Source organism: Bradyrhizobium sp. 21, assembly GCF_023073335.1.
Classification (GTDB): Bacteria; Pseudomonadota; Alphaproteobacteria; order Rhizobiales; family Xanthobacteraceae; genus Bradyrhizobium.
Genome location: NZ_JADPJG010000006.1, coordinates 394,423 through 441,099 on the forward strand (window position 1 = coordinate 394,423; position 46,677 = coordinate 441,099).

General features: G+C 65.1%; 46 protein-coding genes, 1 tRNA gene and 2 pseudogenes. 21 read left to right on the plus strand and 28 right to left on the minus strand.

Features of this window, described 5'->3' with window-relative positions; translation table 11 throughout:
* Window positions 1-300 precede the first annotated feature (300 nt).
* The 4 genes from IVB31_RS11640 to mgtE form a co-directional block, all read right to left on the minus strand.
* The gene (locus IVB31_RS11640) at window positions 301-1,329 is read right to left on the minus strand and encodes a hypothetical protein (RefSeq protein WP_247321961.1); all 1,029 of its coding nucleotides are present in this window, start codon (window positions 1,327-1,329) and stop codon (window positions 301-303) included.
* 49 nt (window positions 1,330-1,378) lie between these two features.
* Window positions 1,379-2,197 (minus strand): aldo/keto reductase, encoded by an 819-nt coding sequence (locus tag IVB31_RS11645; protein ID WP_247321964.1) that lies wholly within the window; start codon window positions 2,195-2,197, stop codon window positions 1,379-1,381.
* A 118-nt stretch (window positions 2,198-2,315) separates the two neighbouring features.
* Entirely contained in the window at window positions 2,316-2,663 is a 348-nt protein-coding gene (locus IVB31_RS11650; protein ID WP_247321966.1) for a helix-turn-helix domain-containing protein, read from the minus strand.
* Window positions 2,664-2,877: 214 nt separating this feature from the next.
* Complete coding sequence (gene mgtE, locus IVB31_RS11655) at window positions 2,878-4,299, minus strand: magnesium transporter (protein ID WP_247321969.1); 1,422 nt, start codon at window positions 4,297-4,299, stop codon at window positions 2,878-2,880.
* A gap of 116 nt (window positions 4,300-4,415) precedes the next feature.
* Between mgtE and IVB31_RS11660 the strand changes: the two genes are divergently transcribed.
* Complete coding sequence (locus IVB31_RS11660) at window positions 4,416-5,189, plus strand: polysaccharide deacetylase family protein (RefSeq protein ID WP_247321972.1); 774 nt, start codon at window positions 4,416-4,418, stop codon at window positions 5,187-5,189.
* Window positions 5,190-5,353: 164 nt separating this feature from the next.
* Complete coding sequence (locus IVB31_RS11665; RefSeq protein WP_247321974.1) at window positions 5,354-6,643, plus strand: polysaccharide deacetylase family protein; 1,290 nt, start codon at window positions 5,354-5,356, stop codon at window positions 6,641-6,643.
* A gap of 3 nt (window positions 6,644-6,646) precedes the next feature.
* Here the strand turns inward: IVB31_RS11665 and IVB31_RS11670 are convergent, their stop codons facing one another.
* The gene (locus IVB31_RS11670) at window positions 6,647-7,021 is read right to left on the minus strand and encodes a hypothetical protein (protein ID WP_247321977.1); all 375 of its coding nucleotides are present in this window, start codon (window positions 7,019-7,021) and stop codon (window positions 6,647-6,649) included.
* A gap of 285 nt (window positions 7,022-7,306) precedes the next feature.
* Here IVB31_RS11670 and IVB31_RS11675 point away from each other — a divergent pair, with 285 nt between their 5' ends.
* Entirely contained in the window at window positions 7,307-7,564 is a 258-nt protein-coding gene (locus IVB31_RS11675; protein WP_247321978.1) for a hypothetical protein, read from the plus strand.
* A 21-nt stretch (window positions 7,565-7,585) separates the two neighbouring features.
* Here the strand turns inward: IVB31_RS11675 and IVB31_RS11680 are convergent, their stop codons facing one another.
* The 3 genes from IVB31_RS11680 to IVB31_RS11690 all read right to left on the minus strand — a co-directional run bounded on the left by IVB31_RS11680 (window position 7,586) and on the right by IVB31_RS11690 (window position 9,449).
* Window positions 7,586-7,774, minus strand: a complete 189-nt coding sequence (locus IVB31_RS11680) for a hypothetical protein (protein ID WP_247321980.1) — start codon at window positions 7,772-7,774, stop codon at window positions 7,586-7,588.
* Between the two features lie 60 nt (window positions 7,775-7,834).
* On the minus strand, window positions 7,835-8,746 hold the full coding sequence (locus IVB31_RS11685) for an NAD(P)/FAD-dependent oxidoreductase (protein ID WP_256464310.1): 912 nt from the start codon (window positions 8,744-8,746) through the stop codon (window positions 7,835-7,837).
* A gap of 91 nt (window positions 8,747-8,837) precedes the next feature.
* Window positions 8,838-9,449, minus strand: a complete 612-nt coding sequence (locus tag IVB31_RS11690) for an isochorismatase family cysteine hydrolase (protein ID WP_247321984.1) — start codon at window positions 9,447-9,449, stop codon at window positions 8,838-8,840.
* A gap of 333 nt (window positions 9,450-9,782) precedes the next feature.
* On the opposite strand from IVB31_RS11690, the gene IVB31_RS11695 reads away from it, so the two are divergent.
* Both IVB31_RS11695 and IVB31_RS11700 read left to right on the plus strand, forming a co-directional pair.
* Window positions 9,783-10,412 (plus strand): DUF1326 domain-containing protein, encoded by a 630-nt coding sequence (locus tag IVB31_RS11695; protein ID WP_247321987.1) that lies wholly within the window; start codon window positions 9,783-9,785, stop codon window positions 10,410-10,412.
* Between the two features lie 49 nt (window positions 10,413-10,461).
* The gene (locus IVB31_RS11700) at window positions 10,462-11,277 is read left to right on the plus strand and encodes a DUF2182 domain-containing protein (RefSeq protein ID WP_247322002.1); all 816 of its coding nucleotides are present in this window, start codon (window positions 10,462-10,464) and stop codon (window positions 11,275-11,277) included.
* A gap of 154 nt (window positions 11,278-11,431) precedes the next feature.
* Here IVB31_RS11700 and IVB31_RS11705 read toward each other — a convergent pair.
* Both IVB31_RS11705 and IVB31_RS11710 read right to left on the minus strand, forming a co-directional pair.
* Window positions 11,432-11,516 (minus strand) — tRNA-Leu (locus IVB31_RS11705).
* 181 nt (window positions 11,517-11,697) lie between these two features.
* A complete protein-coding gene (locus IVB31_RS11710; RefSeq protein ID WP_200499773.1) occupies window positions 11,698-11,940 on the minus strand; it encodes a FliM/FliN family flagellar motor switch protein in 243 nt (80 codons plus the stop codon).
* A 137-nt stretch (window positions 11,941-12,077) separates the two neighbouring features.
* On the opposite strand from IVB31_RS11710, the gene lipB reads away from it, so the two are divergent.
* Together lipB and IVB31_RS11720 are read left to right on the plus strand one after the other, a co-directional pair.
* Window positions 12,078-12,827 carry a lipoyl(octanoyl) transferase LipB gene (gene lipB, locus IVB31_RS11715; protein ID WP_247322006.1) on the plus strand — a complete coding sequence of 250 codons (750 nt, stop codon included), beginning with the start codon at window positions 12,078-12,080 and terminating at the stop codon, window positions 12,825-12,827.
* Window positions 12,828-13,012: 185 nt separating this feature from the next.
* The gene (locus tag IVB31_RS11720; RefSeq protein ID WP_247322128.1) at window positions 13,013-13,720 is read left to right on the plus strand and encodes a DNA helicase; all 708 of its coding nucleotides are present in this window, start codon (window positions 13,013-13,015) and stop codon (window positions 13,718-13,720) included.
* Window positions 13,721-13,771: 51 nt separating this feature from the next.
* On the opposite strand, the gene IVB31_RS11725 is transcribed toward IVB31_RS11720, so the two are convergent.
* Window positions 13,772-14,194, minus strand: coding sequence for a 4-oxalocrotonate tautomerase family protein (locus IVB31_RS11725; protein WP_247322009.1), 423 nt, complete (start codon window positions 14,192-14,194; stop codon window positions 13,772-13,774).
* A 113-nt stretch (window positions 14,195-14,307) separates the two neighbouring features.
* Between IVB31_RS11725 and IVB31_RS11730 the strand changes: the two genes are divergently transcribed.
* Window positions 14,308-15,162: a LysR substrate-binding domain-containing protein gene (locus IVB31_RS11730; protein ID WP_247322012.1), complete on the plus strand. Its 855-nt coding sequence runs from the start codon at window positions 14,308-14,310 to the stop codon at window positions 15,160-15,162.
* A 4-nt stretch (window positions 15,163-15,166) separates the two neighbouring features.
* On the opposite strand, the pseudogene IVB31_RS11735 reads toward IVB31_RS11730, so the two are convergent.
* The 3 genes and pseudogenes from IVB31_RS11735 to IVB31_RS11745 form a co-directional block, all read right to left on the minus strand.
* Window positions 15,167-16,602: pseudogene (locus IVB31_RS11735) on the minus strand (TIGR01777 family oxidoreductase).
* On the minus strand, window positions 16,599-17,264 hold the full coding sequence (locus tag IVB31_RS11740; RefSeq protein ID WP_247322015.1) for a DUF4166 domain-containing protein: 666 nt from the start codon (window positions 17,262-17,264) through the stop codon (window positions 16,599-16,601). The pseudogene IVB31_RS11735 and the gene IVB31_RS11740 overlap by 4 nt, the downstream one beginning before the upstream one ends.
* A 16-nt stretch (window positions 17,265-17,280) precedes the next feature.
* Window positions 17,281-17,838, minus strand: a complete 558-nt coding sequence (locus tag IVB31_RS11745; protein WP_247322018.1) for a MarR family transcriptional regulator — start codon at window positions 17,836-17,838, stop codon at window positions 17,281-17,283.
* 146 nt (window positions 17,839-17,984) lie between these two features.
* On the opposite strand from IVB31_RS11745, the gene IVB31_RS11750 reads away from it, so the two are divergent.
* On the plus strand, window positions 17,985-19,502 hold the full coding sequence (locus IVB31_RS11750; RefSeq protein ID WP_247322021.1) for a PAS domain-containing sensor histidine kinase: 1,518 nt from the start codon (window positions 17,985-17,987) through the stop codon (window positions 19,500-19,502).
* A gap of 33 nt (window positions 19,503-19,535) precedes the next feature.
* Here IVB31_RS11750 and IVB31_RS11755 read toward each other — a convergent pair whose 3' ends face one another.
* The 4 genes from IVB31_RS11755 to IVB31_RS11770 all read right to left on the minus strand — a co-directional run bounded on the left by IVB31_RS11755 (window position 19,536) and on the right by IVB31_RS11770 (window position 24,143).
* On the minus strand, window positions 19,536-19,835 hold the full coding sequence (locus tag IVB31_RS11755) for an acylphosphatase (protein ID WP_247322024.1): 300 nt from the start codon (window positions 19,833-19,835) through the stop codon (window positions 19,536-19,538).
* Window positions 19,832-20,698, minus strand: a complete 867-nt coding sequence (locus IVB31_RS11760; RefSeq protein WP_247322026.1) for an isocitrate lyase/PEP mutase family protein — start codon at window positions 20,696-20,698, stop codon at window positions 19,832-19,834. The genes IVB31_RS11755 and IVB31_RS11760 overlap by 4 nt, the downstream gene beginning before the upstream one ends.
* Window positions 20,699-20,845: 147 nt before the next feature.
* Window positions 20,846-22,861 (minus strand): acetyl/propionyl/methylcrotonyl-CoA carboxylase subunit alpha, encoded by a 2,016-nt coding sequence (locus IVB31_RS11765; RefSeq protein ID WP_247322029.1) that lies wholly within the window; start codon window positions 22,859-22,861, stop codon window positions 20,846-20,848.
* Window positions 22,862-23,048: 187 nt separating this feature from the next.
* Window positions 23,049-24,143, minus strand: coding sequence for a putative zinc-binding peptidase (locus IVB31_RS11770; RefSeq protein ID WP_247322032.1), 1,095 nt, complete (start codon window positions 24,141-24,143; stop codon window positions 23,049-23,051).
* A 201-nt stretch (window positions 24,144-24,344) separates the two neighbouring features.
* Here IVB31_RS11770 and IVB31_RS11775 point away from each other — a divergent pair, with 201 nt between their 5' ends.
* The 4 genes and pseudogenes from IVB31_RS11775 (at window position 24,345) to IVB31_RS11790 (ending at window position 30,051) form a co-directional block, all read left to right on the plus strand.
* The gene (locus IVB31_RS11775) at window positions 24,345-26,822 is read left to right on the plus strand and encodes a PAS domain S-box protein (RefSeq protein WP_247322035.1); all 2,478 of its coding nucleotides are present in this window, start codon (window positions 24,345-24,347) and stop codon (window positions 26,820-26,822) included.
* 150 nt (window positions 26,823-26,972) lie between these two features.
* Entirely contained in the window at window positions 26,973-27,413 is a 441-nt protein-coding gene (locus IVB31_RS11780; RefSeq protein ID WP_247322036.1) for an EamA family transporter, read from the plus strand.
* A 67-nt stretch (window positions 27,414-27,480) separates the two neighbouring features.
* Window positions 27,481-28,775 (plus strand): annotated as a pseudogene (locus IVB31_RS11785) (MFS transporter).
* A gap of 25 nt (window positions 28,776-28,800) precedes the next feature.
* The gene (locus IVB31_RS11790) at window positions 28,801-30,051 is read left to right on the plus strand and encodes an arsenic transporter (protein ID WP_247322038.1); all 1,251 of its coding nucleotides are present in this window, start codon (window positions 28,801-28,803) and stop codon (window positions 30,049-30,051) included.
* A gap of 66 nt (window positions 30,052-30,117) precedes the next feature.
* Here IVB31_RS11790 and IVB31_RS11795 read toward each other — a convergent pair whose 3' ends face one another.
* Window positions 30,118-31,482, minus strand: a complete 1,365-nt coding sequence (locus tag IVB31_RS11795) for an MFS transporter (protein ID WP_346730864.1) — start codon at window positions 31,480-31,482, stop codon at window positions 30,118-30,120.
* A 25-nt stretch (window positions 31,483-31,507) separates the two neighbouring features.
* Window positions 31,508-32,272, minus strand: coding sequence for a GntR family transcriptional regulator (locus IVB31_RS11800; RefSeq protein WP_247322041.1), 765 nt, complete (start codon window positions 32,270-32,272; stop codon window positions 31,508-31,510).
* A 196-nt stretch (window positions 32,273-32,468) separates the two neighbouring features.
* Here IVB31_RS11800 and IVB31_RS11805 point away from each other — a divergent pair, with 196 nt between their 5' ends.
* Genes IVB31_RS11805 through IVB31_RS11815 form a run of 3 tightly spaced genes read left to right on the plus strand, consistent with a single transcriptional unit; the run spans window position 32,469 to window position 35,506 of the window.
* On the plus strand, window positions 32,469-33,668 hold the full coding sequence (locus IVB31_RS11805; protein WP_247322042.1) for a mandelate racemase/muconate lactonizing enzyme family protein: 1,200 nt from the start codon (window positions 32,469-32,471) through the stop codon (window positions 33,666-33,668).
* A gap of 12 nt (window positions 33,669-33,680) precedes the next feature.
* Complete coding sequence (locus IVB31_RS11810; RefSeq protein WP_247322044.1) at window positions 33,681-34,448, plus strand: SDR family oxidoreductase; 768 nt, start codon at window positions 33,681-33,683, stop codon at window positions 34,446-34,448.
* Window positions 34,449-34,474: 26 nt separating this feature from the next.
* A complete protein-coding gene (locus IVB31_RS11815) occupies window positions 34,475-35,506 on the plus strand; it encodes an L-idonate 5-dehydrogenase (RefSeq protein WP_247322047.1) in 1,032 nt (343 codons plus the stop codon).
* Here the strand turns inward: IVB31_RS11815 and IVB31_RS11820 are convergent.
* Entirely contained in the window at window positions 35,503-36,384 is an 882-nt protein-coding gene (locus IVB31_RS11820; protein ID WP_247322050.1) for a DUF3280 domain-containing protein, read from the minus strand. The genes IVB31_RS11815 and IVB31_RS11820 overlap by 4 nt on opposite strands.
* Before the next feature lie 188 nt (window positions 36,385-36,572).
* Here IVB31_RS11820 and IVB31_RS11825 point away from each other — a divergent pair, with 188 nt between their 5' ends.
* Both IVB31_RS11825 and IVB31_RS11830 read left to right on the plus strand, forming a co-directional pair.
* Window positions 36,573-37,958, plus strand: coding sequence for a HAMP domain-containing sensor histidine kinase (locus IVB31_RS11825; RefSeq protein ID WP_247322052.1), 1,386 nt, complete (start codon window positions 36,573-36,575; stop codon window positions 37,956-37,958).
* A complete protein-coding gene (locus tag IVB31_RS11830) occupies window positions 37,955-38,617 on the plus strand; it encodes a response regulator transcription factor (RefSeq protein ID WP_247322054.1) in 663 nt (220 codons plus the stop codon). The genes IVB31_RS11825 and IVB31_RS11830 overlap by 4 nt, the downstream gene beginning before the upstream one ends.
* A gap of 4 nt (window positions 38,618-38,621) precedes the next feature.
* Here IVB31_RS11830 and IVB31_RS11835 read toward each other — a convergent pair whose 3' ends face one another.
* The 3 genes from IVB31_RS11835 to IVB31_RS11845 form a co-directional block, all read right to left on the minus strand.
* Window positions 38,622-39,464 (minus strand): hypothetical protein, encoded by an 843-nt coding sequence (locus IVB31_RS11835; RefSeq protein WP_247322057.1) that lies wholly within the window; start codon window positions 39,462-39,464, stop codon window positions 38,622-38,624.
* Window positions 39,465-39,670: 206 nt separating this feature from the next.
* A complete protein-coding gene (locus tag IVB31_RS11840; protein ID WP_247322060.1) occupies window positions 39,671-40,162 on the minus strand; it encodes an SRPBCC family protein in 492 nt (163 codons plus the stop codon).
* Between the two features lie 2 nt (window positions 40,163-40,164).
* Window positions 40,165-40,584 (minus strand): metalloregulator ArsR/SmtB family transcription factor, encoded by a 420-nt coding sequence (locus IVB31_RS11845; RefSeq protein ID WP_247322130.1) that lies wholly within the window; start codon window positions 40,582-40,584, stop codon window positions 40,165-40,167.
* 364 nt (window positions 40,585-40,948) lie between these two features.
* Here IVB31_RS11845 and IVB31_RS11850 point away from each other — a divergent pair, with 364 nt between their 5' ends.
* Window positions 40,949-42,004: a serine hydrolase gene (locus IVB31_RS11850; protein ID WP_247322063.1), complete on the plus strand. Its 1,056-nt coding sequence runs from the start codon at window positions 40,949-40,951 to the stop codon at window positions 42,002-42,004.
* A gap of 70 nt (window positions 42,005-42,074) precedes the next feature.
* Here IVB31_RS11850 and IVB31_RS11855 read toward each other — a convergent pair whose 3' ends face one another.
* Window positions 42,075-42,896 (minus strand): outer membrane protein, encoded by an 822-nt coding sequence (locus IVB31_RS11855; protein ID WP_247322066.1) that lies wholly within the window; start codon window positions 42,894-42,896, stop codon window positions 42,075-42,077.
* Window positions 42,897-43,166: 270 nt separating this feature from the next.
* Entirely contained in the window at window positions 43,167-43,871 is a 705-nt protein-coding gene (locus tag IVB31_RS11860) for an SDR family oxidoreductase (RefSeq protein WP_247322068.1), read from the minus strand.
* A 122-nt stretch (window positions 43,872-43,993) separates the two neighbouring features.
* On the opposite strand from IVB31_RS11860, the gene IVB31_RS11865 reads away from it, so the two are divergent.
* Window positions 43,994-44,836: a GNAT family N-acetyltransferase gene (locus IVB31_RS11865; RefSeq protein WP_247322071.1), complete on the plus strand. Its 843-nt coding sequence runs from the start codon at window positions 43,994-43,996 to the stop codon at window positions 44,834-44,836.
* 119 nt (window positions 44,837-44,955) lie between these two features.
* Here the strand turns inward: IVB31_RS11865 and IVB31_RS11870 are convergent, their stop codons facing one another.
* Window positions 44,956-45,414 (minus strand): hypothetical protein, encoded by a 459-nt coding sequence (locus IVB31_RS11870; RefSeq protein ID WP_247322075.1) that lies wholly within the window; start codon window positions 45,412-45,414, stop codon window positions 44,956-44,958.
* Between the two features lie 201 nt (window positions 45,415-45,615).
* On the minus strand, window positions 45,616-46,062 hold the full coding sequence (locus IVB31_RS11875; RefSeq protein ID WP_247322078.1) for a hypothetical protein: 447 nt from the start codon (window positions 46,060-46,062) through the stop codon (window positions 45,616-45,618).
* Window positions 46,063-46,347: 285 nt separating this feature from the next.
* Between IVB31_RS11875 and IVB31_RS11880 the strand changes: the two genes are divergently transcribed.
* Window positions 46,348-46,632, plus strand: a complete 285-nt coding sequence (locus tag IVB31_RS11880; RefSeq protein WP_247322080.1) for a hypothetical protein — start codon at window positions 46,348-46,350, stop codon at window positions 46,630-46,632.
* Window positions 46,633-46,677 lie beyond the last annotated feature (45 nt).

The following is a 46,677-nucleotide window of genomic DNA, read 5'->3' on the forward strand; positions in this document are numbered from 1 at the left end:
TTGAGGGCTCACGGAGAGCAATCCGCCCTGCCCTTAGCCTCGCGCCCGAACGCTGCCGCGTCCACCGCAAGCCCGGCTCACGAAAATGACGACTCAAGATCGCCCCTCTTGGTCGAGCCGGGATGGCCGACACATACGCCGTTTCCGAATTTCGGTAAAGCGGAATATTTTTGCGCGGGTAGATTGACAACGGGGCGACACAGCAAGCCCCCGTAGCCTATGGAGCGCAGCGAAATCCGAGACAACACCAAATGTGGGCGAGCGGCACGGATTACCCTTGCGCTCCATCCGGGCTACGACCTACCCGCCGAAATCCCGCGGGCTGAACGGCAGGTCCATGATCTGCCACTCCCCGTATTTGTCGGCCGGCAGCATCTTGTAGGGCTGGCAGGCCTGGAGCGCGCTCATCGCGGACTTCACGAGGGCCACGCCCTTTGCAGACGGCGGGGCTTCGATCAGGATCGGCTCGCGCGCCAGGGTGCCGTCGGTGGCGAGCACCGTGCGCAGCTTGATGTTGACATTATCGGTCGGGCTAACCCCGGCCGGCAGCTTCGCGCAACTCTTCAAGTGGCGACGCAGCTCGGCGACGACCTCGGGCGGCAGCTTGGCGGCAATCGAATCCTTGCCATCGCCGCCGTCATCCTTGGGCGCGTCTTTCGACGGCTCCGGCAGTTCGGGCGGCAGGCCCAGCATGACGCCGTACTTGACGGTAACGTCAGGCTCCGGCGCCTGATAGGCCGGCGGCGGCGCGGCCTCTGGCGGCGGCATCGCGGGTGCTGGCTGAGGCTGTTGCAGCGACTGAGGCTGCGGCTGGTTCGGTGGCTGTCGCGGCGCTTGCGACGGCTGCGGCTGTTGCTGCCAAGGTTGCGGCTGCTGAGGTTGCGGCTGCTGAGATTGCGGCTGCGCGTTCGCCTCGCGTGGCTTCGGCGTCTGTGAGGGTTGCGGCTGCGGCTGTTTCTGCTGCGGTTCGGGCGACGCCTGCGGCTGCGGTGATTGCGACGCGGCCTGCTGCTTGGCCGCAGCCTCCTGCTTGGCCGCAGCCTTCGGCGCGGCTTCCGCCTTGTTCTTGTCGGTGACGTCCAGTTTCGGCAATTTCAGGTCGGGGAACGGCTCCGGCGGCTTCTCCTTCGCCTCCTCTTTGGCTTTCTCCTCGGCCTTGGCCTCCTCCTGCTTCACCTGCTCCGGCGTGACGATGTCCACCGAAACAGTCTCGGGCGGCGCGGCGTGAAACGGACGGACTTCGCTGATCACGATGATCAGCGCGACCAGCGTCAGGTGGGCGATCGCCGACGCTGCAATGTCCGTCCGTATGATCTTCCGCAGTTCCATCGACCGATCTTGGGTTGCCGCCCTGCTCCTAGCATACCGGACCGGCCCCTCAATCCCATTTTGGCGCGAAGCCGAAATCGGTCAGGCGCCCCTTCGGATTGGCCAGCGCGGCGATTGCAGCCATCTCGTCGTCGGAGAGCTCGAAATCGAAGATATCGATGTTTTCCGACAGACGTTCGACGCGCGAGGTGCGCGGGATCGCAGCGACATTCTGTTGCACCAGCCAGCGCAGGCAGATCTGCGCCGGCGTCTTGCGATGCAGACGCCCGATCCCGGCGAGCGTCTGGTCGGTCTTGATGCGCCCCTTCGCGATCGGGCTGTAGGCGACCAGCGCGAGCGCGTGCTGGTCGCAGGCCGCCCTCACCTTCGCCTGGTCGAGATAGGGGTGGTATTCGACTTGGTTGCAGACCAGCGGCTCCGGCGACAACGCCACCGCCTGCTCGATCAGCGCCACCGTGAAATTGGAGACGCCGATGTGGCGGGTCAGGCCCATGCGCTTGGCATGCGACAGCGCGCCCAGCGTCTCCTCCAGCGGCACGTGCGAATTGGGCCAGTGCAGCAGCAGGAGGTCGACGGAGGTCAGCCGCATGCGCGCCAGGCTCTCCTTGACCGAGCGTTCGAGGTCGTGGGGCGCGAAATGATTGGTCCAGACTTTCGTGGTCAGGAAGATGTCGTCGCGGCGCACGCCGGAGGCGCGCACGCCGTCGCCGACCTCGCGCTCATTGTCGTAGACCTGCGCGGTGTCGATGTGGCGATAGCCGAGTCGCAGCGCCTGCTCGACCACACGCGCGCACATGCGCCCGCCCAGCTCCCAGGTCCCCAGCCCGATCGCCGGTATCCTTGCGCCATTGGCCTCGACGAACAGCATGAGGAATCCTCTCTGTTGCAGTCGCCCCAGATATCATTATGGACCCGGTCCGTCATGGTGCCAACGGACGCCGCGCCGGATATTCAGCGCAATGCTAACGGGAGGTTCGCACCAGGGGTCAGGCTTTGGCGAGCGCCTGAAACACGGTGTCCGGCGCATGCGCGATCACCGCAAGCAGCGCGCGGGCGGGTCCGCGCGGGGCGCGCTTGCCCTGCTCCCAGTTGCGGATGGTCTCGACGGGAACGCCGAGCTTGGCCGCGAATTCCATCTGGGTCAGGCAGGCGCGGCGGCGCAAATCGCGCACCGCCAGCGAGTTGGTGTCGCCAGCGGCGGCATTGGCCACAGGCTGGACCGGAAACGGCTGGACCGGAAGCGGTTGCACCGGAAGCGGTTGCACCGGAAATTCCTGCCCGTCCCGCAACTCGACGACCCGTCCGTCCGCCTTCAGCCGCAACCGCATGTCCATTCCCCCAAGCGCGGGTGATGATGCGGCAGGTCGCTTAAGTTCGGATTAAAGATAGCGGGGTCCGGTGCCCCGTTGCCTGCCCCGTCATTGCGAGCGTAGCGAAAGCAATCCAGAATCCCTCCGCGGCGACAGTCTGGATTGCTTCGCTACGCTCGCAATGACGGGGAGAGAGATGCGCCTCGAGCGCCCCCCTACCTCAACCCTCGAGCGCCCCCTACCTCAACCCGAACCACAGCGTCGCGATGCCAAGGAAGGAGAAGAAGCCGACGACGTCGGTCACCGTCGTCACGAAGGTGCCGGAGGCCACGGCCGGATCGGCCCTGACGCGTTCGAGCGCCATCGGGATCAGGATGCCGCCGAGCGCGCCGGCAAAGAGGTTCACGATGATCGCAAGCCCGATGACGATGCCGAGGCCCGGGATCTTGAACCAGGCCACCGCCGCGATGCCCGTGATCACGGCGAAGGCGAGACCGTTGACGAGGCCGACCAGCGCCTCGCGCATCACCACGCGCCAGGCATTGGAGGAGCCGAGCTCGCGCGTCGCCAGCGCGCGCACCGCGACCGTCATGGTCTGCGTCGCGGCATTGCCGCCCTGGCTCGCGACGATCGGCGCCAGCACGGCGAGTGCCACCATCTTCTCGAGCTGGCCCTCGAACAGGCCGAGCACGGAGGATGCCAGAAAGGCGGTGGCGAGATTGACCAGCAGCCAGTTGAACCGGGCGCGCGCAATGGTGAACACGGTGTCGGAAAGCTCTTCGTCGCTGTTGACGCCGCCGAGCGCCTTGAGGTCCTCGTCCGCCTCTTCCTCGATCACGTCGACGACGTCGTCGACGGTGATGACGCCGACGAGGCGATCCTGGGTGTCGAGCACGGGGGCTGCGACGAGATTGTACTTGCCGAACATGCGCGCCACCTCCTCCTGGTCCTCCAGGACGGAGACGCGGCGGCGATCCTCGTCGGTCAGCTCGGCAAGCGCCACCGGACGGCGCGCGCGCAACAGCACGTCGAGCGAGACCGCGCCCTGCCAGTGCTGCTCCTTGTCGACGACATAGATCTCGTAGAAGCGGTCGGGCAGATCAGGCGTCTCGCGCATGTAGTCGATCGCCTGACCCACGGTGAAATCCTGGGGCACTGCGATGAACTCGGTCTGCATCCGGCGGCCGGCGGAATTTTCCGGATAAAGCAGGCTGCGCTCGAGCGCGACGCGCTCCTTCAGCGGCAGCTTCTCGAGGATCTCCTCCTGCTCGGCCTGGTCGAGGGTTTCCAGCAGCTCGACCGCGTCGTCGGATTCGAGCTCGCGGACGCCTTCCGCGACGGTCTCCGGCGGCAGCTCCTCGAGGATCTCCTCGCGCACGCCCTCGTCGAGCTCGTTCAGTGCGGAGAAATCGAAATCGCGCCCCGTCAGTTCGACCAGACGGACGCGGTCGTCGGGCTCGAGAGCCCCGATCAGATCGCCGAGATCGGCCTCGTGCAGCTCGGCCACGCAGGCGCGCAGCGCAGCGCTGTCGCCGGCCTCGATCGCATGGGCGATTTCCGCGACGAATTCATGACGAATTTCGCCGTCTTCATTGCGCATCGGCACGTGGTCGAGTACCGAATCCGCGGCAGATGCGGCACGGTCCATATGGTCGTCCATGGCGCGCCTCACCGTTTGACAGGTTGGAACGAGTGGTCTGAGCTGATGGTTCAGGCAATACCCACAAGGCGACTCCGAGCGCAATGACAAAGATGCTTCGATTGAGGTGGACCTCGATGTCGGCAGGCGCAGCCCTCGCCGCCCTCACCGGCATCGCCTCGGCCGTGGCGGCGGATTGCCCGCGCAAGGACGCGCTCGGCACCTCGCGCCTTCTGGGCGTCGATGCCAAGACCACGCCGCGGGTGGGCCTGAAGAGCTTTCCGCAGACGTTGGCGCTGGCCGATCACGAGGTCGTCCTGACCTTCGACGATGGACCGCATCCGCCGACGACGTCGAAAGTGCTGGCGGCGCTGGCGCAGGAATGCGTGCGCGCGACCTTCTTCCTGATCGGCCTGCACGCCTCCGAACACCCGGACATGGTCAAGCGCATTGCCCGCGAGGGCCATACCATCGGCCACCACACCTTCTCGCATCCGTTCATGGCGCGGATCCCGTTCGACAAGGCGAAGAGCGAGATCGACCGTGGCATTGCCGCCGACGAGATGGCGCTGCACGGGACGTCGACGACGACGCCTTCGACGCCGTTCTTCCGCTTTCCCTATTTCGAAGCCACGCAAGCCGAGCTCGACCTGCTCCAGTCCCGCGGCATCGTCGTGTTCGGTGCCGACCTGTGGGCCAGCGACTGGAACGAGATGACGCCGGAGCAGGAACTGAAGCTCGTCACCGAGCGGCTCGCCGCCGCCGGCAAGGGCATCATCCTGTTCCACGATCCCAAGGCGCGCACGGCCGCGATCATGCCGGCATTCCTGCGCTACCTGAGGGAGAACGGCTATCGGGTGGTTCACATCGTGCCGGCGGGCGCGTCACAGAAGAATGCCGACGCGCGTTGATGCCGGAATGTCACGCCGGCGCAAAATGGGGTGATTCAGGCCCTGTTAACAGTCTGTTCATGCTACGCTATGCAATGATCACAGGAGACCTGCGCCTGAACCGTTTCGGGGCATCTCCGACCTAAGGGTATGGCGGCAATCGCGCACGAGGGCAGACCGGATTCATGATCGGCAGTAGCGTTGTATGTCGGACGCGATCGTGGATCGTCCTTTGTCTCGGCCTGCTGGCCGTCGCGTCACCGGCAGCTCATGCGGCCGACTGCCCCGGCCATCCGGACGCGCTCGGGACGTCCCGCACCCTCGTGGTCGATCCGCGCGAGCATCCGCGCATCGGCACCATGCAATACCGCGAGACGCTGCCCCTGAAGGACCATGAAGTCGTCCTGACCTTCGACGACGGGCCGTTGCCGAAATATTCCAACCAGGTGCTCCAGATCCTCGCCGACGAGTGCATCAAGGCGACCTTCTTCATTATCGGCGGCCAGGCCAAGGCCAACCCGGAAGGCGTGCGCAAGCTGGTCGCGGCCGGCCACACCGTCGGCACGCACAGCATGACCCATCCGCTGACGTTCGACCGGATGCCGATCGAGAAGGCGGAGACCGAGATCAACGGCGGCGTCGCATGGACCTCGGCCGCGATGACCGATCCGTCAAGACTGGCGCCGTTCTTCCGCATTCCCGGCCTGATGCGCGCTGAAGGCGTCGAAAACCTTCTGATCTCGCGGGGCATCCAGGTCTGGAGCGCCGATTTCCCCGCCGACGACTGGCGCCATGTCTCGCCCGACCGCGTCTATCAGCTCGCGATCCAGCGGCTCGAAGCCAAGGGCAAGGGCATTTTGCTACTGCACGACATCCAGCCGCGCACGGTGGCGGCGCTGCCGAAGATCATCCGTGATTTGAAGGCGCGCGGCTATCGCATCGTGCACGTGGTGCCTGCGACTGCCGACCAGCCGGCGACGCCGACCACGGCGGTCGAATGGCTGCTGCATCCGCCGACCGAGACTGTGCCGATCGCACGCTGGCCGGGTGTGCCGAACTTCGTGTTCACGGAGACCCGGATGCTGCCGGCGCCTTCGCTGGTCGACCTCAATACGCAGACCGAGCGTCAATCGCTGCTGCCGCACAAGACCAAGGCGCAGGTGGATATCGCATCCACCCTTCCCGTGCCTAGCCGTGATCTCTTTGCGATCCCCGAGGGCTCGGTCGAGGTGTTGCTGTCGACGACATTGGCGCGGCGCGCCGCGACGCGATTGGCAATGGCGGCCGAGACGCCTCGCGCGGCCAAGGGCAATGCCGCCAAGTCGCGCGGCCCCCGAACTGCTCACGCCGCGCAGGCCAAGGGCGCGGCCCCCAAAAGCGCTGGACCGAAGAGCGCTGGACCGAAGAGCGCTACTTCGAAGAGCGCCGCGCCGCATCCGACCCGCGTGGCGAGCCTGAAGAAGCGCGCGCAGTAGCCGTCACTGTCGCATGATGTTGGCGACGCAGAGCAGCACGATCAGCGCCAGGAAGAACAGGTCCATATAGGATTTGAGCTCGCCGTCGCGCCGCAGTCGCGCCACGTCGGCCACGACCTGCTTGCGCGTATTCGTTCCGCCGGAGCCGTCATTGATCGGGCCCTGCAGGCGTTTCGTCTCGGCCTCGAGCCTCTCGATCTTCTGGTAGAAGTAGAAAGCCCGCAGCGTCGAGGCCGCGCGCATGCCGCTATAAACCAGCACCAGGATCGCGATGATCGCCCGGTTCTGGTATTTCTCCATGAAGTTCAGGCTGAAATAGACCATCGCCATGAACGCGAAGTTGGTCACGAAGCGATAGACGAAGCTTAGAAAGACCATGCGGGCTCAAGCCTTGAAGGGTGGCGCAACCGGATCGTGTTGCGAAGGGGGATCAGGGGCCCAGACCGGAACAGCCGGGCCTGGATGCCGTGCAGGCCTGTCTACGCCAACTTTGTTTCAACAAAGATACTATCGCCCCGGCAATTGCCGCCTTTTCGCCACGCGCGGCCATAATGCAAGCCCCAGTATGGCCGCCGGACCGATCCACGCCGGCGGCCGCAACGGCTCAATGGAGATTTGGCGGAAGTCGCGATAGACTGGCGCCGCCACCTGTGGGGGTCTGCGATGCCGAAGAAGGGAATCACCGGCCATGACGACTGGGTCCTGACCGAGGCGCTGGCGACCGCGCTGGTCGCGCTGGAGCAGCTCGAGTCCAGGCATCAGCCGAACGCGCATATGGACGACATCCGCAAGATGCTCTCCAACGGCAAGGAGCCGGCGGCGGTCAGCCTGCACCTCGCCCAAGCGAAATGCCGCCTGTTTCCGGATACGGATCCGCTTGAGATCTACAAGGAATACGGCATCGGCGAGGAGTATGGCTGAGGGCGGCGCCCGACGATCGAGCTAGGGCCCGCCCGCCACCGATCCCGCGATCACCATGACCAGCGCGGCCAGGTCGATCTTGCCGTTGACGATCAGCTCTTCCGAGCCTTCCGCATCGTCCGGGCGTTCGACCTTCAGCGATTGCGGCCGGTTGGCCGCCTGCCGCTGCAGCTCGCCGATGACGGCTTCCGTGAGTTTCTCTTCCAGCATGGGCTCTTCCTTTCCCGTCCAGTTCCGATCGATTATGAACTCACCGCCGTTCCGGGATCGTCAGGCCAGGCGTCGCGGGCGGCTGTGGTGGATCGTGCAGGCGGCGACCGCCGCGTGGCCGAACGCAACCGAGATCTGGTGCAGGTCGGTGACGACGTCGCCGATCCCGTAGAGCCCGTCGATCGACGTGCGCTGATGGTCGTCGACTTTCAGGTAACCCTCCCCGGTATGTTCGGCCTCCAGCGCCACAGCGAGCTGCGAGCGCACCTCCGCTCCCATCGCGGGGTAGATCATGTCGAATTGCGTCGTGCGGCCGCCTTCGAAGACGGCTTCGAGGCCGTCGTCTCCCCGTCTCAGACGCAGGCCGGACGCCGACACGACCTCGACGCCCGCTTCGGTCAGCTCCGACGCTGCGGCCTTGCCGTCATCCCGCTCCGTCACGAGCAACGTCACGTCGCGCGAGTAGCTGCGCAGGAATAGCGCCTTGGCAGCGGCACGGTGCAGCGGGCCGACGACGCCGATGCGGCGGCCGGTCGCCTCGAAGGCGTCGCAGACGGGACAGTAGCGCAACAGCCCGTCCGCGACCGCGGCGCGCCATTCGTCGAACGGCGGATGAGTGTCGACGATGCCGCAGGCAAGAATGACGGTGGCGGCCGCATGCGCCTCGCCGTTCCAGACCGCCTGAAAACCATGATCGTGCCGCCGCAAGGCGGTGACCTCGGCGGCCACCCGCGTGACCGCGAGCTCGCCCAGTTGCGCCGACATGCGCGCGATCAGGTCGGTGCCGGACAGGCCGTGGACGAAGCCCGGTACATTGTGACTGCGCGGGATCAGCGCTGCCCGGCTTGCGCCTGCGTCCACGACACAGACACGGCGCCTGAAGCGCGCAAGGTAGATCGCGGCCATCAGCCCGGCCGGGCCGCCGCCGACGATCAGGCAATCATACGCGTTGGTCGGGTCGCCTTCCGTCAAAGCGGCTTCTCCACAAATGGCTGGCGTTCGACCAACCGGAGGTTCAGCTTGGCGTTCCATCGGCTCGAAGCTTTCGCCGACGTCGCCTGGATCAGGAGTCCCGCCAGAACTCCGCCAGTTCTTCCGCGTTCATCAGATCGACCTGGCCGTGAAAGCGGGTGCGGTACATCGTCATGAGCGCATCGTGCCCGACGTCGGACGAGCTGCACAGCGCATCCTCGACGATGACGACCCTGAAGCCGAGATCGACGGCGCTCAGGACCGTCGACAGCACGCAGACGTCCGTCTCCGCGCCCGTGATCACGACCGTACCGACGTTCTTGTCGACCAGCAGGCTGGCAAGACCGGGATTGCTGAACGCGGAATAGGCCGGCTTGTCGACGATTGCAGCGGGAGGGACGAACCGGCTCAGAGCCGGCACGAGTTCGAGAGCCGATGGCGGCAGATGCCTGCGGGTCGCCTGTCGCCAGCGATGAAAATAGCTCCGCCACTGTCCCGGACGATCTTCCGGGTCCTCGGGCGTGATGAAGCGCGTGAAGATCGTTCTGGCCTGATGGCGCGAAACGATCGCGGCGATGGTCGGCAGGACCCGCTCCATCCAGGGCGTCGCCCACATGCCGCCGGGGGCGAAGATGTTCTGCATGTCGATACACAAGTGCACGGCGTCACTGATGTCGGCAACTTCCGACGCGCTGTCTCTCATGGTCCTCCACCTTCAGGCGCGTCGCCACGCGCGAGGAATCGTGATGTCCGCATCGTCATGTCCCGCGGTGACCTCATCGATTGCAAATGCGATCCCACGGCCATCGTTCCCCGTTCATCCGCCGGAGGACGCACGTGCCGAGACTCCCGGGGAAACCCAAAAACTGAAGGATTTGAATGCCGCGCGTGGCCAGCCGGTGCGCTCGGAGCTCACCTTCCCCGCCTTGTTCGATCGTGGAAATGAGCTTGCGGTGCTTCTCCCCGAAGCGTAATTTTCAACCCTACGTAGCTCATTCGAAAGCATCTCACGGGTTCGGCCAAGCGGGAGAAAGCAATGGCGGATGTCCCATGGCACCTTTCCGGTGACTATTTCGAGAATTGCAGTTGCAGCATCGTGTGTCCCTGCCTGGTGTCGGCGGCGCCCCCATTGACCGCCCGACCGACCGAGGGTTTTTGCAACGTACCGCTGATCTTCCACATCGAGAGCGGCCGCTATGGCGATATCGCGCTCGACGGGCTGAATGTGCTCGTCATCCTCCACGCGCCTGGGGTCATGGCAGACGGAGATTGGTCGGTGGCCGCCTATGTCGATCAGCGCGCCGATGATGAGCAGACCGAGGCCCTGGCTGCAATCTTCACCGGTGGTGCCGGCGGTCCGATGGCCGCGTTCGCGCCGCTGATCAGCAAGAACCTGGGGGTGCGCAAGGTCCCGATCACGTTCCGGATCGACGGCAAGACGCGGTCCGCTGAAATTCCCGGCATCCTGCACATGTCCGTCGATCCCTTACCGACCATGCATCCGAGCGGGGAGATGTGGGTGAACATCGGCCATCCGGTCAGCCCCGACGCCATGGTGATGGCGGTCGGCGCCGCCGGCAATACCTTCAGCGATCACGGCATGCGCTGGGATAATTCCGGCAGGAACGGCCTTTATGCGCCGATCCGCTGGTCGAACCAGGCGTGATGTAGCCTCCCGATACCGGCCTGCGTCAGGCCGGCAATGTCGATCGCAAATGACGGACAGCCCCCTGGAAATCGTGCTGCGGCGCGATCGCTGGATCGTCGGCGGCGCGATCGGCCTCATTGTCGCGCTGGCATGGAGCTATGTGCTCTGGCTCGCCAACGACATGGACATGGGCGGCATGGACATGACCGAGTTCCGCATGATCCCGGCCGGGATCGGGATCATGCTGCCGGCCAGCGAGCCGTGGCGATCGATCGAGTTCGCCTATGTGTTCCTGATGTGGGCGGTGATGATGGTCGGAATGATGGCCCCCTCGGCCGCGCCCATGATCCTGATGTACGCCCGCGTAGGTCGACAGGGCAAAGCGCAAGGCAAGCCATTCGCCGCGACCGGCTGGTTTGCCGCCGGCTATGTCCTCGCCTGGTGCGGCTTTTCGCTGGCAGCCACCTTGCTCCAATGGGCGATCGAGCGGGCCGCCCTGCTGGATTCCCGGATGGCGATCGCGAGCAACCTGCTCGGCGCTATCGTGCTGATCGCGGCGGGTGTCTATCAATGGACACGTCTCAAAGACGTCTGTCTGGCCCAGTGCCAGTCGCCGTTTCTGTTCCTGATGCGCCATGGCGGCTTTCGCGGCGACCTGCGCGGTTGCCTGCTGCTGGGCTTTCGGCACGGCGGCTATTGCGTCGGCTGCTGCTGGGTTTTGATGGCGCTGTTGTTCGTGGGCGGCGTGATGAACGTGCTCTGGATCGCGCTCCTGGCCCTGCTTGTCCTTTTGGAGAAACTCACGCCGGTCGGACGCTGGATCGCGCGCGCTGCCGGCATAGCCTGTGTGGCTGCGGGTGCCTGGCTCCTGCTGTCCTTGTGATTGCGGGTCGCGGACGTCGATCGCGCCGGCGGAGCGAACTCTCGGCCGGGAGATCGAACATCGAGGATCAGCGCAGGCCCATTTCCAGGATTCGCAGCGCCCAGCAAGGCGGGCATCGACGATCGCGAAAGGATTCTTCGGGTATCTGTTCCCCTGGTGCGCTCGGAGGGACTCGAACCCCCACGATTTTACTCACTGCCACCTCAAGGCAGCGCGTCTACCAATTCCGCCACGAGCGCTTTGGGGATGCCGGCTTGAGGCCTGAAGGCCAGCCGGATCAACGGCGCCGATCTAACAAATCCATCAGAGGGGTACAAGCCTGCAAAGGCCCCGAATTCCACAAGCTTTGCAGGAAATTTCCGGCTCGCCCCCCGAATCGGCGCTACCGGGTGCCCAGGCCGCTACCGCGTGCCCAGGCCGCTACCGCATGCCGGGGGTGCGCGGCAGCATCTGCTTGACCTCGACCGCGATGCGGTTGCGGTCGACCAGCACGACGCCGGAGGCGACTGGCAGATTGTTGGCCAAAACCTTGACCTCGTCGGCCTCGGTTGCGTCCAGCTCGATGATGGCGCCGCGGGAAAGACGCAGGACTTGATGGATCGGCATGGTGGTCGTCCCGAGGACGACCATGAGATCCACGGTGACTTTATCGAGAGTGGGCACTGTCGGGACCGCCGCAACTGGGGACTAGGGACTGGGACTTGGAGCAAGAGCCTCTAGATAAGAGGCTTGAGATATGAGGCTTGAGTTATGAGGCTTGGCATTTGCGCCTCCAATGATCACCACGTTATGGTTAGCCAATGGTTAATTCGCCCCACCCCGCCCGCCAAAACCAGCGTCAAGAGCTCGATTTGACGTCGTTTTCCCTTGCGGGCGGCGCGCCGGTCGAGTGGCGGATCTCCGACACCCCTGTGCCCTACCCGGACGCCGTGGCCGCCATGGAGGCGCGCGTGGCGGCGATCGCGGCCGGCGAAGCAACGGAGCTGGTGTGGCTGCTCGAACATCCTCCACTCTACACCTCCGGCACCTCGGGCAAGGAAAGCGACCTGCTCGATGCCCGATTTCCGATCTTTGCCACCGGGCGCGGCGGGCAGCTCACCTATCACGGGCCCGGCCAGCGGGTGGCCTATGTCATGCTCGACCTCAAGCGCCGCCGGCCGGATGTGCGGGCCTACGTCGCGAGCCTGGAGGAATTGATCCTGCGGACGCTTGCCGCCTTCAACGTCCGCGGCGAGCGGCGCGAGGACCGGGTCGGCGTCTGGGTGAAGCGGCCCGACAAGGGGCCCGAGTACGAAGACAAGATCGCCGCGATCGGCGTGCGGCTGAAGCGCTGGGTTTCGTTCCACGGCATCGCCATCAATGTCGAGCCGGAGCTCAAGCATTTCAACGGCATCGTGCCCTGCGGCGTCGCCGATCCCCGCTACGGCGTCACCTCGCTGGTCGATCTCGGCCAGCTCGTGACCCTGGCCGACGTCGATGTCGCGCTCCGGCAGGCGTTTGAGGAGCTGTTCGGGCCGACCCGAGCGCTACTTCCCGAAGCGGCCGTCTAGTTGTTGCAGCCCGCTTGTTCTCCGCGGGCCCGGAATCGGCTACGCTTCACTCCGGCGTCGCCCACGCCTCCCCCCTCCGCCGGGAAAGTAAATCTCATGCCGGGCGACTAGATCATCGGACCGACTGTTCGAGCGCCAGGCATAAGGAGGGATTGCGCTTTCTGCTCGCAATGGGAGGTTTTACGATGAAGCTGTCTGCACCCATCTATCATCTGAAGCGCAAGGCGAAGCGCCTGTCCCGCGACGAAAACATTCCGCTGCACGATGCGCTTGACCGCATCGCCGCGACGGAAGGCTTTTCCGCCTGGAGCCTGCTCGCGGCGAAAGCTGCCGCCATGACGCCGGCCAATCGGCTGTTCCCGCAATTCGTGCCAGGTGATCTGGTACTGGTTGGCGCGCGCCCCGGTCAGGGCAAGACGCTGATGAGCCTCGCGCTTGCCGTGGAGGCGATGCGGTCCGGCCACCGCGCCGCGTTCTTCTCGCTCGAATACACCGAGAAAGATGTTATGGATCGCTTGCGGGTGATCGGCGTGGACCCGGCGCAGTTCGAAAAACTGTTCGAGGTCGATTGCTCCGACGCCATCAGTGCCGATTACGTCGTCAAGCAGATGGCCGCGGCACCTCACGGCACGTTCGTCGTAATCGACTATCTGCAACTGCTCGACCAGCGGCGGGAAAACCCCGACCTCACCGTTCAGGTGCGCGCGCTGAAATCATTCGCGCGCGACAAGGGGCTGATCGTCGTCTTCATCTCGCAGATCGACCGCTCCTATGATCCCTCGGTCAAGCCCTGCCCTGACATCGGCGATGTCAGGCTGCCGAACCCGCTGGATTTGAAGCTGTTCGACAAGACCTGTTTCCTGAACAATTCCGAAGTTCGAATAGCGGGCTGACGACCCTGCTGCGAGGCCGCGGGTGTGACTGTTCACCCGCGGCGTTCGCTCTCATGCTTTCGCCGGCGAAACTTCGAGCTTGCCGGCGATGTAGCGCCGCTCCTGGGTCAGGCCGCCAAAGCCGTAGGCGTCGGCCTTGACCTCGTCGACATGCAGATAGGTCTCGGGATGCAGCGGGCCCAGGATCCCGGCCATGCGCTCGAACATCGCGGCGAGATAGGCGGCCTTCTCGTCCTTGGTGTTGGTGCCTTCGCTGACGTGGATGTCGATCCAGTAGCTGGCCAGCTTTTGCTCGGCGAGTGACTTGCCGCCGGCGAACCAGTCGGCGGCCTCCACGGACTTGACGATGATCGCGGTCACCTTGGGGTCCTTGTGCAGGATTGTTGCGGTGAGCTCGGACACGGCGCTCGCGATCTCGGCCTTCAGCGAGGGCGACTGGCGGGAGGTGGTGTAGGACACGGTGATCAGGGGCATGGTGGTTCTCCTCAAGATGCGGCGCCGTATGTGCGCGGCGTTGATGAGAAGCTAGACCTCCCCTGATCATTTTGCTATCTTATCTCTGTTGATAGCAGTGATAAGAATTCATAATGACAACCACACTCGACATCGCCACCGTCCAGGCCTTCCTGCTGGTCGCCGACCTCCAGAGCTTTACCCGCACCGCCGAAGCGCTCGGCACGACGCAAGCCGCCGTCAGTCTCAAGCTGCAGCGGCTGGAGACGTTGCTGGGAAAACGCCTCGTCGAGCGGTCGCCGCGCGCGGTCCGGCTCACCGCCGACGGTGCAGCGTTCCTCGATCGCGCCCGCGCGCTGATCGCGGCGCATGACCGCGCGCTGTCGGGCGAGGCTCCGGCGGCGCAGTCGCTCTCGCTCGGCATCTCCGACCATGCCGCGGGCCCGGAGCTGGTGCCGCTGCTCGAACGCCTGCACGCGATGTCTTCACACCTTACCCTCGCCGTCACCATCGGCTTCTCGCGCGAGATGCAGGATGCCTATGACGCGGGCCATTTGGATGCGGTGATCGTGCGGCAGGAAGGCAGCCGGCGCGGCGGCGAGAAACTGACCGAGGACGAGTTCGGCTGGTTCGCGGCAAGACGCTTCGCCCTGCCGAAGGGTGAGCCGTTGCCGCTCGCAACGCTCGCCCCGCCCTGCGGCGTCCGCGCCATCGCCGTCCGCGCGCTCGACAAGGCCGGCCTCACCTGGCGCGAGCGCTTTGTCGGCGGCGGCGTCACGGCGGTGGTTGCGGCCGCGCTTGCCGGGCTTGCGATTGCGCCGCTGGCGCGCCGGATCGCACCTCCCGGGCTGGTCGACATCGGGCCTGCGCACAAGCTGCCGAAGCTCGGCAGCTCGAAGGTGATGCTGCATTCGAAGGTCAGCGATCCCGCCAAGCTGGCAGCGCTACGCGCGGTGGCGGCGACGTTCCGAAGTGTAGCCGCCACCTGAGGGCTCACAAGATCGCCTCGAACGCGCTGCGCAGTGTCTCGTGCCGGAACACAAAACCGCGGCTGAGCGCCTTGTTCGGCAGCACGCGCTGACCGCCTAGCAATAGCTCGTCGGCAAAGCCGCCGCCGACCCGCCGTAGCAGGCCGCCGGGAATGCGAAACATTGCGGGCCGATGCAGATGGCGGCCGAGCTCCTCGGTGAACTTTGCGTTGGTGACCGGAATCGGCGCGGTGGCGTTGACGGGGCCGGCGAGATCGGGCGTTGCCATCACATAGGCAATCAGGCGGATCAAATCGTCGCGTTCGATCCAGGACATCCACTGCCGCCCGTTGCCGAGCGGACCACCGAGCCCGAACTCGAACGGCGTCAGCATGCGCGTGATGAAGCCGCCCTCCGTGCCGAGCACGAGGCCGATACGGAGATAGACGACACGGACGCCGAGCTCCTCCGCCGGCCGAGCCGCCGTCTCCCAGGCCGCGCACAGCTCGTGGCTGAAGCAGGCGTGAGATTTCGCTGACTCGGTCAGCACCTGGTCCGCCCACAGACCGTACCAGCCGATCGCGGAGCCGCTGACGAGAACCTCGGGCTTGCGGTCGAGCCGCGCGATCAACTTGACGATTTCGCCGGTCATGTCGATGCGCGAGCCGAGAATCTTCGCGCGCTTCGCCTCGGTCCACAGCCCGTTGTCGATCGGCTCGCCCGCGAGATTGACGATGGCATCGATAGGCGTGTCCGAGGCGAGCTGATCGAGGCTGGTGATCAGCGTCACCGGCGGCGGCAGCATCTCGGCCTTCCCGGGGTTGCGGATCAGAGCGATGACGTGATGCCCTGCTCCACTGAGGCTTGCTGCGAGGCGGCTGCCGATAAAGCCGGTGGCGCCTGATATCAGCACGGTCTTGCGGCCGGGATTTTTTCGACGAGGCCATGCGCGGGAACGCTTCGCATGCGGCCAAGCCGGCGCATCGCCGTAAAATCCCTGACGCCGCAGAGCGCCGCGCCGACCGCACACGCCGTCGCGGCAATGCTGAGCAGGCCCTGGTACACCACGGTCGCGCCGAACGGCTGCATCGCCCAATCGATCAGCACGGGCAACAGCAGCACCAGGATGGCGCCGTAGTTGATTGCCAGCAGCGTGTGATTGATGCGCTCGCTCGGCGGCAGTTTCCGGCTCAGATCCTCCTCGACGAAATCCATCAGCGTGATGACGATCTCGGCAACCAGGACTGCGACGATCAGCAGCGCCAGCACGCCATGGACCTCGAGCCAGCCGAGCAGCAGAAATAGGAGCGCATAGAGCATGTTGCGGATGCCGTGCAGTTTCAACTCGAAGCGCTGCGACGGGCGCCAGGCCAGGCGCTCGGTGAACTCGTGGTGATAGAATGTGTCGAACACGCCCATCACGATCTGGATGGCGATGAGCGTCCACATGAGCTGCGTCATGACACGGCCTCCCTGAACATGGCGGACTGGTGGATCAGCGTGCCGTAACGCGGATGAATGACATCGAGGGTGAAGCGGAAGGCGCCCTCGCCGAGATCGCTGTGGGTCACCGTGAGATCGCCCGGCGTCAGCCATTGCGGCAACGGGATCCACAGGCGTCCGAGCTGCAGGCCATAAGCAGCGCTGCGAAATGTCAGCGCCTGGCCCTCGACCGCGATGCGGAGCGCCATCGAGACGCCGAAGCCGACATATTCCTCGAGCCCGGTCGGGCCGGCGAAGCGTTTGGCGGAGTGGATCACTTGCGGAAAGCCGCGCTTGCGCGCGCAGATGCGGGTCCAGGTCTGGCCGCCGGTCGCGGCGTCTTCGGTCACCGTGACGATCATGGGGACGCCAGTGTCACGGCCGGTCGGCAGCGGGCCGCCGATCAGACGTGCGGCCTGGGCGAACCACCAGCCGATGGCGCTGAATCCGATCTCGTCGACCATTCCGACATAGACGACGCTGTCTCCGTCGGCGACGCGCTTCGAAAAACGCCGCCAGGTCGCCAGCGGCAGCCGGCCCCAATCCTCGTCCGACAGCAGCGCGCGGAAGCGGCGGTCGTCGAGCAGTTTGACGTGAGCGGAGGATGATGCGTTGGAGCCAGATAATCTTGCCGACGTCATCGCAACCTCCTCAACGCTATCTAGCTTTGCCCAGCGGCAGTAAATTGGCGATCTTCTCGCCAAGCCGCATCAGGGCCGCCAGCCGCGGCCGCGGCACCTTCAGCATCTGCATGAACCAGTGGTCGGCGAGCTCGGTGAAGGCGAGCATCTCCTTCAGCCGTTTGCTCGCGACCGGATTGATGGTCGGATCGTCGGCGGCATCGGACACGCAGGCCCTGAGCGCCGTGATCGCCGGATCGAGCTCCCGCTCCTTGCGCCGCGCCGCGATTCTGGCGGCGACCTCCCAGATGTCGGTCTCGGCCTCGTAATGGTCGCGGCGATCGCCGAGAATCGGGACGCGCCGGATCAGGTTCCAGGCGAGCAATTCCTTGAGCGAGTTGGAGACGTTGGAGCGGGCCATGCCGAGCGTGTCGGCGATGTCCTCGGCCGTCATCGGCGCCTCGGCCAGGTAGAGCAGACCGTGGATCTGGCTGACCGAGCGATTGACGCCCCATCCGTCCCCCATGTCGCCCCAATGCAGGATGAAGCGCTCGACGGCGGCGGGAAGTTTCTTCTTTCCGGTTATTTCTGTCATGACAGAAATATCTGACGCAACCGTTGCCTTGTCAAGCCCGCTCGATCGAGCTGCATACGGGGCTCGATATTTGCCTAAAAATGCTCCAAGCTCGGGGAACAATCCGCCAACTATCGCGTTTGTCCCCGTCGAGGCGGGGTCCCGGAATGGTCGAAAAATTTAGGCAGCAGAGAGACTTGTTCGAGAGCGAACGCAGTTTCCGGCTGTTGGTTGAAGGAGTTGCGGACTACGCCCTCTACATGCTGGATCCCACCGGGACCATCACCAGCTGGAACATCGGCGGCGAGCGCATCAAGGGTTATTCGCCCGGAGAAATCCTCGGCCAGCATTTTTCCCGTTTCTACACCGAGACCGACCGCGCCAACGGCAAGCCCGCCCGTGCGCTCGGCATCGCGCGGGAAAAGGGCCGCTACGAGGAGGAAGGCTGGCGCGTCCGCAAGGACGGCACCTTCTTCTGGGCGAGCGTCGTGATCGATCCGATCTACGAGGACGGTGCGTTGGTGGGCTTCGCCAAGATCACGCGCGACATCACCGAGCGCCGCAACACGCAGATCAAGCTCGAGGCGATGCAGAAGCAGCTCGCCGAGTCCCAGAAGTTCGATGCGCTCGGCCAGCTCACCGGCGGGATCGCCCACGATTTCAACAATCTCCTGATGATCATCAGCGGCAGCCTCCACATGCTGAAGCGAGGGGCCGACGAAGCCAAGCTTCAGCGCGCGATCTCGGCCATCGAGACCGCCACCAAGCGCGGCGCGGCGCTGACCAACCAGCTCCTCACCTTTGCGCGGCGGCAGAGCGTCAATCCGCAGGCGATCGACTTCGCCGACCGCATCGCCGCGATCCGCGAGGTGCTCGATGCCGGCGTGGGCAGCTCCGTGCGGCTCGCCTTCGACGTCAGCCGTGACGTCTGGCCGATCAGAACCGACGTCTCCGAACTCGAGACCGCGCTGCTCAACCTCGTCATCAATGCCCGCGACGCGATGCCCGACGGAGGCACGGTGACGATCGGGGCGCGCAATGTCGTGCTCGACGAGCCGCCCCTCGCCGGCGACTTCGTCGCGATCGACGTTACCGATACCGGGTTCGGCATTCCCTCCGACGTTCTCGAGAAGATCTTCGAGCCATTCTTCACGACCAAGCCGATCGGCAAGGGCACCGGCCTCGGCCTCTCCCAGGTGCACGGCTACGCCCATCAGGCCGGCGGCACGGTGAAGGTCGCAAGCGAGCTCGGCAAGGGCACGACGTTCACCTTCCTCCTGCCGCGCGGAGAAGACGCGCCATCGCGCGAGACGGCGGAGGCACCGGCGTTCCACGGCAGCGGCACGGTGCTGCTGGTCGAGGACAATCCGGACGTCGCCGTCGTCAGCATCGGTCTTCTGGAGCAGCTCGGCTATCAGGTGCGCCGGGTTGCGGACGCCGAGGCCGCGTTGCGTGAGATCGAGAAGAACGGCGTCGATTTCGTGTTCTCGGACATCGTCATGCCCGGCAAGATGGACGGGCTCAGCCTCGCTCATCGCCTCCGCCAGATCCGCCCCGGCCTGCCGATCCTGCTCGCCACCGGCTACAGCGACGTCGCCGCCGGCGTGCGCGGCGACTTTCCGATCCTGCGCAAGCCGTATGAGATCCACGAATTGAGCGAGGCGATCTCGAAGCTGCCGAGGTAAGGAGTTCTTCGCTGGCTGCGCAGAAAGAACCGGTTACACCGTCGGCAGAACCGAGAACTTCTCCCCTGCCCTTCGCAGGTTCAAATCGTCGACCTCGGCGGTCTCGCTGGTGACACTGTCCACGCGCGAGGACGGCGGGCCATGGCGGCACAGCGCGACCATGTCGGCGACGTGCTTCGGCGGTCCCGCGAACAGCGCTTCGACGCTGCCGTCACGGCGGTTGCGGACCCAGCCTTCGAGACCGCAATTCGTCGCCTGATACTCGACCCAGGCGCGATAGCCGACGCCCTGCACGCGGCCACTGATCATGACCTGAAGGATTGCCCGGCTCATTTTTTCAATCCGAGGACATCGGCGCTGCGCGCCTTGACGTCGGCCTGGCGCATGACGCGGTTGGTCAGTTCCGCCGACGGCAAGCCCTTGAGCGCCTTCGGCGCCGTCCCGTCACGGAGCGCCTTCTGCGTCTCGTAGACGGCCTGCGTGGCCGCCGCGATCGGCGCATGGCCCTGAAGCGCGATGCGCACGCGCTGGCTTGTGAGATAGTCGGTCGCGTTCAGTTCGTCCGGCGCACCGCCGAGCACGATCGGCAGGTGCGTCGCGGATGCGACCGCCTCGAGCTCGGCGCGCGACTTGATGCCGGTGAAGAACAGCGCATCGACGCCGGCGGCTTCATAGGCCCTGGCGCGGCGGATTGCATCCTCGATCGAGGTGATCGATGCCGCACCGGTGCGACCCACGATGACGAGCGAGGGATCGCCGCGGCCGTCGAGTGCCGCCTTCATCTTGCCGACGCCCTCCTCCAGCGAGATCAGCTGCGTCTTCGCTTCGCCGAAGCCGGCCGGCAGCAGCGTGTCCTCAATGGTGAGGCCGGCGGCGCCCGCCGTCTCCAGCTCCTGCACCGTGCGGCGCACGTTGAGCGCATTGCCATAGCCGTGATCGGCATCGACCAGCACCGGCAACGTCGCGGCGCGCGACATCCGCCGCATCTGCTCGGCCAGCTCGGTGAGCGTGATCAGCGTGATGTCGGGGTCGCCGAGCACCGCGAGCGAGGCCACCGAGCCGCCGAACATGCCGAGGGGGAAACCGAGATCCTCGGCGATGCGGATCGAGATGGCGTCGTAGACCGAACCGGGATGGACGCAAGTCCCGCCCGACAGGATCGATCGCAGTTTTTCGCGGCGGGAACGAAAGGCCATGGTTGCCTCACTCTCAATTCCTCATCCTGAGGAGCGCGCTCTTGCGCGCGTCTCGAAGGATGAAGGCCCGGCTGGTGGCCTCGCCCTTCGAGACGCCGCGCAAGCGCGGCTCCTCAGGGTGAGGGACTTCTGTTGCTCCGGAGCGCTTTACGCAAACTCCAGGATCAGCGCGTCCACCGCCAGCGTCGCGCCGGCGCTGGCGTGGATCTTCTTCACGGTGCCGTCCTGCTCGGCGCGCAGCACGTTCTGCATCTTCATGGCTTCGACCACGGCGAGCGTCTCGCCCGCCTTGACCTCCTGCCCTTCGATCACCGCGATCGAGACCACGAGGCCCGGCATCGGACAGAGCAGCTTCTTGCCAGTGTCGGCAGCCGTGGTCACCGGCATCAGCCGGGCCGAGGCGGCTTCGGCTTCGGTCCAGACATAGACCGGCACCTCGACGCCCTGGTGCGCGAGACGAATGCCGTTGGCGATCGGGCGCGCCTGCACCGCGACGACGTGCCCATCGATGGTGCCCTGCCAGACCGGATCGCCCGGCTTCCACGGCGACTGCAGCAGATGCGCATTGCCGGTCTTGCCGTCGGCATCGACGAAGCGGATGGAGATTGCCTCCCCCTCGCGCGCGACCTCGAGCAGAATCTCCTGGCGATCGAGCCAGACCGCGCGGCGACGCTCGCGCTGCACGATGCGGCCGCCGATCTGCCCCGAGATCTGCCGCTTGCGTTCACCGAGCACGTGATCGATGGCGGCGCCGACCGCCGCGATCCGCCGCGCGACCTTGCCCTCGGGCACGCGCACCGCAAACCCCTTGGGGAATTCTTCGGCGATGAAGCCGGTCGAGAGATTGCCCTCGCGCCAGCGCGGATGGTGCATCAAGGCCGAGAGGAACGGGATGTTGTGGCGGATGCCGTCGACATAGAACGAATCCAGCGCGGTCGCCTGCGCCTCGATTGCCGCCGCGCGCGACGGCGCGTGGGTGACGAGCTTGGCGATCATCGGATCGTAATGGATCGAGATCTCGCCGCCCTCCTGCACGCCGGTGTCGTTGCGCACGGTGATGCCGTCCAGGCTCACTTCCGCCGGCGGCCGGTATTTTACCAGACGCCCGATCGAGGGCAGGAAGTTGCGGAACGGATCTTCGGCATAGAGCCGCGATTCCACCGCCCAGCCGGTCAGCGTGACGTCCTTCTGCGTGAGGGCGAGCTTCTCGCCGGCGGCGACGCGGAGCATCTGCTCGACGAGATCGACGCCGGTGACGAGCTCGGTGACGGGATGCTCGACCTGGAGGCGCGTGTTCATCTCCAGGAAGAAGAAGCTCTTGTCCTGGCCGGCGACGAACTCGACGGTGCCGGCGGAATCGTAGTTCACGGCCTTGGCGAGTGCGACCGCCTGCTCGCCCATCTTGCGGCGGGTGGCTTCGTCGAGCAGCGGCGACGGCGCCTCCTCGATGACCTTCTGGTTGCGGCGCTGGATCGAGCATTCGCGCTCGCCGAGATAGATGACGTTGCCGTGCTTGTCGCCCAGCACCTGGATCTCGATGTGACGGGGATCGACGATGAACTTTTCGACGAAGACGCGATCGTCGCCGAACGAGGCCTTGGCCTCGGCCTTGGCGAGGTTGAAACCCTCCGCGACCTCGGACGTCGAATGCGCGATGCGCATGCCCTTGCCGCCACCGCCGGCGGAGGCCTTGATCATCACGGGATAGCCGATCTCGTCGGCGATCTTGACCGCGTGCTTGTCGTCCTCGATGAGGCCGAGATAGCCGGGCACGGTCGAGACTTTGGCTTTTGCCGCCGCCTTCTTGGATTCGATCTTGTCGCCCATCGCCGCGATCGCACCCGGGTTGGGGCCGATGAAGACGATGCCGGCAGCTTCCAGCGCGCGCGGAAACGCTTCGCGTTCGGAGAGGAAGCCGTAGCCGGGATGCACGGCCTCAGCGCCCGTCTTCCGGCAGGCCTCGACGATCTTCTCGATCACCAGATAGCTCTCGGCGGCTGCGGGCGGGCCGATCAGCACGGCCTCGTCGGCCATCTCGACATGAAGGGCGTCGCGGTCGGCCTCGGAATAGACCGCGACCGTCTGAATTCCCATGCGGCGAGCGGTCTTGATGACCCGGCAGGCGATTTCGCCGCGATTGGCGATCAGAATGCGTTTGAACATGCTTTTCTTGAGTCTCGACCTTGGGCGGGACCCTTCCCTGGCCGTTGGGACCTCTGGGAACGGGCCGTGTGGCTCCCGTGGTACATCAAAATGGGCCGGAGGCAACGGTCAAAATCCGGGCCCTCCGGCGTACCAGCGCAAGACCGAAACGGGGCCTGCGAGCCCCTGGGATGGCCTACGCGATGGCCTACGGCTTCCCGGCCTTGGCATTGTCCTTGGCGACGTTCCGGACCAGTTCGTGAATGAACCCCAGCTTGGCAACCACCGCAGGCGAGAGGATGAACGGATAGAGGTCGCGCATGCCCATGGCGCGGTTGACGCTGTTCATGGCGAAGGTGAAGGGCAACCATGCGTTGACTATCGCCTCGACGTCCCTTGCCTCGTAGGGGTTGAAGCGGATGCGCGTCGACAACTCTCCGTCGTGATCGACCTTTGGACGCACCTCCATGCCGAACTCGCCAGCCATCTCCAGGGTGTCGATGATGTGCAGATAATGCGCCCAGGTTTCTGCGAAATCCTCCCAGGGATGCGTGGTCGCATAGGCCGAGACGTAGTTCTGCTGCCAGTCCGGCGGGGCGCCTTCGGCATAGTGGCGCTCCAAGGCCTGTCCGTAATCGACGGAATCGTCGCCGAACACGGCGCGGCATTCGTCGAGCTTGCCGCCGTCCCGCACCAGCACGTCCCAGAAATAGTGCCCGACCTCGTGGCGGAAATGCCCGAGCAGCGTCCGGTAGGGCTCGCCCATCTCGAGCCTGCGCCGCTCGCGCTCGATGTCGTCGGTCTCGGTCAGCGCGATCGTGATCAGGCCGTTGTCATGGCCGGTCAGGATCTTCTCCCCGCTGTCCGGATCGTCGGCGAGGAAATTGAAGATCAGGCCATGTTCAGGATTGTCCTGCCGGGTCTGGAGCGGCAGCTTCCAGCGGATCAAGGAATAGAACAACCGGTGTTTCGCCACCTCCAGCTCGCGCCAACCGGCGAGCTGAACCGGATCGGACAGGTCCGGCACGATGCCGTTGTGGCGGCAGGCGCGGCAATAACCGGTGATATCATCGGCATCCGTCAGCCAGTTGCAGGAATCGTACTCGGCATTGCTGCACAACATGCGGCTTTCGCCCTTGTTGGCCAGCGTGCTCCAGGTCCCACCTTGAGCCTCCCCGTCGGGTTCGATCGCCGACATCGTCTCCTTCTCCGGCAGGAACGCGACGCGATGGCCGCAACGTTCGCAGGCGCGGTTCTCGAAATAAAGGACGTTGCCGCAGGCCTGGCAGACAAAGAGCTTCAAGATTTAGCCTCTTGAGAAAGGAGTTTTGGGAATGAAAGTTGTGGCGCTTTGCACATACGCGCGCGCAGGCTCATCGTTCCCGTATTCGGAACAAATAGCCAGATTCGGCGTTCATTATACCCACCTGCATTCGGTGGCGCTTTCATTTCCCTTTTGAGCAATGGCCATCACGCTTCGTCTGTGTGAATATCCGCCCGGCACGTGCGCTCACGCATCACAACGGCCAACGCCTTGAACGATCCTTTGCCCGAGACCATTGCCGCCGAAAGGCTGCGCCAGCACCTCGAAGATGTCGCGCGCGAGCGCGATGATGCCTATCGCGCGCTGCAGGAGCGCGAAGCCGAACTGGCGCGGATCCAGCGCATCGGCAAGGTCGGCGGTCTCGAGGTCGACTTGCGCGAAGGCTTCAAGAACCGCCGTTCGCCGGAATATCTGATGCTCCACGGCCTGCCGTCGGAAGCCGCCCATGAGTCGCACGAGGACTGGGTCAATCGCATCCATCCCGACGACCGGGACACCGCGGTGAAGCACTTCTTCGATACGCTGTCCGGCCCCAGCGAGGACTACACCGCCGAATACCGCATCATCCGTCCCAGCGACGGCGAGACCCGCTGGATCCGCGTCGTCGCCAAGATCGAGCGCGACGTCGACGGGCGCGCCATCCGGCTCGTCGGCGCCCATATCGACATCACCGACCAGATGCTGGTGCGCGAGACCCTGCGCGAAAGCGAGGAGCGCTTTCGGCTGATCGCCGACAGCGCGCCAGTGCCGATCTGGGTCACGAAACTCGACCGCACGCGCTCCTTCGCCAACCAGGCCTATGTCGATTTCGTCGGCCTGCCCTACGACCAGGCCATCGCATTCGATTGGCGCAAGGTGCTGCATCCGGACGACCTGCCGCATGTGCTGCAGCAATCCGTCCAGGGTGAGGCGTCGCTGAAACCGTTCGTGCTGGAAGCCCGCTACAAGAACGCCGACGGCGAATGGCGCTGGCTGCGCTCGGAATCGCAGCCGCGCTGGGACCCGACCGGCAGGCATATCGGCTTCATCGGCGTCGCCCACGACATCACCGGGGCCAAGCAGGCCGAGATCGAGCTGCGGCAGCTCAACGAAACGCTGGAAGAGCGCATCGCCGAGCGCACCGCCGAGCTCGAAGCCAACGAGGCGCGGCTGCGCGCGATCCTGGAGACCAGCAACCAGTATCAGGGGCTGGTCAATCTCGAGGGCGAATTGCTCTACGCCAACAAGACCGCGCTCGACGGCATCAAGGCGAGCTCTTCGGATGTGATCGGCAAGCCGTTGTGGCAGACCCCCTGGTTCAGCGCGACGGAGGGCATGAGCGCGCGGGTGCGCGAGGCCTTCGATACCGTGCTCAAAGGTGAAGCCGTGCGGCTGGAGATGCGCCTGCGCCTTCCCGTCGGCGAGCGCGATTTCGAGTTCGGCATGCGCCCGGTGCTCGATCGCCACGGCGCCATCACCGGCGCGGTGCCCGAGGCCGTCGACATCACCGAGAGACGCCGCGGCGAGGAGGCGCTGCGGCAATCGCAGAAGATGGAGGCGATCGGCCAGCTCACCGGTGGCGTCGCGCACGACTTCAACAATCTTCTCACCATCATCCGTTCGGCCACCGATTTCCTGCGCCGCCGCGAGCTGCCGGAGGAACGCCGCCGCCGCTATGTCGACGCTATTTCCGACACCGTCGAGCGTGCCTCCAAACTGACCGCACAGCTGCTGGCGTTTGCGCGCCGGCAGCCGCTGAAACCGCAGATCTTCAACGTCGGCAGCCAGGTCGAGGGCGTCGCGCAACTGGTCCGGCCGCTGGTCGGTGGCCGCATCGAAATCGCGGTGGAGGTTCAGGATGCCGACTGCTTCACTGTCGCCGACATCGCCCAGTTCGAGACGGCGCTGATCAACCTCGCCATCAACGCTCGCGACGCCATGGACGGCGAAGGACGCCTCACCATCGCCGTGCGCCAGGTCGAGGGTATCCCGAGCCTGCGGGCGCAATCGGCGCGCGGCGGCGACTATGTCGCGATCTCGGTCGCGGACACCGGCAGCGGCATCGCGCCTGAGAACATCGACGCCATCTTCGAGCCGTTCTTCACCACCAAGGAGGTCGGCAAGGGCACCGGCCTCGGCCTGAGCCAGGCATTCGGCTTCGCAAAGCAGTCCGAGGGAGACATCGCCGTGACCAGCACGCATGGTGAAGGCGCGACCTTCACCATGTATCTGCCGCAGGCGCAAAGCCCCGGGACGGACAAGGAGGCCACGGCGCTGACCTACGAGGCCGCGACCACCGGGCGCGGCTATCGCGTGCTCGTGGTGGAGGACGATGACGAGGTCGGTCGCTTCTCCACCGAGCTCCTGGAGGATCTCGGCTATGTCGTCCGCCGCGTCGCCAACGCCAATGCGGCGCTCGCCATCCTCGGCGAGAACGAGTTCGCCGTCGACCTCGTCTTCTCCGACGTCATCATGCCCGGCATGAATGGCGTCGAGCTCGCCGGCATCATCCGCGAGCGCTATCCGGGCCTGCCCGTCGTGCTCACCAGTGGTTACAGCAACGTGCTCGCCGAGAACGCCCATCGCGGTTTCGAGCTGATCCAGAAGCCGTATTCGGTGGAATCGCTGTCGCGCATCCTGCGCAAGGCGATCACGGAGAAGCTGTCGGTGGCGCGGTGAATGTAATCGTCGTAAGTTACCGCCCTGCATTCCGTCATTGCGAGCGCAGCGAAGCAATCCAGAATCTTTCCGCGGAGATAGTCTGGATTGCTTCGCTGCGCTCGCAATGACGGCGCTAGTGCGCCGTCGAAAACAACGGACATCGATGAAATGAAATCCACCCTCTTCTCGGCATGGCAGACCTGGGCGCTGCTCTCCGCCTGCTTTGCGGCGCTGACTGCGATCTTTGCCAAGGTCGGCGTCGAGAACATCCATCCGGACCTCGCCACCTTCATCCGCACCATCGTGGTGCTGGTCGCGTTCTCGGTGCTACTGTTCTTCACCGGGCAATTCGCCGTGCCGTCAGAAGTCTCGTCGAAGACCTGGCTGTTCCTGGGGCTGTCGGGGCTTGCGACCGGTGCGTCCTGGCTCTGTTATTTTCGCGCGCTGAAGCTTGGCCCCGCCACGCTGGTGGCGCCGATCGACAAGCTCAGCGTCGTGCTCGTCGCGCTTTTCGCCTTCGCCTTTCTCGGTGAGCGGCCGACCGCACAGGGCTGGGTTGGCATCGCCATGATCGGCGCCGGCGCGGTGCTGCTGGCGGTCAAGTTTTGAGGAGCGCTCCGATCCGCGGAACCAGGCGGACATCCCGTCGGTTGCTACCGGGCGCATTTAGGCCTTGATCGAGAGATCGACGTCGAACCAAAACCCCGATCAGGCAAGGCGTGCCGGTCCCGCGCTGGATGCTGTGAACTTCTTCCTCGCCGACGTTCGCGACGGACTCGGCCCTTATCTCGCCGTCTATCTCCTCACCGAACAGCATTGGGACGAGGCGCGCATCGGGCTCGTCATGTCGATTGCGACCATCGCGGGCATCGTGGCACAAACGCCGGCCGGTGCGCTGGTCGATGCGACGCGGGCCAAGCGGCTGGTCATGGCCGCCGCCGCCTCATGGTGACATTCGCCTCGCTGTCGCTGCGGTTATTTCCGGGCTTCCTGCCGGTCGCGATCTCGCAAGGCATCGCGCAGGCGGCGGCCGTCATCTTCCCGCCGGCCATTGCCGCCGTCTCGCTCGGCATCTTCGGCCATGCGGCCTTCACCCGCAGGGTCGGCCGCAACGAGACATTCAATCACGCCGGCAATGCGGTCGCAGCGGGTCTGGCGGGACTCTCCGCCTACTGGTTCGGGCCAACCGTCGTGTTTTACCTTCTCGCCGCGATGGCGGTCGCCAGCCTGGCCAGCATTCTCGCCATTCCCCCCAAGGCAATCGATCACGATCTTGCCCGCGGGCTGCACGAGGGGGAAGCCGCCGACAAGGGCGAACAGCCCTCCGGCCTGAGCGTGCTCCTGACCTGCCGTCCCCTGCTCATCTTCGCGATCTGTGTCGCTCTCTTCCACCTCGCCAATGCGGCCATGTTGCCGCTGGTCGGGCAAAAGCTCGCCTTGCAAGACAAGAACATGGGCACCAGCCTGATGTCGGCCTGCATCGTTGCAGCGCAATTGGTGATGGTGCCGTTCGCGATGCTAGTCGGCGCGAAGGCCGACCGCTGGGGCCACAAGCGCTTCTTCCTCGCCGCGCTCCTGATCCTGCCGCTTCGGGGGGCCCTCTACACTCTCTCCGACAATCCGTTCTGGCTGGTCGGCGTGCAGCTTCTCGACGGCGTCGGCGCCGGCATTTTTGGCGCGATCTTCCCTGTCATCGTCGCCGACCTCATGCGCAACACCGGCCGCTTCAACCTCGCGCAAGGCGCCGTGATCACGGCCCAAAGCATCGGCGCGGCGCTGTCGACGACGCTCGCGGGCTTCGTCGTGGTTGGCGCGGGCTACGGTGCAGCGTTCATTGCGCTCGGTGTGGTGGCCGCAATCGGCGCCGTCGTCTGTTTTGTCGCGCTGCCCGAAACGCGGCAAATCGCAGATGGCGGTCCGCGCCCGCGGGGGAAGACAGCGGAAGCGGCTTCCGCTATCGCTGCCGAATGAAGCATTTCCGCATCGAGGAGTGACCGTGCCGTCTGACGCCATCTGGGCCTGGAGCATCATCGTAGCTGCTACCGCAGGCGTCATCATCCGGCCCTTTCGCTTGCCGGAAGCAGTCTGGGCCGTGCTCGGCGCCGGCGCGCTGGTGCTGCTCGGCTTGCTGCCGTGGCGGGATGCGGTGACGGGCGTCGAGAAGGGTGTCGATGTCTATCTGTTCCTGATCGGCATGATGCTGATCGCCGAGCTGGCGCGGCTCGAAGGTCTGTTCGACTATCTCGCAGCGCTCGCGGTGGAATATGCCGGCGGCTCACCGCAGCGGCTGTTCCTGCTGATCTACATCGTCGGCACGCTGGTCACCGTCCTGCTCTCGAACGACGCCACCGCGATCGTGCTGACGCCCGCCGTCTATGCCGCGACGCGCGCAGCCGGCGCCAAGCCGCTGCCTTATCTGTTCGTCTGCGCCTTCATCGCCAACGCCGCGAGCTTCGTGCTGCCGATCTCCAACCCGGCCAATCTCGTCGTGTTCGGGGCGCACATGCCTGAGCTCACCGAATGGCTGCGCCTGTTCGCCCTGCCCTCGGCGGCCTCGATTCTGCTCACCTATGTCGTGCTGCGCCTGACCCAGCACCGCGCGCTGAAGGAGGACAGCATCGCCCGCAGTGTGCCGCACCCACAACTCGGCCGCGGCGGCAAGCTGACGGCAATCGGCATCGTCGCCATCGGAATCGTCCTGGTCACGGCCTCCGCGCTGGACAAGCAATTGGGTTTGCCCACCTTCATCTGCGGCGTGGTGACGGCCGCGATCGTGCTGCTGGTCAGCCGGCAATCGCCGCTGCCCGTGCTGCGCGGCGTGTCCTGGAGCGTACTGCCGCTGGTCGGCGGACTGTTCGTGATGGTGGAAGCGCTGATCAAGACCGGCGTGATCGGGCAGCTCAGCGCGCTGCTGCATGAAGCCGTCGGGCAATCCGTGACGAAGGCCGCCTGGAGCGTCGGCATCGCCACAGCGATCGCCGACAATATCGCCAACAATCTGCCCGTCGGCCTCGTTGCAGGCTCGGTCGCCGCCAGCGATCATCTGCCCGCGCCGGTCGTCAGCGCCATCCTGATCGGCGTCGATCTCGGACCCAATCTGTCGGTGACCGGTTCGCTCGCCACGATCCTGTGGCTGGTCGCGCTGCGGCGGGAGAAGATCGAGGTCGGCGCCTGGCCGTTCCTCAAGCTCGGCATGCTGGTGACGCCGCCGGCCCTGATCGCGGCCTTGGCCGCCGCGATCAGGTAGCGCGCGCTACTATTGTTTGAGCATGATCTTTTCGGAAAACCGCTTCGCAGTTTTCCGGATCATGCCCTAGTCGTTCTCGTAGCCGTAGACTTCCGGCAGGATGAAGATGGCCGCGAGCAATCCGATCAGCGGGAAGATCGCGACCATCAGCGTGGCGTTCGCCTGCCCGATCGCAGCGAACACGGTCGGGAACAGGAAGATCGCCAGGAACGACGGCAGCTTCACGAACATGTAGGCGAAGCCGCTGGCGGTGCCGCGATATTTCGGCTTGGCGACCATGGTCGGGATCGTCATGCAGTTCGACGCGTCCCAATAATGGCCCCACAGCATGGCGGCGGCCGCGAACGGCAGCAGGACCTTGTTGCCGGTGTAGAGCGCGAAGGCCGCGACCAGCAGCGAGACCAGCACGATCGAGAAGCCCGCGATCGAGATGCCGCGATGGCCGATCTTCGGCGTCAGCAGCGGACCGACCCAGCCCGACACGGCAGCGAAGGAGAACAGCGCCATCGTCACCAGATTGATGCCGAGCACGCTCGACACGCCGACCATGACAAAGAGCACCGGCAGGTAGAACGCGAAGGTCGAGAATTCGCTGGCTTGCGCGAAGCAGGCGATCCAGCCGTAGATCGTGGCGCGCCAGCGGATCGGATCCTTCCTGAGGTCGGCGATAAAGGCACTGGTGCTGACCTTCGGCATCACCACGTCCTGATCCGGCAGCATGGCGAGATCGTCGTTGAACATCTCGCGCGCGACCTTCTTGGCCTCGCGGTAGCGTCCCTTCTGCACCAGCCACACCGCCGTCTCCGGCACGTCATGGCGCATGATCAGGATGATCAGCGCCGGCAACGCGCCGAGACCGAGCGTCACCCGCCATAGCGTTTCGTGGTGGATGTCGAGCAGCAGGAAGATGACGATGACGCCGATGGTGAGGACTTCACCGACCGCGAACATGAACTGCCAGCGGTTGCCCATGACCTCGCGCTCGCCCTTGGCCATGGATTCCATGATGTAGGTGTAGCCGGTCGAGATGTCGGACCCCAGCGGAATGCCGAGCAGGAAACGGATCACGATCAGCCAGGTGACATTCGGCACGAAGGCCTGCGCCAACGCCAGCACGATGAACATCACCATCGTCACCAGGAACATGACGCGGCGGCCGATCTTGTCCGAGAGCCAGCCACCGAGCAGCGCGCCGATCAGGGCGCCGCCCTGCGTACCGGCGGCGGCGAGACCCAGCATCAGCGGATCGGGATTGTACTGCTCCTTGATGAAGATCAGCACGAAGGCGATTGAATAGAGGTCCCAGGCCTCGACCAGGATCGAGGCCATCATCAGCCAGCCGACCTTGTTGCCCTTGGGACTGTAGTTCGTGATGAGGTAGCGGACCGCGGCTTCGCTCGCGGTCGGTTCTGGCATCGCCATCGTTGACATCTTTGGTCCTCTCTTCAAAACTCTTTTACGGGCCGAGCAGCGGTTCGATGCTGCAATCGAGCAGGCGGGGGTCGATCCCCACCTCCATGCCCGTGAACATCTCGCCCATGTAGTCGATCAGGGCATCGCTCGCCTTCACCGCGTCCTCGGCGCGGCGGCCGGCGACCGCGGCGAGAATGGCGAGGTGACGGTCGATCGTGCCCGCCAACTCGGCCTGTCCCGGCATGAAACGGTGGTGGATGTAGCCGATGCGCCGGTACAGCGTGTGCAACGGCCGTAGCGTGTGCACCAGAAACGGCTCGCCCGCCGCCTCCAGCACCAGCGCATCGATGCGGCGGTCGATATTGTTGAATTCGTCGAGGGTCAGAGTGGCGCGGCGCTCGCGCAAGAGACGCTCGATGTGCAGCGCCTGATTGCGGTGCGAGAGGCTGGCGCGATCGGCCGCGAGCCGGACCACGAAGCGCTCCATGTCACGGCGCAAGGCCAGCAGCATGCGCTCGCGGGCCAGATCGATCGGCGCAATGTGCAGACCGTGGCGCGGCCGGATGATGATCAGCGTGTCGGCGGAGAGACGATTGACGGCGTGATGCACCGGTGTACGGCCGAAGCCGGTGATGTGCTGCAATTCCAGCATCGTCATGAACTGGCCGGGCTTGAGCTCGCAATGGACGAGGAGCTCTTCGATCTTCTGATAGGCCAGCTCGAAGAAGTTGAGGCGATTGCGCCGCGAGGGCTTGCCCTCGCCGTCGTCGGTCCTCACCACCTCGAGCGCGCGCTTGCGCGTTGCCATGTCGTCCTCTCCCGTCAGCCCGCGCCGTCCTTGCAGGGCAGCGCCTTGGTTGCAGGGCAGCGCCTCGTTTGTGATATCCCTAAAACATGTTGTGATATATTACAAGCGGGCGTAAGACTCGCGCGTGCCCGCAACATGTTGCGGCGCGGCATAAAACGAGACGGCGCGAGGCGCCTGTGATGGGAGGAGAACTGCCGTGAAAATCACGTCGATCGAGACGCTGCGCACCGAAGAATTCTCCAACGTCATCTGGGTGCGCGTTCATACCGACACGGGCATGATCGGTCTCGGCGAAACCTTCTACGGCGCCGGCGCAGTCGAGGCGCAGATCCACGACACCTTTGCCGGCCGCCTGCTCGGCCGCAATCCCCTGCACATCGAGGCAATCCATCGCGACATGCTGAACCTGCCGATGGCGCAGTCGTCCACCGGCGTCGAATATCGCGCGGCCTCGGCCATCGACATCGCGCTGTGGGACCTGTTCGGCAAGGTCTGCAATCAGCCGGTGCACCAGATGCTCGGCGGCCTCTGCCGCGACAAGCAACGCATCTACAACACCTGCGCCGGCACCCAATATGTCCGCTCGACCAATATCAGTCCGGTCTCGAACTGGAATCTCGGAGCCTCCAAAGGTCCGTATGAGGATCTCGATGGCTTCATGAACCACGCCGATGCGCTCGCCGAAAACCTGCTGGAGAGCGGCATCTCCGCCATGAAGATCTGGCCGTTCGATCCCGCGGCACAGGAGAACAAGGGCCTCTACATCACCGCCGCGCAGATGAAGCAGGCGATCGAGCCGTTCGAGAAGATCCGCAAAGCGGTCGGCGACAAGATGGAGATCATGGTCGAGCTCCATTCGCTCTGGAATCTGCCGACAGCAAAACAGATCGCCCGCGCGCTCGAGCCCTACAAGCCGACCTGGTACGAAGACCCGATCCGGATGAACTCGCCGCAGGCGCTGGCCGAATACGCCCGCTCCACCGACGTCTGGGTCTGCGCCAGCGAGACGCTGGGCTCGCGCTTCCCCTACAAGGACATGCTCGACCGCGACGCCATGCATGTGGTGATGGCGGACCTGTGCTGGACCGGCGGCCTCACCGAGGGCCGCAAGATCGCGGCAATGGCGGAGACCTATCACCGACCCTTCGCGCCGCATGACTGCATCGGTCCGATCGGCTTCATCGCCGCCATCCACATGTCGTTCAGCCAGCCCAACACGCTGATCCAGGAATCCGTGCGCGCCTTCTACAAGGGCTGGTACAATGAGCTCGTCACCACCATGCCCACGATCAAGGACGGTTTTGTCTATCCGATGGAAGGACCCGGCCTCGGCGTCGACCTTCTGCCCGCCGTATTCGACCGCTCCGATCTGACCGTGCGCCGCTCCAACGCCTAAGGATTTCTCGAGATGAGCACCGCCCTCTTCGACCTTTCCGGCCGCACCGCGCTCGTGACCGGCTCCTCCCGCGGTCTCGGCCGGGCCATTGCCGAGGGCATGGCCAAGGCCGGTGCCAAGCTGATCATCAACGGCGTCGATCCCAAGCGGGTCGAACAGGCCGTGGCTGAATTTCGCGCCGCCGGACATCAGGCCGAAGGCGCCGCCTTCAATGTCACCGACGAGCCCGCGATCGTCGCGGCGTTCGACGATTTCGACAGACAAGGCGTGGCGGTCGACATCGTCGTCAACAATGCCGGCATCCAGCACCGCAAGCCGCTGGTGGAGTTCACGACCGACGAGTGGCGCAAGGTGATCGAGACCAACCTCACCAGCGCCTTCGTGATCGGCCGCGAGGCGGCCAAGCGCATGATCCCGCGCAAGCACGGCAAGATCATCAATATCGGCTCGCTCGGCAGCGAGCTGGCGCGGCCCACGATTGCGCCCTACACGGCCGCCAAGGGCGGCATCAAGAACCTGACCCGCTCGATGGCGGTGGAATGGGCCCAGCACGGCATCCAGGCCAACGCGATCGGCCCCGGCTACATGCTGACCGACATGAACGAGGCGCTGGTCAACAACACCGACTTCAACAACTGGCTGATGGGCCGCGTCCCCTCGAAACGCTGGGGCCGGCCGGACGAGCTGGTGGGCGCTGCGATCTTCCTGGCGTCCGAAGCCTCAACTTACGTCAACGGCCAGATCATCTATGTCGATGGCGGCATGATCGCCGCGATGTGATCGGCGAAACGCTGAGGGAACAAGCCATGCGCGCCGTCGTCATTCACGCCCCGAAGGATCTGCGGGTCGACCTCTATCCGGATCCCGCGCCCGGCCCGGGTGAAGTCCGCGTCAAGATCGCCAATGGCGGCATCTGCGGGTCCGATCTGCACTATTATCATCACGGCGGCTTCGGCGTCGTGCGCATCCAGCAGCCGATGGCGCTGGGGCACGAGATCGCCGGCGTGGTCGCGGATGTCGGTGACGGCGTCACCGGCGTGAAGCCGGGCACTCGCGTCGCGGTCAATCCGAGCAAGCCGTGCGGCCAGTGCCTGCATTGCCAGGAAGGCATGCGCAACCAGTGCCTCGACATGCGCTTCCTCGGCAGCGCGATGCGCTTTCCCCATGTGCAAGGCGGTTTTCGCGAGTTCATCACGGTCGATGCGACGCAGGCCGTGCCGATCGCCGACAAGCTGTCGCTGGCGGAAGCCGCGGTCGCCGAGCCGCTCGCGGTGTGCCTGCATGCCGGCAAGCAGGCCGGTCCCCTGCTCGGCAAGCGCGTGCTGATCACCGGCTGCGGCCCGATCGGCGCGCTGATGATCCTGGTCTCGCGCTTCGGCGGCGCCGCCGAGATCGTGGTCACCGATGTCGCCGACGCGCCGCTTGCGGTCGCCCGGCAGCTCGGCGCCACGCACGCCATCAATGTCGCGGCCAACGCCACGGCGCTCGATCCCTGGCGCGCCGGCAAGGGTGTGTTCGACACGCTGTTCGAAGCCTCGGGCAACCAGGCTGCGCTGCGCACCGCGCTCGACGTGCTCAGGCCCGGCGCGACGCTGGTGCAGCTCGGCCTCGGCGGCGAGATGACGCTGCCGATCAATTCCATCGTCGCCAAGGAATTGCAGCTCCGCGGCACCTTCCGCTTCGATCCCGAATTCGAGCTTGCGGTGCGGCTGATGGGCGAAGGCCTGATCGACGTCAAGCCGCTGATCACGGCGACCATGCCGTTCGAGAACGCGGTCGCCGCATTCGAGCTCGCCAGCGACCGCTCGCAGTCGATGAAGGTGCAGCTGACGTTCTAGGGCTGCGCCCGGCTCTCGATCAGCCGGTCGCTGACCAGCCGCACCGCGCCCCGCTTCCACGAATAGTCCGCGCCCAGGCGCAGGCCGCTGTCGCCGCGTGCGAGCACCGCGCCGGTCCTGGCATCGCGCACCTGGAAGCCGAGCGTGTATTCGGTGCGGCTGACCCGCCGCACCACGCCGATCAGCGACTGATCGGCGCCGAGCTTTTGCGCGATCGCCGCCTCGCAGCCATCGCAATCGCGCAAGGCGCGCGCCTTCGCTGCCTCCCCGCTCGCGCTGCCGACGTCGACGATCCGGTAGCGCCCGGATTGGCCCAGCGCCTCGCGAACGCTGCCAGTAACCTCGGCCAGATAAGACGCATCCGCGGCTGCGGGCCCTGCGGCCGACGCGGCAGTATTGTCATCGAGCTCGAATTCAAACACCGCAAGCGCGATCGGCGCGGGCGTGCCGAGCGCGGCCATGACCTCGCGCGACACGAAGCTCTCGGCGCGCTCCCATGATTCATCATTGTCGCCGCGAAAAGTGTAGAGCTTGTCCATCACGATCTTTTTGGCAACGACGTCGATCACGGCGACCTTGGCCCATTGCACCAGCGTGCTTGTCTTCTGGATGCCGCCGATGACTTTGAACCCCGCCCCGTCCTGGGCAGACGCCATGAGCCGGTAGCGCTGGTCCGCGCCGATATCCCGTCTGAGCGCGGCCATGAACGCCGACAGCCGGCGCTCGTGGGCGGCGGTCTGGTTGGCCGGCTCGGCCGACGTATCAGTATAACTGAAATCGTCCATGGCAACGCCAATGGCGGTCTCGGCGCCTGCCGGCGAACAGGCCGCGGGAAGGAGGAGGAGAAATGCAGACAGGATCAACCGGGGGCGGCGCATGCGGGCCTCATATGTTGGAGCGGCGCCGTAATCTGGATGGCGGAATCAGGCCATGCAGCAGTCGTCGTCCCGGCAAGCGCCGGGAAAATTTCACGACATTGCACCGCACTATGCGTGGCGCTTTCCGCCGCTGGCGTTCTGCCGTCTAATGCGGGCGCGACAATTCCGTTCGCGCCAGGTGCCCGCCGATGTGGAACCGCCCGAGGTTCGATCTCAAGGTCCGTTTGACGTTGCGCGTGGCCGCGATATCGGCCGCCTGCTTCGCCGCGATCTCCGCCTATTTCCTGATCACGGCCGACCGCGCGGCGCATGCGCGCCTCGACGATATCGCCGCCATCGTGGCGAAGACGCTGGAGCTGCAACAGGGCAAGATCCAGTGGGTGGCCAACCCGCGTTCGGACTTTCCCAACCTCGATCCCGTTTCGGCCTATGTGATGACGCCCGGCCTGTGTCTGGCGTTCCGCGGCACGAGCGGTGAGTTCCTTCAGCGGTTCTGTAGTGGCGCCCCCATCCCGACGAGCCCGCCACCGCAGGCCTTCGTGGCCTTCTATGGCAGCCTGTTCGACCCTGGCCGCGAGGCGGCGCGGCCTGTGATCGTGCGCGGCGCGAAGCTTGGCGAAACCGTGGTCTCGGTCGATCCGGCCGTGCAGACGGCGGACGCCTGGCATGAGGCCGGCCGCCTGATGATCGCGCTGGCGATCGCGCTGCCGCTGCTCTGTGCGCTGGTCTACGCCGCGCTGTCGCGCGCGCTGCGCCCCACCCGCATGATCCGCAGCGGCCTCGAGCGGATCGCCGCCAACGATCTCACCACGCGGCTGCCGCCGTTCGATCTCGCCGAGCTCTCCGCCATCCGCGACGTCTTCAACCATCTCGCCGAAAGCCTCGACAATGCGCTGGCCGAACGCAGCGAGCTGACGCGGAAGCTGATCGCGCTCCAGGACGAGGAGCGCCGCTATCTCGCGCGCGAGCTGCATGACGAGTTCGGCCAGTCGCTCGCCGCCATCCGCGCGCTCGCCGCCTCCGCCCGCCAGACCGCCGCGCAGGAGTGCCCTTCCCTGCTGGGCGAATGCGACGGCATCGCGCGAACCGCAACCGGCATGATGGAGACGCTGCGCGGAACGCTGTTCCGGCTGCGGCCGCCTGACGTCGAGGAGCTCGGGCTCGTGGCCAGCCTCGAAGGCCTGGTCGCGGGCTGGAACGGCCGCAGCCGTGGCGCGACGCGCTTCACGATCCGATTCGACGGCGCGTTCGCGACGCTGCCGGCCACGATCAGCGCCAGCCTTTACCGCATCGTGCAGGAAGCGCTCACCAATGCCGCCAAGCATGCCGGCGCCACCAAGGTGAGCCTGGAATTGACGATGGTGGCCAGCGAGATCGCGCTTGCGATCGACGATGACGGACGATCGCACGATCCCGCGGCAAAATCCGGGATGGGCCTGCTCGGCATGCGCGAGCGCGTCGCAGCCTTGCGCGGCCAATTGAGCTTCGAGGCCGCGCCGAACGGCGGCTCCGCATTGCGCGTGGTCATTCCGCTCGCAGCCGCCGATCGGCCGCCGCTGGAGCGCGCCGCATGAGCGCGGCCGGCGCGACCATTTTGCTGGTCGACGACCATTCCGTCGTCCGCGAGGGCTATCGCTCCGTGCTGCAGAAGCAGCCGGGATTGCGCGTCATCGCCGAAGCCGCCGACGGCGCCGAGGCCTACCGGCTGTACAAATCCGAGGCGCCCGATCTCGTCATCATGGATCTCAGCATGCCCGGCATCGGCGGCATCGAGGCCGTCAGGCGGATCAGGCAATGGGACAAGGCGGCACGAATCCTCGTCTTCACCATGCATGAGAATGCCGGCTTTGCCGTGCAGGCGATCCGCGCCGGCGCCAGGGGCTACGTCACCAAGACCAGTCCGCCGGAGACATTGGTGCGCGCGGTGATGGACGTGCTCGCCGGCAAGATCGCCATCAGCCCCGACATCGACCATGAGCTGGCGCTGAGCCGGCTCGGTGGCGAAAGCTCGGCCGCCGACGTGCTGACGCCCCGCGAGTTCGAGGTGATGCGCCTGCTGCTCGCCGAGAACACGACGGAGGAGATCGCCGAGACGCTCCATGTCAGCCCGAAGACGGTGGCGAACCTGCATTCCCTGATCAAGGACAAGCTCGGCGTCAGCTCCGACATCGAGCTGGTCCGGCTGGCGCTGCGCCAGGGGATTTTGACGGAGGTCGATCTCGGCGAGGCCTGATCGCTCAGGCGAGATAGCGCGTGAGATAACCTTCCATCGCATAGAGAGCGCACAGCGCCAGGCTCGACCATACCGCGGCGGTGAAATAAAGGAACATCCAGGTCAGCTCGCCCTTCCAATGCGCGATGTCGTGGGTCACGACCCACCGCGTGGCGACGTCATGCAGGCCTTCGAGGAAGCCAAGCAATCTGTTGCCCTCGGCGTGTCCTGCCCGCCAGCGGCTGAGATACATCGGCACGTCGACGGTGACGAGGAAGGCCAGGAAGCAGGCGATGCCGACGATGCCGGCAATCAATGCCAACCGCACCGGTCCCTGGAATTCCGGCATCAGCCGGCACAGCGCGATGCCCGCGAGGAAGAAGGTCACCGCCCACAGCGAGTTCTCGATCGCGTTGAAGAGGAAGTTGGTGGTCACCACCGCGTACCAGGAGAAGCACTCCGCGATGATGATGATCGGCACGATCACCAGCGCGACGTTCACCGCGGTCTCCGCGCCCGTCATCTGACCGAGCTGATGCAGGATGATCGCCCATTGCGCGACGAAGCACAGCTCGGCCACCGTCGCGACCGTGCGGCCGACGAAGACGCTGGAGAGCCAGGTGTCGAACAGGCAGATGCGCTGCACGTCGGCGCGCGGCAGGAACGAACGGAACGCGCAGCCGAACACATAGCCCGCGCAGAGCAGGAACATCAGCCCGATATCGGAGCCGCCACTGATGCTGCCCGCGGGCGTCGGGTAGAACTCGCGGTACAGCATGAACCAGACGAGGATATTGGCCGCACTGACAAGCGTCAGGGACCCCCACCACCACGCGAGGGGATTTGTCCGCGCCTGCCACTGCAACATGAATCGCTCCGTCGTAACCGATATGACATCTACTGGTAGCAATTCTGTCATAATATGGTGACGTGAGGCGACAAAAATCTGCGTGACACCGCTGTCATAATTGCGCTGCGCGCTGTCATATTCGGCGAAAGCGATCAGCGCTCCAATCGTTCTCGGAGCCTATCCCGGGGTCACCTCGTCGAGGTGCCCCGGAATTGCGCGGGAACTTATGTCTTCATCCCCGCAACATAGGCCGCGAGCTTGTCCAGCGTCTGGTAGCCGTATTCGACGGCGCCGAAATTGATCATGCCGTCGCGCTGCGCGGTGCTCGACGCCAGTTGCCGCATCATCAGCACGGTCTTGCCGTTGCTCTGCTCGGCAAACGTGAGCGTGAAGCGGAACATGCCGGGATCGTCGTCCTGGTCGGTGCCGTGGTCCATCTCCATCAGCGACGGCCGCTCGATGCGGCGGAAGCGCATGCGGTTCGGATAGACGGTGCCGTCGGGGCCGATCATGTTGAAGCGCCAGACGCCGCCGACGCGCACGTCGATCTCGAAGGTCTCGATCTTGAATCCCTTCGGCCCGAACCATTGCGGCAGATGTTTCGGGTCGGACCATGCCTCGAATACCAGTTCGCGCGGCGCGTCGATCACGCGCGACATCACGATCTCGCGGTCGAGCGACCATTGCGACAAGGCGGGATTGGCAGAATTCGTCATCGTCAGGAACCTTTCCGTTTGGCTGTCTTGTTGATCGTCTTGTTGCCTGGCTTGTTGCCTAGCTTGGGCGGTCGCTTGGCGGCCGCCCTCTCCTTCTCTTTCTTGAGCTTCATCACGTAGGCTTCGAAGCGGTCGAGCCGCGCCTCCCAGATCGCGCGCTGCTGCTGGAACCAGTCCTCCGCGCCCACAAGCCCGTCCGGGCTGAGACGACAGGTCCGCACCCGTCCGGATTTTTCGGACTGAACGAGCCCACTCGTCTCCAGCACGTGGATGTGTTTCATGAGGCTCGGCAGCGCCATCTCGAAGGGATCGGCGAGCTCGCCGACCGACGCCTCGCCGGCGCAGAGGCGCATCACGATCGCCCGCCTTGTGGGATCGGCGAGTGCGGAGAAGACCTGATCGAGGGATAATTGGTTAGCCATAAAGCTAACTATAGGGCGGCCATCATCGCGCGTCAACAATTGTTAGCCAGTAAGATAAGTAACATTTGCCGAGCGGTAGCCCAGATGGAGCAAAAGCGGAATCCGGGATTTCGCCGCAGAGCGACGGTCCCGGATTGCGCTTCTCGCTCCCTCAGGCTACGGGCCCGTCAGGTGGAACCCACCACGCGCGATCGTGAATTGGGCGGCGCGGGTCTCTCCGCTAGAACAAGCCCGGGGGCGCATCGCATCATGCGTCAGAGCCGTGCCGTCTGTTGTCATCTCATCGCACCTCACCCGACGGGCGCTCGCCCGGGCTGCGCTCATTGCGCTCGCCTGGCCGCGCCGCGCATGGGCGGATTCCGACATGATCGCCCAAATGCGCGACATCGTCGCGAATGAGCTGGCGCCGACCATGACACCGGACCAGCCGGGCGGCCTTGCCGCCGCGCTTTATGCCGGCCGCCACGTCGAGTTCTTCAACTACGGCTTTGCCGACGGCGCCACGCGAAGGCCGGTCACGCCGGACACGCTGTTCAATCTCGGCTCCTTGCGCAAACCGTTCGAGGCGACGCTGGTCGCGCTCGGCACGCTGCGCGGCGAGCTGCGGCTCGACGATCGCCTGCCGCAATACCTCCCCGAGCTCACCGGCGACTATATCCGCCGCGTCACCGTCGGCGAGCTCGTCACGCACACCTCGGGCATGCTGCTGCCGACCGACCATCCGCCCTGGCCGGACGAGTCTTTCTCGCGCGCGCAGTTCATCGACATGCTCAACGACTGGAGGCCGCAGGCCGGCGAAGTGCCCGGCAGGCAGCGCCTCTACAGCCACGCCGGCTACGTGCTGCTTCAGCTCGTGCTCGAGCGCTGTTACGACGCTGCGATCTCGACCCTGATCGAACAGCGCATCCTTGGGCCGATCGGCATGAATGCGACCTCCGTGCCCGAGCGCGGCGAGGACAGCCGTGCCATCATGGACGAGGCCTGGATGCAGCGCGCGGTCCAGGGCTATTCGGATCAGGGCATCGCGATCGGCCCGATCGGCCACCAGCAGAGCTATTTTGATTTTCCCGGCACGGGCCAGATGTTTTCTTCGCCGCGGGATCTCGCGACATTCGTTGCGGCTTGCCTCGACGGGCGCTCGATCGACCCTCATTTGCGTGAGGCATTGCGGCTGACGCAGCACGAGATCTTCCGCGTCGACGAGAAGTTCGGACAGGGAATGGCCTGGGAGAATGTGCGTCTTCCGGGCGTCACCATCGTCGACAAGCCGGGCGGCCTCAACAACGCCTCCGGCTATATCGGCCTGGTGCCGGCGCGGCGGATCGGCATCGTGTTGCTGGCAAATCGCGGCGAATACCCGCACGAAATCGCCCGCTACAAGATCCTGCCCGCGCTGGCGAAGCTCATGGGCCCGCACTGAACACATCCCTGAAAACAGAAAGCCCCGGCTGAGCCGGGGCTTTCCACGCCAGGACGAAACGGGATGAAGCTCAGTACCTGGCGACGACGGGCCCGCCGAACTTGTAGTTCACGCCGACGCGCGCGATGTTCGATTTGAGATCGATCGAGTGGGTGAAAACGTTGGTCGGAAATGCGCCGCCTAGCAGATTGGTGCTGGTCACGCTGCTGCGTCCGAGATCGACGTAGAGATATTCCGCCTTGAGCGACCAGCCTCCGCCGACGGCATATTCGGTGCCCACGCCTGCGGTCCAGCCGAGGCGTGTGTCGCGGAACGCGGCCGACTCCGTCGCCGCAGCGAACGTATCGGTGAAGTTGAAATTGCCCTTCACCTCGGCGATCGCAGCGCCACCGGTGGCGTAGAGCAGCCAGGTCGGAGCCGCGAGGAAGCCGATGCGGCCGCGGATCGTAGCGAGCCAGTCGGCCGAGACCTGCGAGGACACGGTGAAGCCGGTGGGCGCGCAGCAGGGATAGAGCGCCGAACCCGTCGCACTGCCCTTGACGCCGAAATAGTTGATGTCGGCTTCGAGGCCGAGCACGGCGTGGTTGACCTGCCAATTGTAGCCGGCCGTGAAGCCGCCGGTCACGCTGGAGCTGTTGACCCGCTGGGCGCCGACTGCCGCAATCGCGGAAACACTGGAGCTCGCGAAATAGGCGGCGGGATCGAACGCGGTCGATGTGCTCGGATCGGAGCTGCCCCACGCACCACCGACATTGCCGCCGACATAGAAGCCGGTCCAGTTGTAGGCCGTCGCCATCGTCGGCGCTTTGGTGTAGTGCGCCGCGAGGTCGGCCGCCTGCACTGATGCGGAGCCCATAACGACCGCGGCAACCGCCAGCAAAAACTTCTTCATTCCAGTCTCCTTGCCTCACGCGATTGATCTCGCGTTTCGAAAGCGCGGGCGGAAGGCGTCCGGCGCAGATCGGGCATAAGCCGCCTGCCGCGTACCGTCTCGGTCTGCGGCGCAGTTCGTAGGGACTGTGACGTAGTGTGAGCCGCGCTGCGCGCGAACGCATGATGACTGTGACCGGGGAGCCACGCGTCATCTCCCATCCGTGGCGTACGATGTACGCCCGTGTCGCATCACGACAAGAGCGCGAAACGCGATTCGATTCTCCGCGTCTCAGACCGAACGCGTCAGTCCGCCGTCGACGCGGATGTTCTGGCCGGTGATGTAGGCCGCTCCGTCGGATGCCAGGAACGAGATCGTCGCGGCGATCTCCTCGACTTTGCCGTAGCGCTGCATCGGCACGCTGTCGCGGCGTGCATCGGTCTGCGGCAGGCTGTCGATCCAGCCCGGCAGTACGTTGTTCATGCGGATGTTGTCGCTCGCATGGGTGTCGGTGAAGATCTTCGTGAAGGCGGCAAGGCCGGCGCGGAATACCGCGGACGTCGGAAACATCGCGCTCGGCTCGAACGCCCAGGCGGTCGAGATGTTGATGATGGCGCCAGCCTTTTGTGCCTGCATCACCGGCGTCACCAGCCGGGTGGGACGGATCACGTTCAACAGATAGACGTCGAGGCCGGTGTGCCACTGCTCGTCGGTAATCTCGGTGATGGGCGCGCGCGGCCCATGGCCGGCGCTGTTGACGAGCACGTCGATGCGCCCCCATTTGGCAAGCGCGCCGTCGACGAGCCGCTTCAGGTCGTCGTTCGATTTGTTGGAGCCGGTGACGCCGAGGCCGCCGAGCTCGGCCGCCAGCGCCTCGCCCTTACCGGAGGACGACAGGATGGCGACGCGAAAACCATCGGCCGCGAGCCGACGCGCAGCCCCTGCCCCCATGCCGCTGCCGCCGGCGGTAACGAGTGCGACCTTCTCTGCTGCCATGACCGATCATCCTCTGTGATATCGTTGAGGCGGGCCCAACTTTCAGTTTGTTATGGCCCAGCCTGTCGTGAGGGCTTCTACCGCCGGACCAGCCGGCAGGTCCATCGCCGAGAGCATCCGTCATGAGCGATTTGCAGATCCGCAATTTGCGCCCCGGGGAGATTTCCATCGCCGTCGACTGGGCCGCGGCCGAGGGCTGGAACCCGGGCCTCTCCGATGCCGCCTGCTTCGCGATCCCGGACGGAGAAGGTTTCTTCATCGGCGAGATCGACGGCGAGCGGGTCGCAACCGTCTCCTGCGTCAATTACGATGATCGCTTCGCCTTCCTCGGCTTCTACATCGTGCGCTCAGGCTTTCGCGGCAGAGGCTACGGCCTGCGCATCTGGAACGCTGCGATCGCGCATGCAGGCCCGCGTGTGATCGGGCTCGACGGCGTCGTGGCGCAGCAGGACAATTACAAAAAATCCGGCTTCGAGCTCGCCTACGCCAATATCCGCTATGGCGGTACCGTCGCCGCGCCGCCGAACCCGCCCGCCGATGTCGTCGCGCTCGACACGATCCCGTTCGCGCGCGTTGAAGCCGACGACGCCACGGTCTTCCCCGCGCCGCGCAGCGCCTTCCTGCGCGCCTGGATCAAGGCACCAGGCCATGTCGGCCGCGCTCTCTTGCGCGATGGCAGGCTGGCCGCGTGGGGCGTGATCCGTCCGTGCCGGAACGGCTACAAGATCGGCCCGCTCGTCGCAGACGATCGCGCCTCGGCGGGCAAGGTCATGCAGGCCTTGCTGGCAAGTTCAGGTGGCCGCGAAGTCTTCCTCGATGTCCCCGCCGTCAATCGCGAGGCGGTCGCGCTTGCGGAGGCGCTCGGACTCAAGCCGGTGTTCGAGACGGCGCGGATGTACACAGGGCCGATCCCGCCGCTGCGGGTCGACCGCCTCTTCGGCGTCACCAGTTTTGAGCTGGGCTAGGGTGTGCACTCATGAAGGCAATGTCTGCTGCTGATGGCCAGGCGGAAAGCATCTGGTCGGGTTGAGCTTTACCGGTTTGGACCTAAACCGGAAATCATCACACCTATGTACGAACGCCGTCATTTTAACGGAGCAAAATTCTGATTGGTCAAAGGGGGCACAGTCGGGCGCTGGATACGAATAAACGGTTTGCTGGCTCCCGCGTGGCAACTATTGCAACCGTCAGTAAGCTCGTCGAAGGCTGCAACAAATTGGCTGCTGCTCTTTCCATCAATCGCCTTTTCAAGCCGCTCTATCCGTGGATCGATGATAGTCTTGATCATCTCGGAAACGGGAACCCCATCAAAGGTCGAATGAAGCCTTGCTGCGTCCTCCAGCCCTTCCTTGATCTCGTCAATCTCGTAGGCTGCCAGGTCCCAGTTATTATTCTTGCCAGCAAACCAAAGCTTCGCGTGGCGAAGCTGGATAACTGTCATAAACTCGCCAAGGCCGGGTTCGTAGGGTCCCTTTGCTGGTTGGGCGCCTGCCAACGTCGCCGAGGTCGCGATGATAATTGCGGTAACGACTATCCGTTTCATTCGTTTTCGCTCACGAAGGCTGGCTTCTCCTTAAGGAGAGCAGCAAGAAGCGACCAAACGCAACTGCAAAATCTATCCTGCGAGGACGGCGCTCATCCTCGGGTCGCCATTCCGCCGCTGTCGGGGGTAGAGCAGACATCGACGCGCTGATCATCGCCAGGCGTTTATGAGGACATGCCCTCGCTGAACGGACGACGCCGCTCAGTAGCAACGCGTGATGTTGACGGTGTGCTCGCCACCGCCGCGGCCGGGCACAGTGACCTGCTCCGTCGGACAGCTCGGCACATAGGGCCGGTCGGACGGCACCACGTTCGGCGGGAAGCGGTGCGACCAGTCCCAGGGAACGTCATAGGTGTAAGTGTAGCGCACGTCGTTCGTCACGGGCTGTCCGATATCGACGAAGGGTTGGTTGTCATTTCCCCCGCCGTAGTAGAATCCGCCGCCACCCGGCCAATAGACCCAGGGCGCGTTGCGGCCGCGGAACCGGCCGCCCGGTCCAACCGGCGGACGCGCCACCGGGCCGGACGGCGCAGCGGCCAGCGCGTGCGCGGCCGTACCGCCGGGCCTGGCAAAACTGTTGCTGGGGGCAAGAAGCAGCGCGACTGCGCTGAGTGAGGCGAGCAAGGCCCCAAATGATCTGGACATCATGATACGCACCAACTCGTTTGCTTCGCGATAGCGGCTCCCCGCCGCACGCTAGGCCGGGCTGCCGCCCACCCGCAAACCTATAATTAATTATTGGTTAAGGCACGGGATTAACAGCGAACAGGGTGCGGCAGAACGCCCGCGATTCCCGTCTGGTTTCAAGCACTTCGTTCCAGAAGCGGTACTTCATAACCAGTTGATCGGAGTTGACCGCACCAAGCCGAAGAGATTCGGAACGCTCTCCCATCGCATCCGTTGGGCCCCGGCAAGAAGCAAGGAGCATCTTCAATGCAGAACAAGTCGAAACTCCTCTGCCTGATCACGGCGTCGCTGATCGCGGGCTCCACAGCCGCGTCGGCGCAAGGCTATAGCTGGAGCGGACCGCGCGTCGGCTGGGACCGCAGCGCCCCCGCCTATGAGTCGGTTCAGCCGCGCGCGTACTATCCGGATGCTACTGGGCCGTATGAAGCACTCAACGGGTCCAACCACCGGGCGCCGAGCTCGACGCAAGGCGACGTCGGCCCGGAAGGAAACAACAACGGCACGCTGACCGGCAGGTACCGCAGCTGGTAACAACTGCTTTCATGACAGGACCCGCCGCTTCATCGAGCGGCGGGG

Coding starts and splice junctions, on each gene's coding strand:
- IVB31_RS11640 (WP_247321961.1), bottom strand. CDS start 1,329: ATGGAACTGCGGAAGATCATACGGACGGACATTGCAGCGTCGGCGATC.
- IVB31_RS11645 (WP_247321964.1), bottom strand. CDS start 2,197: ATGCTGTTCGTCGAGGCCAATGGCGCAAGGATACCGGCGATCGGGCTG.
- IVB31_RS11650 (WP_247321966.1), bottom strand. CDS start 2,663: ATGGACATGCGGTTGCGGCTGAAGGCGGACGGACGGGTCGTCGAGTTG.
- mgtE (WP_247321969.1), bottom strand. CDS start 4,299: ATGGACGACCATATGGACCGTGCCGCATCTGCCGCGGATTCGGTACTC.
- IVB31_RS11660 (WP_247321972.1), top strand. CDS start 4,416: ATGTCGGCAGGCGCAGCCCTCGCCGCCCTCACCGGCATCGCCTCGGCC.
- IVB31_RS11665 (WP_247321974.1), top strand. CDS start 5,354: ATGATCGGCAGTAGCGTTGTATGTCGGACGCGATCGTGGATCGTCCTT.
- IVB31_RS11670 (WP_247321977.1), bottom strand. CDS start 7,021: ATGGTCTTTCTAAGCTTCGTCTATCGCTTCGTGACCAACTTCGCGTTC.
- IVB31_RS11675 (WP_247321978.1), top strand. CDS start 7,307: ATGCCGAAGAAGGGAATCACCGGCCATGACGACTGGGTCCTGACCGAG.
- IVB31_RS11680 (WP_247321980.1), bottom strand. CDS start 7,774: ATGCTGGAAGAGAAACTCACGGAAGCCGTCATCGGCGAGCTGCAGCGG.
- IVB31_RS11690 (WP_247321984.1), bottom strand. CDS start 9,449: ATGAGAGACAGCGCGTCGGAAGTTGCCGACATCAGTGACGCCGTGCAC.
- IVB31_RS11695 (WP_247321987.1), top strand. CDS start 9,783: ATGGCGGATGTCCCATGGCACCTTTCCGGTGACTATTTCGAGAATTGC.
- IVB31_RS11700 (WP_247322002.1), top strand. CDS start 10,462: ATGACGGACAGCCCCCTGGAAATCGTGCTGCGGCGCGATCGCTGGATC.
- lipB (WP_247322006.1), top strand. CDS start 12,078: ATGGTTAATTCGCCCCACCCCGCCCGCCAAAACCAGCGTCAAGAGCTC.
- IVB31_RS11720 (WP_247322128.1), top strand. CDS start 13,013: ATGAAGCTGTCTGCACCCATCTATCATCTGAAGCGCAAGGCGAAGCGC.
- IVB31_RS11725 (WP_247322009.1), bottom strand. CDS start 14,194: ATGCCCCTGATCACCGTGTCCTACACCACCTCCCGCCAGTCGCCCTCG.
- IVB31_RS11730 (WP_247322012.1), top strand. CDS start 14,308: ATGACAACCACACTCGACATCGCCACCGTCCAGGCCTTCCTGCTGGTC.
- IVB31_RS11740 (WP_247322015.1), bottom strand. CDS start 17,264: ATGACGTCGGCAAGATTATCTGGCTCCAACGCATCATCCTCCGCTCAC.
- IVB31_RS11745 (WP_247322018.1), bottom strand. CDS start 17,838: ATGACAGAAATAACCGGAAAGAAGAAACTTCCCGCCGCCGTCGAGCGC.
- IVB31_RS11750 (WP_247322021.1), top strand. CDS start 17,985: ATGGTCGAAAAATTTAGGCAGCAGAGAGACTTGTTCGAGAGCGAACGC.
- IVB31_RS11755 (WP_247322024.1), bottom strand. CDS start 19,835: ATGAGCCGGGCAATCCTTCAGGTCATGATCAGTGGCCGCGTGCAGGGC.
- IVB31_RS11760 (WP_247322026.1), bottom strand. CDS start 20,698: ATGGCCTTTCGTTCCCGCCGCGAAAAACTGCGATCGATCCTGTCGGGC.
- IVB31_RS11765 (WP_247322029.1), bottom strand. CDS start 22,861: ATGTTCAAACGCATTCTGATCGCCAATCGCGGCGAAATCGCCTGCCGG.
- IVB31_RS11780 (WP_247322036.1), top strand. CDS start 26,973: ATGAAATCCACCCTCTTCTCGGCATGGCAGACCTGGGCGCTGCTCTCC.
- IVB31_RS11795 (WP_346730864.1), bottom strand. CDS start 31,482: ATGTCAACGATGGCGATGCCAGAACCGACCGCGAGCGAAGCCGCGGTC.
- IVB31_RS11800 (WP_247322041.1), bottom strand. CDS start 32,272: ATGGCAACGCGCAAGCGCGCGCTCGAGGTGGTGAGGACCGACGACGGC.
- IVB31_RS11810 (WP_247322044.1), top strand. CDS start 33,681: ATGAGCACCGCCCTCTTCGACCTTTCCGGCCGCACCGCGCTCGTGACC.
- IVB31_RS11815 (WP_247322047.1), top strand. CDS start 34,475: ATGCGCGCCGTCGTCATTCACGCCCCGAAGGATCTGCGGGTCGACCTC.
- IVB31_RS11820 (WP_247322050.1), bottom strand. CDS start 36,384: ATGCGCCGCCCCCGGTTGATCCTGTCTGCATTTCTCCTCCTCCTTCCC.
- IVB31_RS11825 (WP_247322052.1), top strand. CDS start 36,573: ATGTGGAACCGCCCGAGGTTCGATCTCAAGGTCCGTTTGACGTTGCGC.
- IVB31_RS11830 (WP_247322054.1), top strand. CDS start 37,955: ATGAGCGCGGCCGGCGCGACCATTTTGCTGGTCGACGACCATTCCGTC.
- IVB31_RS11835 (WP_247322057.1), bottom strand. CDS start 39,464: ATGTTGCAGTGGCAGGCGCGGACAAATCCCCTCGCGTGGTGGTGGGGG.
- IVB31_RS11840 (WP_247322060.1), bottom strand. CDS start 40,162: ATGACGAATTCTGCCAATCCCGCCTTGTCGCAATGGTCGCTCGACCGC.
- IVB31_RS11845 (WP_247322130.1), bottom strand. CDS start 40,584: ATGGCTAACCAATTATCCCTCGATCAGGTCTTCTCCGCACTCGCCGAT.
- IVB31_RS11850 (WP_247322063.1), top strand. CDS start 40,949: ATGATCGCCCAAATGCGCGACATCGTCGCGAATGAGCTGGCGCCGACC.
- IVB31_RS11855 (WP_247322066.1), bottom strand. CDS start 42,896: ATGAAGAAGTTTTTGCTGGCGGTTGCCGCGGTCGTTATGGGCTCCGCA.
- IVB31_RS11860 (WP_247322068.1), bottom strand. CDS start 43,871: ATGGCAGCAGAGAAGGTCGCACTCGTTACCGCCGGCGGCAGCGGCATG.
- IVB31_RS11865 (WP_247322071.1), top strand. CDS start 43,994: ATGAGCGATTTGCAGATCCGCAATTTGCGCCCCGGGGAGATTTCCATC.
- IVB31_RS11870 (WP_247322075.1), bottom strand. CDS start 45,414: ATGAAACGGATAGTCGTTACCGCAATTATCATCGCGACCTCGGCGACG.
- IVB31_RS11875 (WP_247322078.1), bottom strand. CDS start 46,062: ATGATGTCCAGATCATTTGGGGCCTTGCTCGCCTCACTCAGCGCAGTC.
- IVB31_RS11880 (WP_247322080.1), top strand. CDS start 46,348: ATGCAGAACAAGTCGAAACTCCTCTGCCTGATCACGGCGTCGCTGATC.